The organism is Agromyces sp. PvR057 (assembly GCF_040547485.1).
Classification (GTDB): Bacteria; Actinomycetota; Actinomycetes; order Actinomycetales; family Microbacteriaceae; genus Agromyces.
On record NZ_JBEPPT010000001.1, the window covers coordinates 1,986,535 to 2,027,084 of the forward strand.

Here is a 40,550-nt window from a genome sequence, read left to right on the forward strand (position 1 = left end):
GTCGTCTTGCCGGCACCGTTCGGACCCACCAGTCCGAAGAACGACCCGCTCGGCACCTCGAGGTCGAGGCCCGCGACGGCGACCTTGTCGCCGAATCGCTTGACCAGTCCGCGTATCTCGAGCGCCGGCCCAACGCCCGCCACCGAGGATCGAACATCGTCCGTCACTGAGATCTCCGATCCGATCGTCTTCCGACAACGCTCTCCACCCTACGAACCGCCGGTCGTCGAAAGATCCCCCACGCGACGGATACCGCACCACCTGGAGGCTGATCCCTCGGGCCATCCCGCCATCGCGGGCGGTCAGGAGCTGCTGCTGGAACCGGACGACCGGTCGGGAAGGTACGGCTCGATGGCCGCGGCGAGCTTCGCCGGAGACATCGACTGCAGCCAGATGCGGCCAGGGCCGTGGATCTCGGCGAGGAAGAGCGAGTCGCCGAAGAACTTGTTCTTGATGCCCTTGACCGAGGTGAACTCCAGGTTCATCTCCGCCTCGAACATCGCGAGGTGCCCGGGATGGATGAGCAGGGACTGGCCGGCGGGCAGCTCGTACTCGGTGATCTCGCCTGCGAGCTGCACCCAGGCGGTGCCGTTGCCGCTCAGCTTCTGGAAGATCACGCCCGCCCCGCCGAAGATGCCCGCACCGAGCTTCTTCTGGAGGCCGACCGACACCTCGACGCCGCTCGTGCTCGCCGAGTACGACCCCTGCTGCACCATGAACGCGTCCGCCGCGTCGATGTCGAGCTGACGGATGGTGCCCGGCAACTGCGCTGCGAAGGCGAGCAGCCCGCCCTGCGTGGGTGCGGTGTACTCGGTCAGGAACAGCTGGGCGCCGCCGAGCACCCGCTTGAGTCCGCTCATGAAGCCGCCGCCGCCGCCCGTGCCGTGCACCGTCGAGGTGTCGAGCGCGAACCCCGGCGACATCCAGGCGACGTCACCGCCCTCGGCGACGACCTTCTCGCCCGCGTCGAGGGTCAGTTCGAGGATCGGCATGGTCGTACCCGCGATAGTCGACTTCATGCGTTCCAAGATAGACGGCCGCCAACGTGCACGTCGATGGCTCCGGTTCCGCTCAGTCCCCGCGCTCGCCGCTCGCCTCGCCCGGATCGCCCGGGCGGATGGACGCGTCATCCGCGATATCGATGCGGTTGACGCCGTCATGCTCGGTGACCTCGATCTGCGCGGGCAGGTCCTCGGGGTTCACGATCTCGTCCGCACGGTCGGTCTCGGCGCCGGTGGGGTTGGCATCTGACATGTTCGCTCTTCTCTGCTGGGTCGGGACGGTCGGGACGGTCGGCTCAGGCCAGGATCTTCTCGAGTGCAGCCTCGAGTTCCTCGCTGGTGTGGACCTCCTGGTCGAGGTTCGCCTGCAGCAGCGCGACGGCATCCGTGAGACCCATCGATGCGGCCGGCAGGATCAGCCCCTGGTAGGCGGAGATCTCGTAGTGCTCGTTGCCGAGTGCGCTCGAGAGCGCGACCTGGTCGCGCAACTTGGGGGCGCTCCGCTCGAGCAGCGAGACCGCCTGCTTCGACATCCCCTTCGTACTCGGCGACGGAGCCGTGGACTCCTTGAACTCGAGCAGGGTGAAGACCTGCTTCAGGTTCTCGAGCTGTTCCCTCGTCTCATCGGCGTGGTGCCGGAACAGCTTCTTGATCTCCGGCGACTTCGCGGCCTTCGCGAGCTCGCCGAGCGCTTCGAGGGAATCGTTCTCCATCGTCAGCGCGGTGCGGAGCTGGAAGTGAAGCAACTCGGTCGGGCTCTCGAGCGTCTGCTGGACCATGGGGGTCTCCTGTTCCGCGGCCTCCGCCGAATGCGGGGCGCGCATGTTCGTCGACCCCAACGCTCGGCGATCACGTGGCAGGAGTACAGGGGGTTGCCGTGCGTCCCGGATACCTCTATGACGACGGACCTCGAAGCGACCTGTGCGGATCCGAGGTCGAGTCGACCTCGGAGCTCATGCGGCGGGCTCCGCAGACGCGAGGCTCAGCGCGATCAACTGCTCGAGCGCTGCTTCGGGGATCTCGACTCCGGGGAACCGCGCGAACTGTCCCATCGGCATCGACTCGACCATCTTCAGCGCGTTCGCGTTCGCCTCGGCCGCGGCCTGCTGTTCGGGGGTCGCGTTCGCCATCATGCCCTGCATGAGGGCGGGGCCCACGACGGGGTGGCTGAACCATGACGATGTCGCCGCGACGATCGTCGGGGCCGCGCTGCGCCTCGGACTCCGCGTGCCAGCCGACCTCGCCGTCATCGGCTACGACGACACCCCACTCGCGATGATGCTTGAGCCCCAGCTCTCCACCGTCCGCATCGACACTGCAGGGCTGGGCCGCTACTCGGCCGCACTCGCGATCAATGCCGCCGCGGGTCGCCCGGCGCCCGAAGCCGGCCCCGAGTTCACGTCCGAGCTCATCGTGCGCGCCTCGAGCGGCCGACCGGCAGACGGGGCGACCTCTTCCTGACGCGCTCCCCCATCGGCGCGGATACCGCACTGCAGCTCACGGTCGTCCCCGAGGTCGAGCGACCGCGCGCCGACGGCGCTGACCTCGCGTCCCTCCCGATCGAGCTGTGCGACCCGCGCGGGATCCGTCGACCGCTCGCGGATCCGCGACGCGCGGGCCCCGGCCCCGGAGCAGGCCGATCTGCCGTCGCCACGCCTCCCCCACCTGTCATGCGGTGGGCGCAGGGCGTCGGGTCCGCGATCGACGGATGCCGACGATGACGAGCAGCGTGGCGATGGCGGTCAGGATGAGGCCCGCGGCGGTGATGCCGTCCTGGAGCTGCGACAGCTGCTCCGGAGTCGGCGAGGTCGACGCGATGCTGCCCGAGACGAGCGTCGCCAGGACGGTGCCGATCACGGCGATCCCGATGCCGTTGGCGACCTCGCTCGAGGTGCCGACCAGTGCCGAGCCGATGGACGTCCGGTTCGATGGGAGGCCCTGCAGCACGTTGTTGCCCGCCACGACGCCGACGACTCGCATGCCGGCTGCGACGAGGACGAGCGCGACGAAGACCCAGGCATACCCGGCTCGACTGCCGAGGGCGAAGACCGCGAGCCCCGACACCACTGCTGCGGCACTCGCCCACGCGGCCCGGGTGAGACCGACACGCTCGACGAACGGGCCGACGAACCGGCCGCTGGCGAGGAGCACGACCACCTGCGGCAGCGTCGCGATCGCTGCGAGCGAGGGCGGCCATCCCCACACGAACTGCAGCTGCAGGGTGGTCATGTACGACAGTCCCGAGACCGCGAGGCCGGCGGTGGCCTTGTAGGCGAGTCCACTCGCGACGAGCGGCCGGGCGAGCAGGCGAAGGTCGAGCATCGGCTGCGCCGCGGTCCGCTCCCTCCAGACGAACAGCGCGCCTGCCAGGAGTGTGGCGCCGAGGCCGGCCCACGCCTGCCAGGTCGCCCCGCCCAACTCCACGAAGAGCGTGGGCGTCACGAGCGCGCCCACCAGGGTGGCTGTGCCGAGCACTGCTCCCGCGACGTCGATGCGATCAGGATGGAGGTCTTCGATGCGGTCCACGGGAACGCCCACCCGGATGCTGATGAGCGCGAGCACGGCGATCGGCACGTTGATCAGGAGCAGCGCTTGCCAGGGTGCGACCGCCAGCACGAAGCCGCCCGCCGTGGGCCCGATCGCGAGGCCGATCAGACCCGCGGTCGAGATCACGGTCATCGCGCGAATGCGCAGCCCCTGCTCCTCGAAGAGCCGGAAGGCGAGCGCCATCGAGCCCGGGGTGGTCATCGCTGCGGCGACGCCCATCACCGCTCGAACGGCGATGAGGGCACCGGCGCTGGTCACGAGGATGGTCGCGAGGCTCGCGAGACCGAGGAGCACCAGCCCCACGAGCATCACGCGTCGTCGACCGAACCGGTCGGCAACGGCACCGAACACGAGCATGAGCGCGCCGAACACGACCGAGTAGGCACCGGTCACCCACTGCAGTTCGAGCGTCGAGGCGTGCAGCTCACGTCCGATGGTCGGCAACGCGACGTTGAGCACCGAGTTGTCGAGCATCTCGAACAGGAAGACGGCGGACAGCCCGGTCAGGGCGATCCACGCATCGCGGAGCCGCGTGGGCGCGTGCGCGGATGAGAGGCGGGTGGACATGTGCACTCCTTCGAGGTGAAGAAGTGGCGACTCGTCTGATGCCGCGTGCACGCGCCGTGCCATCTGAGCGGCCGGCGATTTTCCCTCTGCACCGAGGCTAGCGCCACCGGCTGGAAAGGACCTGATGCGCTCTGGAGGACTGGAGTCGGAATGTGCGCTGACACTGCGGTCGAGCCACGAGGCTGAATATCCTCGGCCCATGAGCGATTCACGCGAACACATCGTCGGGCCGGCTGCCGGCCCGATGACGACTTCCGCAGGTCAGAGGAGAGCCCGGAGATGAGACCACTTCGATACTCGATCAACGTGACACTCGACGGATGCTGCCATCACGAAGCTGGGCTCCCTCCCGACGAGGAGTCGATGCGCTATTGGAGCGACGAGATGGAGCGAGCCGATGCCCTGCTGTTCGGCCGGGTGACCTACGGCATGATGGAGTCGGCATGGCGCAAGCCGGCCACGGGCACGTGGCCCGACTGGGTGACCGAGTGGCAGATGCCGTTCGCCGAGGCGATCGATCAGGCGAAGAAGTACGTCGTGTCGTCCACGCTCGGCGAGGTCGACTGGAATGCCGAGCTGCTCCGAGGCGACGTGGGGCACGCGGTTCAGCGGCTCAAGCAGGAGCCGGGTGAAGGCCTGTGGGTCGGCGGCGTGACGCTCCCCCTGGCGCTGGCGGATCTGGGACTCATCGACGAGTACGAGTTCCTGGTGCAGCCGGTCATCGCCGGACGCGGGCCGACGTTGCTCGCCGGGCTGCGCGAGCGCATCCAGCTCGAGCTCGTGGACCGCCGCGAGTTCCGGTCGGGCGCGGTCGCCATGCGATACCGGCCCGTCCGACGAACCTCGTAGCCGCGATCGAACGCATCCCTCGCGACGACCTCCGTCTCCCAGCGCGCCGATCCTCGTGCGCACGAGCGACTCCACGCTGGAAGCACTCGGATGCCGCTGGGTCGATCGCGCGCTCGGTCCGGAGTTTGCAGATCACTCAGCTCGACGTCGTCTCGCTGCCGTATCATCCTCGCCATGGAGCAGAAGAAGGTGGCTGAGGAGAAGGCCGTGGCCGAGGTCGTCGATCGCCTCGCTGAGAGGTTTCCATCGGTCGAGAAGACCGAGATCACGCGAATCGTGGCAGACGAGTACGACACGTTCGAGGGCCGGCCGGTCCGCGACTTCGTCCCCGTGCTGACCGAGAAGAGCGCCAAGAAGCGAGTGAAGCTGCTCGTCAGCTGATCCGGGCCGAGCCGGCGAACCACCATGGGCAACCCGCGTTGGGCGATCGCGACGGCTCGACATCCCAGTTCCGACGACGTCCCTTCGCACGAGCCGGCCCTGTTGAGTGCGACGGACCTCCAACGATTCGAGAGGATGTCGCAGGGCTCGCGCGCTGGCTTCCTCGCGGGCCGTTCGGCGCTTCGCGCTGCGGCCTCGCAGCTCACCGGCAGACACCAGACGGAGATCCGGTTCGAGGCTCGGTGTCCGGACTGCGGTGGGCAGCACGGACGGCCGACGGTCCTCGGGATCCCGGGAACGCACGTGAGCCTCGCGCACGCACCCGGGCTGGCCGTGGCTGTGGCGGCGAACGTCCCGGTCGGCATCGACGCGGAGACGCGGACGATCCCGGACGAACGGATCGACGCGATTCGAAAGGTCACTCGGCTTGGCGCCGGCGACGCCCTGCGTCACTGGGTCCGTGTCGAGGCGGTGCTCAAGGCCGACGGGCGCGGCCTGCGCATCGACCCTGCGGACGTGAGTGTCCGAGGGCGAACGGCCGAATTGTGCGGGTCTGCCCAGCGGTATCGACTCCGGCGGGTCGCCTTGCGGGGCCATGTCTGCGCCGTCGCATTCGCCGACTGACGACCCGGCTACGGGAGCGGAGGCAGCTTCTTCGTCGACAGCCACGCATCGAACAGCGCGTCGAGCGGCACAGGAGAGTACTCGACCGCGAGCGCTCTGAAGTCCGCGGTCGTCACCACGCCGCCGCGATGCTCCGACACCCAGGTGCGGAGCAGGGCGAAGAAGCGGTCGTCGCCGATCGTCCGGCGGAGCGCATGCAGCGTGCACGCGCCGCGCTTGTAGACGCGGTCGTCGAACATGTGCTCGGCCCCCGGATCGTCGAGGACGAGGTCGTGCGGCTTGAGCCGGAGCGCGAGGTGGTGTGCGCGAGCGTGCTGGTCGGCGGTGCGGCCGCCCGCCGCCTCGGACCACACCCACTCGGCGTAGCAGGCGAAGCCCTCGTTGAGCCAGATGTCGCGCCAGCCGGCGACGCCGACGCTGTTGCCGAACCACTGGTGCGAGAGTTCGTGGGCGATGAGCCGTTCGGAGCCGCCGTGTCCGTCGGCGTGGTTCGCGCCGAAAGTCGCCATGCCCTGCGCCTCGATGGGGATCTCGAGCACGTCGTCCGTCACCACGATCGTGTAGGTGGGGAACGGATACGGGCCGAACGCCTTCTGGAAGACGTCCATCATGGCGCTGAGCGCCGCGAAGTCGGCGTGCACCTGCCGTTCGAGGGCGGGTGGGAACGCCATGATCGCCTCGACTCCGGCGATGTGATGCCGCTCGACCGTGTATCGACCGATCTGCACGGTTGCGAGGTAGGTCGCCGTCGGGTCGTCCTGCACGTAGGTCCACGTTCCACGACCGGAGATGACCGAATGGTCGACCAGCAGGCCGTTCGCGATCACGGTGTATCCCTGCTCTGCCGTGATCCGGATGCGATATCGCGCCTTGTCGGAGGGTCGATCGTTGCATGGGAACCAGGTGGGTGCGCCGGATGGCTGCGAAGCCACGAGTACGCCGTCGGTCAGTTCCTCCCACCCGAGCGTGCCCCAGCGCGTTCGCCGCGGCGAGGGCATCCCGGCGTACTCCACCTCCAGAGTGAACGCTTCACCCGGCTCGATCGGCGCCGGGGTCCGCACGATCAGATGGGTGGCCGACTGCGTGAATCGGGTGCGACGGTCGGCGTCGAGCCGGACCTTGTTCGCTCGGAGGTTCACCAAGTCGAGCGCGATGCTCGTCAGCCGCGTGACGGCCCGACCCGAGATGACGGCCGTGCCGTCCAATCGGTTCGTCGAGACCTTGTAGCGGAGGTCGAGGTCGTACGACTCGACATGGAACGCGTCGGTACCCGAACGCGGCAGGTAGCTGTGGGCGGTTGCGGCCGCATCCGGTGCAGAGTTCGACATCAGCGCCCGTGGTACCTGCCGACGACGACGTCGCGCCACGGGCCGATCGGGTTGCCGCTCCAACGCGAGCCGACCGGCACCACCTCGCCGCGCATCACGAGCGAGGCGGGGCCCACGGTGGCGTTGGCGCCGATGCGAGCCGCGGGGAGGATGACGCTGTGCGGTCCGAGGGTGCTGCCCGCGTCGAGTGCGACGGTGTCCATGCTCATGATTCGATCATGGAACAGGTGGGTCTGCACGACGCACCCGCGGTTGACCGTCGAAGCATCGCCCAGGCGCACCAGGTCGGCCTCGGGCAGCCAGTAGCTGTCGACCCAAGTCCCCCGGCCGATGGAGGCGCCGAGGCTGCGCAACCACCACACGAGGGAGGGGGTTCCCGCCGCGGCGTGCGCGAACCACGGTGCCGCGACCATCTCCGTGAACGTGTCGGAGACCTCGCTGCGCCAGACGAACGACGACCAGAGCGGATGCTCCCCGACGCGAATGCGGCCGATGAGGATCCACTTCGCCGCGGTGCTCACGAGCGCGGCCACGGCCCCCGCGAGAAGGAGCACGATGCCGCTGAAGAGCGCCGCGAGTGGGATGCCCCACGCGTCGGCGGCCCACGCGAGGGCGAGGAGGACGGCGAGGCCGATGCCGGTCGTGACGAAGATCGGGACGATGCGCAGGAGCTCCCACACCGCTCGCGCAACGCGGAGCCCGGTCGGCGGGCGGTAGGTGCGCGATTCATCGGTGCTCTGCGTCTGCCTGCGCAGCTTCACGGGCGGGGAGCCGAGCCAGGACGATCCGGCCTTGCCCTTGCGGGGCGCGGCGGAGAGCACCGCGACGAGCCCGTCGCGCGGGACCCGGTGCCCGGCGACCGCCATGCCCGAGTTGCCGAGGAACGCGCGCGAGCCGATCTCGGCCCGCGCGAGTCTGACGTAGCCGCCTCCGAGTTCATACGAGGCGATGAGCGTGTCGTCGGCGAGGAAGGCGCCGTCCCCGATCGTCGTCATGGTCGGGAGCAGCAGCACCGTCGAGGCCTCGACGTCGCGGCCGACGCTCGCCCCCAGCATCCGGAGCCAGATGGGCGTGACGAGGCTCGAGTAGAGCGGGAAGAGGACGGTGCGCGACAGGTCGAGCAGGCGCTCGATCGACCATGCCTGCCAGCCCTGTCGCCCGCGCACGGGATGGATCCCGGGTTCGAGGCCGACGCCGAGCGCGCGCACGAGGAGCACCACGAGCGCGGCGAGCACGACACCCGCGAGCAGCGTCGCGGGCACGAGGGCGGCGAACGCGCGAAGTGCCGCCGCATCGGGCGACGGCGCGTGGCGGATCGTCGCGGCGACGACGGACGCACCGGCCGCGATGGCGGCGACCGGCACGAGCGACACGACGAGCGACGCCGTGGCGTAGGCGGCGACCCACCGGGTACGGCGCGGCGGGCGATCCGCCGGCCACCAGTCGGCTGAGCGACCCACGCGGACGGCCGGCGAGCCGGCCCAGTTCTGGCCCGACGGTACGCGGCCGAAGACGGAGGAGCCCGGCGCGACCGTCGCCCGCTTTCCGATGCGGGCGCCAGGCATGAGGGACGATCTCGCCCCGACCGTGCTGCCCGCGCCGATGCGGATCGGCCCGATGCGCACGTGGTCGCCGTCGATCCAGTAGCCGGCGAGATCGACCTCGGGCTCGATCGAGGCTCCATCGCCGATCGTGAGCATGCCGGTCACGGGTGGCAGCGTGTGCATGTCGACATCGGTCCCGATGCGGGCTCCGAGCGCCCTGGCGTAATAGGAGATCCAGGGTGCGCCCGCGAGGCTCGCAGCTCCGATCTGATGCGCCACCTGCTCGGCGAGCCAGAGACGAAGATGCACCCCGCCACCCCGTGGGTAGTCGCCCGGCCGGATGTCGACGAGCAGCAGCCGCGCGAAGACCACGGCGATCGCCATCCGCCCCCATGGCGTGACGAAGACGAGCAGGCCCCCCAGGAGCAGCCAGATGTCGACTTCCGGCAGGAAGTCGAATCCGCCGAGCGGTCGGAGGATCGCGCTCGCGGTCAGCAGGTACAGCAGCCAGCGAATGCCGTTCAGGATGTACAGCGGCACGCCGAACAGCGTCTGGAGCCACTGCATCGACCGGGGGGTCGGTGCGATCAGGTGCGTGGAGACAGGGAGGTCGTCCTGATCGGGTTGGTCGGCGACGGCATCGGCCATCGCGCCGAGGCGCGGGTGCGCGTAGATGTCGGCGACCGTGAACTCCGGATCCGTCGCCCGGATCAGTGAGACGAGCTGGGCCGCGGCCAGCGAACCGCCGCCGAGGTCGAAGAAGTTGTCGTCGGGGTCGGTCACCGAGACTCCGAGCACGGCTCGCCAATGCTCGGCGAGCGCCGCCTCGGCCTGGCTGAGTCCGCCTGCCCGGGGGTCGGGTTCCGACTCGAGCGGCCACGGCAGGGCTGCCTTGTCGACCTTGCCCGACGTGCGCGCCGGCAGTTCGTCGAGCACGGCGAGCACCGGCACGAGTGCCGCCGGCAGCTCGTCGCGCAGGCGCGACAGGGCAGCCCCGCGATCGAATCCGGTGCGATCGGGTACCGCGAGGTACCCGACGAGCACGTCGTTGCCCGTCGGGCTTTTTCGCACCGCGACGGCGGCCGCGGAGACGCCGGCGAGCTCGTGCAGGGCGGCCTCGATCTCGCCGAGCTCGATGCGCCGGCCGCCGACCTTCACCTGGTCGTCGGCGCGCCCCTGGTAGAGGAGTCCCCGCCGATCGAAGCGAACGAGGTCGCCGCTGCGGTAGGCGCGTTCCCAGCCGAGGCTCGGCATCGGCGCGTACTTCTCGGCGTCCTTCGTGGGATCGAGGTAGCGCGCGAGGCCGACGCCGCCGATCACGAGCTCGCCGACCTCGCCGTCGTCGACGGGATCGCCCGCGGCATCCACGACGGCCAGGTCCCAGCCGTCGAGGGGCACGCCGATGCTCACCGGTTCGCCGGGGAGCACCGCCGTGCCGCACGCGACGACGGTCGCCTCGGTCGGACCGTACGTGTTCCACACCTCGCGACCGTCGACCGCGAGACGGTTCACGAGCTCGGGCGGACAGGCCTCACCGCCGAAGATGAGCAGCCGAACGCTGTCGAGTGCCTCTGACGGCCACAGCGCGGCCAATGTCGGCACCGTGGAGACCACCGAGATGCGACGTGCGGCGAGCCACGGCCCGAGATCCGCGCCGCTGCGCACGAGGGACCGCGGCGCCGGGACGAGGCAGGCGCCGTTGCGCCACGCGAGCCACATCTCCTCGCACGACGCATCGAACGCCACCGAGAGGCCCGCGAGCACCCGGTCGTCGGCGGTGATCGGGTCGTCGGGCAGGAAGAGCCTCGCCTCGGCATCCACGAATGCCGCGGCGGAACGGTGGCGGACCGCGACGCCCTTCGGCGTGCCGGTCGAGCCCGATGTGAAGATGATCCACGCGTCGTCATCGACGGTCGGCGGTTCGGTGAGCGGGGCCGATGCGGTGCTCGGGTGCGGGCCGGGGTCGCCGAAGAGCGCCGAGTCCTCTGTGAGGCGTTCGGCCGAGGCATCCGCCCCGGATGTGGGCTCGAAGCGGCCGCGCCCTTCGATGACGCCACGCACCCGAGCCTCGGAGAACACGAGATCCGCCCGCTCCTGGGGGTCGTCGGCGTCGACCGGCACGTACGCGGCACCCGCGACGAGAATGCCGAGGATCGCCACGTAGAGCTCCCGCGAGCCGGACTCCATGCGGACGCCGACGCGGTCGCCCCGTCCGACGCCGGCAGCCTGGAGGCGGGCCGCGACGGAGATCGCTCGCGCCATCAGCTCCCGATAGCTGAGGGCGCCGTGCGCGTCCTCGATGGCCGATGCCTCGGGGTGGCGGGCGACCGTGTCACGAAGGATGTCGACGAGGGTCCGAGCGTCAGGTGCGAACCCCGAACGGCTGATGACCCCGCGGCGGGATTCCGTCACTGCATGCTCCTCTGACCCGCGCTGCGGGAACGTTGGACGTGGCGGCCGACGTTACGCGCGGCAGGTTATGCGAAGGTGAACGACACTCAGTCCCGCCCGAGCGCGTCGAGGAGTGCAGCCTTGTTCATGCGCGAGTATCCGGGAACGGACCGCTGCTTCGCCTCCTCGCGCAACTCGCGGAACGACGGTGCCGCGGGAGCGGCCGCGGGGGCGGCGCTCGGTGCGGTGTCGGGCTCGACCTCGACGGCGCTCGCGGTGTCGGTCTTCGCGTCGGCCGACTCCGCCAGCGCGACCAGTGCGGCGGCCTCGGCGATGCGGGCGGCGGTGTACTCCTCGGATTCGAGTGCGAGCTCCTGAGCGGATGCCGCGACCGCAGCGGCACGCTCGACCTTGCGGCTCGCACGGTCGATGCGCTTGGCCGACTTCGCCGCATCCTTCGTCAGCGCGGCGACCTCGGCATCGAGCTTCCTCACACGCTGCTTCGACTTCTTGTCGAGCTTGCGCACCGCCTTCGCCGCATCATCGACCGCATCGCGCGCGGCCGTGATCGCCTTCTTCGCCGCCTTCTCGAGCTTCTTCTTGGCCACGGCTCTCCCCCTTCGTCTCGGGCATCCATGGTGCCCGCGCCTGCGTCGACCCTACTCCCGCACCAGCGATCCTCGATCGACGCACAGCTGGGGCCGAGCGCGGCGGGAACCGAACCCGTCGTGCACGGTCACCAGTCGTGCACGGTCCCGTCGAGGAGACGGTCGCACGGCACGCCCAGCGCGATCTCGACGACGAGGAGCCGGCGCACCACGAACAGGGGTGAAGTCGGAGGGTGAGCGATCGCCTGCGGTCACGTCATCCAGCCCTCCACGCCGTCAAGACTGACGCAGCTCTCCGAACGCACCGGGAACGCCGGGAGGATAGGGGTGAATGCCGTTCGTGTACACCGCCTTCACGCCGACGCCGGTCGACATAGTGTGGAGGGCATGGAACCGGCCGATTCGAGCGCGCCCGACTCTGCGCCCTCCGCCCCGCTTCTGCTCGATCGCTATCGCCCGCTGGCCCGCATCGGACGGGGCGGCGCGGCCTTCGTGTTCCGTGGTCGTGACGAGTACCTCGGCCGCGACGTCGCCATCAAGGTGTTCAGCGGCGGCAACGAACTGCACGTCGAGATGTACCGGGCCGAACTCCGCATGCTGGCCGCTCTCAGCCATCACGGGGTCGTCTCGATCGTCGATGCCGGCGTCGACACGTCCGCACCCGAAGACCCGCGTCCGTTCCTCGTGATGCAGCTGGTTCAGGGAACCACCGTGCGGGATCGGGTGGCGGAGCGGCCCCTCTCCGTGCGCGAGATCGGCGAGATCGGATACGAGGTGGCCGAGGCCCTCGAGTACGTGCACGCCCAGAGCATCATCCATCGTGACATCACGCCGTCCAACATCATGATCGTGAACTACGGAACGCTGCATTCCCGCGAGCGCGCGATGCTCACGGACTTCGGCATCGCCGTCGAGGTGGCGGACGCCGGCTTCCAGTCCGAGGCCATCACCGGGACCGCCCCCTACCTGAGCCCCGAGCAGGTACGCAACCACCCGCTGACGACGGCATCCGACATCTACTCCCTCGGCCTGGTGCTGCTCGAGTGCTTCACTCGCGCGCGGGCATTCCCGGGCGCGCACATCCCCTCGGCGATGGCGCGCCTCGCAGGGCCGCCCGAGATGCCGCCAGAAGCCGTACCCGAGCCCTGGCGGTCCCTGCTGCAGCGGATGACCGCAGCAGAGCCGGAGCTTCGTCCGACCGCCGCGGACCTCGGCGCGGAGATCCGGCTGGCCCTACGGGACATGCGCCCGCGGTCGCGATCCTGAACGTTGCCGAGCGCGATGACCCACGGGCAGAGTGTGAGGGCTCGACGACGGTCACGCGTCGCTTCCCGCGTGGGTGGACCTGGAGATCGCGGCGTCCGCGCCAACGAAGAGGCGGTCGAAGATCGCAGGGAGCACGGAGCACGGAGCACCACCCGACGACACGCGAACGGCCCGGAAGCTCATCGAGGTTCCGGGCCGTTCACGTCGGTCCCCCCGGGGATCGCCGATCGTCTGCCCCTTGTCAGCTCGGCGAAGTCGGTGTCAACTCACGGTGCCGGTCCTGCGGGATCACCGACCCGTGCATCGTGTCTCGGTGGAAGTCGCCCTTCCGTGGCGATGGTGCGTCGGTCCGTGAGCCTCGGCGGGCCTCGCGCACGACGTCGGCCCTGGACATGTGCCACGATGGCGCAGCGCGCCGGCCGATCCAGACTGCTTCGAATCCTCCGGCTTCGCTGCGTTCGACGTAGGCGACGAGCCGCCGAGCGTCGCCTTCGGCGTGCCGGGGATCGCAGAGCCGCCAGGATCCTCGCGCGAGGGGCTCCCAGACCAGCTCCCGTTCTTTCGTCAGCATTTCGACCTCCGAACCCATGATCGTGTCCCGATGCTGCAGAGCACCGACCCTTGACAATCGGCTACCGGGCATGCCAGGCCGGGCGGATTGCTGCCGCGGTGGGCCACCGCACGGGGTGTGGTTCGGGATCCCCGCATGACCGTCGGCGGGGTGCAGTACGCTGTGCACGCCGGTCGACCAGAACCCTTCCGGCGAACGGAGTGATCGTGGACCCGGCCGAACTCGCCCTGGACCCCGACGAGCTCCGCCGGCTCGCGGAGTGCGCGAAGGAGCCGATTCGAACCCCCGGCTCGATCCAGGCTCATGGCACACTCCTCGGCCTCGACCTCTCCGGGGTCATCTCGGTCGCGAGCGCGAACGCGAGCGACTGGTTGGGGCATCGCGTGGGCGACATCGGGAACGAGGAGCTCGAGTTCGCGGTACGCACCGGCCGGGCTGTCGACCCCGTCAGGATCATGTGGGAGGGGGTTGCCTCGGATGCGGTCGTGCATCGCGCCGACGGCTTGACCATCGTCGAGATCGAACCGCTGCCGGATGCCGGCGAGTACGCTCGCACCGCCGTGGTGGGCGCGATCATGCGAGCCTCGCGCGCGACGTCCGAGTCCGAGCTTCGTGAGACGGTCGCAGCCGAGATCCGCGAGATCACCGGATTCGACCGGGTCATGATCTACCACTTCCACGACGACGGGCACGGCGAGGTCGTCGCCGACGACCGAGCGGCGGACCTGGAGTCGTATCTCGGACTCCATTTCCCGGCCTCTGACATCCCGGTCCAGGCGCGCGCGCTGTACATCTCGAAGATCGGCCGCACGATTGCGAGCACCGAGGCCCCTGGCATCCCGCTTCTCTCACTCGCCGACGACCCGTACACGCTCGACCTGTCCGACGCCGAACTGCGGAGTGTCTCGCCATATCACCTGCAGTACATGCGCAATATGGGGCAGGCGTCCACGTTCTCTCTCTCGATCGTCGAGGACGGGCGACTCACCGGCATGATCACGTGTGCGGATCGCCGTGAGCGGCGCTTGCCGGTCCTGCTGCGTCGTGCCCTCGAGGTGTTGGCCGGGCAGGTCGCCTTGCAGCTCACGTCGATGCGCGAGATCCGCAGGCTCCGGCACATGGTCGACGTGCGGGCCCGTCGGGCCGAGCTGCTGGCACCGCTCTACGCTTCGGACGACATCCACACGGCGTTGCTCGGAGGCGCAGCGACCGTGCTCGACCTCGTCCCCGCCGACGGCGTGCTCGTCTGGATCGGCGGCACCGCGCGGATGGCGGGTGAGGTTCCGCCCCTCGCGGCGATCCAACGAGTGCTCGATCGCGTGGGTCGCGCTCGATTCGCCTCCGAGTGCCTCCGCACCGACCGGCCCGACCTCGCCGATCTGCTCCCCGGCGTCGCCGGTCTCCTTGTCGTGCCGTTGGCCGACACCGGCGACGCTCTCGTGTTCTTCCGCGGCGAGGTCGCGCATGAGATCTCGTGGCTCGGCGACCCAGGTGGTGTGAATCGACCGGATGGTCTCTCCCCCCGCACCTCATTCGCCGCATGGAAGCGCACGGTGCGTGATCGCAGCGAACCCTGGGGAACGGTCATCGAGGAGACGGTGGAACTCGCACACGAGCTCGAGATCGCGCTCCAGCGGCGTGCCGAGGCGAAGTTGGCGGAACTCGCGATGCGCGACGCCCTCACGGGCCTGTACAACCGTCGATACCTCGTCGAGCGTCTCGCGACACGCGGACCGGTCGGCGACGACGGCAAGGCGATGCTGTTCGTGGACCTCGATGGCTTCAAGAACGTGAACGACACGCACGGACACGATGCCGGCGACGCGGTGATCCTCGAAGTCGCGAGACGTCTCGTCGAGTCCTCGCGGGAGCACGACGACGTGGTACGGCTCGGAGGTGACGAGTTCGTGGTGCTCCTCGACGGCGTCGTCGGCGCGGATGTCGAGGCGATCGCCGAACGCCTCGTGCAGTCCATCGCCCTGCCGATCTCGACGAACCGCGGGTGGATCTCGGTCACCGCTTCATGCGGCGTTGTGGTCGCCGATCCCGGTTCGCCGCGGGGCGGACTCCTCGAGGCCGCGGACGCGGCGATGTACCGGGCGAAGCACGCCGGTCGCAACCGGATCTCACACTGAGGAGCCGCAAGCCGCCCGTGCGAACCGCGGCTGTTACCGCGGCTCGGGCGTGATGCGCATTCCCGCTGCGCCGTTCGCGGAGTCGATCAGCTCCTCGAGCCAGACCCGGTTGATGTCACCAGGGGCGCCGTCGAACTCGAATCGAAGGATGGACGAAGGGTTGATCCACACCTGCTGGCGAGCTTCGCCGTCACCGTCGATGGACAGCGCGAACGCCTCTTTGCGGCGCAGCTTGGCGAGCACGACGAACTCGAGGTGCGCGAGCGTGCGATCGGGGATCGCGAAGGAGGCCGGCGGAGAGCCGTAGTGGAGGTATCCCATCGATTCCGATCATACGGGGAATGTCGGGGTAGCCTGAGCCAGTGACCCTTGTGCACCGACTGACCGTTGACGGCCGCGACTACTTCCTGCCCGATCCAGTGACCGAACTGAAGCAGCAGGTCCTCGAAGCGATCAAAGCCGGCGGGGGGTATGTCAATATCCCGCCGCTTCGCGGAGGCCCGGGCATCGACATCCTCTTCTCCCCTGGAATGCCCGTGACCTGGTCTCAGATCGACGTCGGAGGCGATCTGTCCGACCGTGACGAGAATCGGGCCGGCGGAGATTCGGGCGACGAGATCATCCTCTGAAGAACGGCGAGACCGCAACCGCCGCCGCGAGACCGAAGCTGGTCGGCTAGACCGCGGCGAGCAATCGTTCGACGTCTTCGGCGGGCACCGCCGCCGAGAAGAAGAACCCCTGACCTCGGTCGCACCCCCATGCCTTGGCTCGGTCGACATCCTGCGCGGTCTCGATTCCCTCGGCGACGACGACGGCCTGTCGTGACCGGGCCACCGCGACCGCGTCGAGGGCCAACGCGTCGGCCTCGGGGCCCGGCCTCCGCATGAGGGAACGGTCGATCTTCACCTCGGTGAACGGCAAGCGCTCGAGCGACTCGAGCGACGTGAAGCCCGACCCGAAGTCATCGACGGAGACGCCGACACCGCCGGCGATGAGTGCCTGCATCGTCTCGACCTCGTCGCAGGTCTCGCTGAGGGCCGGAGTCTCGGTGATCTCGGCGGTCACGGTCCATTCGGGAAGACCGAGTGCGCGGACGAACTGAACCATGGTCGAGGCGAACTCCGGGCGCAGCTGCGAAGGGGACACGTTCACCGCGAGACCGACCCGACGGCCACGGCGGTGCCAGTCCGCGACGCGTCGGCCGGCCTGGACCAAGATGGTTCGCCCGAGATCGCCGATCAGTCCGGTACGCTCGGCGATCGCGATGAACCGATCGGGCATCACCAGGCCGCGTTCGGGATGCAGCCACCGGGAAAGCGCCTCGAACGCGACCGGTCGTCCGGACGCGAGGTCGTACTCGGCCTGGAAATACGGGACGAGCTCACCCCGCCGCACGGCACGCTCCAACTCATCGGCCGAGGTTCCGGGTGTAGTGCTCGATGCGCGATCTTCCACCCACCAAGAATCCCCAGATCGGGCTTGGCTTGCAAGGCCAACCCGTTCTCAGCAGACGGGGTGTAAGGTTCGCGCTCACCGGCGTGCATCCGCAGCCGGCGGTGCGAGCGTGGAAGTTCCGAACCGATATCCTTCTCGTGATGGGAACCCTCACCTACGATTCCAAGCTGGTCGTCTCGTTCGACGACCGCGTGCTCGCCCACCTCCAGGCGGCGATCTGGGCGAAGCTTCGCCGAGGCGAACCGTTCGCGTTCACGTGGACGGAGTCGGCGAGTTCCAGCGGGTTCGGTCGAACCTCGGTGTGGCTGTCCCCGGCGATCCCGGTCGCATTCGAGTACTTCGGCGGGCGTGCGCCGCGCCTGAACGCGGCATGGGTGCAGGCGATGAACCGCTCGGCGAACTCGGCGAACGGTCTGACCATCGTTCCGGAACCGCCGGAACCCGGGTTCGAGCCCGGAGCCTGACCAGAGCCTGTTACCGTTCCGGCGTCGGCGCGGAGTCAGGCTCGGGCACGAGGACGAGGCCCGTCGGGGAGTTCGCCGTACGGGCCAGCTCGCGGAGCCACAACGGGTTGAGCGGGATCTCGCGGCCGTCGAAGAACTCGAAGACGACCGGGATGTCCGGACCGAGCCAGATCGAGTTTCTGCCGCTGCCCCGATCGACCGGAAGCTCCCACGAGAATGCGAAGGACTCGCCGCGGCGGATCTTGGCGTGAATCACGTTCCGGAGATGCGCGAGCGGCCGATCCTCGATCTCGACGGTCCGGATGAATCGATACGTCAGCTTGCCCACCGCACTAGCATGCCACCTGGCGCGGACGTTCAGCGCGCTCGGCCGGGATTCGGCTCGACCCGACCGTCTCGGTCCCGGCCGACCGGTGCCGGAGCATCTCGACATCCCTGAGATCGTCCTCGGACTCAGCATCCTCCGAACCGCACGACCGGGACCCCGGCGGGGGTCCGAGTCGAGGTGGTGCTCAAGGCCGCCGGGCGTGGCCTGCGCGTCGATCCTGCGGACGCGAGCGTTCGACAGCCGATAGCGGCCTCGGCCGGCCGCGCGCGTCCAGCTACTCGTCTGCGGTTTCCTGCTTGCCGCGCATCACCAGGAGCGGATCGACGTTTCCGACGACGTCGTCGTTTCGTCCCTCGTACTCGAACTGTCCGAGGAAGAACCGCATCGCGTTGAGCCGCGCGCGTTTCTTGTCGTTCGAGCGGATGATCGTCCACGCCGAGTGCTTCTTATCGGTGCGATGGAACATCTCCTCCTTCGCGGCCGTGTAGTCCTCCCACCGATCGAGCGAGGCGAGGTCGTTGGGCGACAGCTTCCAGCGCCTCACCGGGTCGAGTTGCCGGATCGCGAACCGCGTGCGCTGTTCGGTTCTCGACACGGAGAACCAGAATTTGGTGACGTGGATACCGGAATCGACGAGCATCTTCTCGAAGCTCGGCGCCTGGACCATGAAGTCCTCGTACTCCTCGTCGGTGCAGTACCCCATCACGCGCTCGACACCGGCCCGGTTGTACCAGGACCGGTCGAACATCACGATCTCGCCCCTGGTCGGAAGGTGCTGCACGTATCGCTGGAAGTACCATTGCCCCCGTTCCCGCTCGGTGGGCATGGTCAGCGCGACCGTCCGGGCCGTCCGCGGATTCAGGTACTCGGTGAACCGTTTGATCGTGCCGCCCTTGCCCGCGGCATCCCTCCCCTCGAACAGGATGATCGCGCGTTGGCCGTTGTCTTCCAGCCAGTACTGGAACTTCAGCAGCTCGACCTGCAACCAGTACTTCTCGAGCTCGTACGCATCGCGGTCCATGAGCTCCGGGTAGGGGTATCCCTCCTGCCATGTGTAGACGGCGTTTCCCTGCGGGTCGATCAGGTCAGGGTCGGGGGTGTGACCATCCCGGACCGAGTATCCCTGCTGACGCAGGTACTCGATGTAGTCGCGGAGCCCCTCGGTAGGTCGATCGTCCATGTCCCCTGCCCTTGCCTCATGCCGGCCGCCATGGCCGTCTCCGAGCACATTGTCCTCGCCCACTGTAGAACGCAAGTCATGGGGAGATCGCGGGCCGACATGATGAGTTCACGCGGAGTTGAGTGGTTGGAGTCAGTGGTGAGGAGCGAGGTCACGTTCCGGGAGGAGCACCCGTGCGTCGTAGCACGAAACGTCACCATGATCGAACCAGTTTCCACCGGATCCCGCGCGGGTTCGTACCGCGACCCGCGCGAGCCGCGGCCATCGGTCCTCATCTGCGAGCGGGACCCCGGCGGCCCCTCCGGGCCCCGGCGTCCGCCGAGTGCAGGCTGTCAGGCTTCGACGAAGACCGCCCCGAGTCGCTCGGCGATGGCGGCGGCGAGCGTCGATTTCCCCGAGCCCGCCACCCCCATCACACGATGGCAGGCTGCGGACCCGACAGGGTTGCGCCGGTCATCGGTCACCAGTCGTGAACGGTGCCGTCGAGAAGACGGTTGTACGGCAGGTACGCCTGCTCGTACGGGTACTTCCCCGCTTCGTCGACATCGAGTGCGACGCCGAGACCGGGCTTGTCACCTGGGTGCAGGTAGCCGTCGGTCCAGGTGAAGGACTGCTCGAAGACCTGGTCGGTCTTCGCACCGTGCCGCATGTACTCCTGGATGCCGAAGTTGTGGATCGACAGCCCGAGGTGCATGGCGGCGGCCATGCCGACCGGGGAGATGTCGGTCGGGCCGTGCATGCCGGACTTGATCTGGTACATCGCGGCATACTCGAGCGTCTTCTTCAGCGGCGAGATGCCGCCCATGTGGGTGACCGCGCCGCGCACGTAGTCGATGAGCTGGTCGCGGATGATGTCCTTGAAGTCCCATACCGTGTTGAAGATCTCGCCGATCGCGAGAGGCGTCGTGGTGTGCTGACGCACGAGGCGCAGGGCCTCCTGATTCTCGGCCGGGGTGCAGTCCTCGAGCCAGAACAGGTCGTACGGCTCGAGGTCCTTTCCGAGGCGGGCGGCCTGGATCGGCGTCATCCGGTGGTGCCCGTCGTGCAGCAGCGGGATGTCGGGACCGAACTCGTTGCGGACGGCCTCGAACACGCCGGGCAGGTGGTTCAGGTACGCGCGCGTATCCCAGTCCTCCTCGACCGGCTTTGCCCCGCGGCGTGCCGGTTCGTGGTCGTAGCGCACGGATGCGTCGCCGACGTCAGCGCCCTGCGCGGCGATGCCGTAGATCGCCTTCAGCGTCGGCACGCCGGTCTGCACCCGGATCGCGCGATAGCCCTGCTCCTGGTGGGAGCGGATGGAGTCGAACAGTTCGGGGAGTTCCTTGCCGGACGCGTGCCCGTACGCCATCAGCCCGTTCCGCGAGGCGCCACCGAGCAACTGGTACACCGGCATTCCCGCGGCCTTGCCCTTGATGTCCCACAGCGCCATGTCCACGGCGGCGATCGCGGCCATCGTCACCGGTCCGCGCCGCCAGTATGCCGAACGGTAGAGGAACTGCCACGTGTCCTCGATCTTCGCGGCATCCGCTCCGATCAGCAGGGGCACGACGTGTTCGGTCAGGTACGCGACGACCGCGAGCTCGCGCCCGTTCAGCGTTGCGTCGCCGAGGCCGGTCAGGCCGTCGTCGGTCGTCAGCTTCAGCGTGACGAAGTTGCGGTCCGGGCTGGTGACGATGACCTCAGCCTTGTCGATGATCATGCTCATGGGGTTGCTCCGTGGATCGTGGGCGAGCGGGTTTTCGGGGTCAGGATGTCTCGAGCGCGGTGACCGCGTCGGCGACGTGTGCGGCGAAGCCGGCGTCATCCGCAAGGCGTGCATGCAATGCGGCGAGCAGGGCGTGCCGGGCGGATGCATCGAGGTCGGCGATCGCGGGCTGGTCGATGCCGTCCGGCACCGGTGCCCAGCCGGCGCACACGCCGAGCATCCACGCGGCGATCGCGGCGGCGCAACCGGGCGCCTCGTGCCCGGAAGCGAGTCGGCCGAGCGCGACGGGCACGATGCGCAACCGCATCTTGGTGGTCGAGTCCTGCGCGATCTGCGCGAGACGGTGCTCGATGCGGGGGTTGCGGAAGCGTTCGAGGAGCGCGGCCCGGTAGTCGGCGAGGTCGAAGCCGGGCAGCTGCCGGGCATCGTCGTCCCAGAGCGCTTCGACGAGGTCGCGGCAGACCGGGTCCTCGATCGCGGCCGAGACGACGGTGTGACCGCGGATCTGGCCGAAGGTCGCGAGAACGGTGTGGGCGCCGTTCAGCATCCAGAGCTTGCGGTTCTCCCACGGGGCGATCTCGTCGACGAACCTGGCGCCCGCGGATTCCCAGTCCGGGCGGCCGGCCGGGAAGTCGCCCTCGAGCACCCAGTCGGAGAACGGCTCGGTCACGACCGGAGCTGCGTCGAGCCATCCGGTGGCCTCGAGGACGGCGTGCGACTCCGCTTCGGCGTCGATCGCCGGCGTGATGCGGTCGATCGAGGTCGAGACGACCGAGACCGACGCCGCCAACCACGCGGCGAGGTCGGGCGATGTCCGGCCGGCGAGATCGGCCAGCGCGCGTCCCAGGAGCCCGCCGTTGTCGGGCAGGTTGTCGCAGGGCACGATCGCGATCGGGCCCGCGCCGGCGCGACGCCTGGCGTCGAGGGCCAGCAGTACCCGGCCGAGCGCGGTCGCGGGCCGGACGGCGTCCGTCGTGTCGCCCGCGGCGTCGCGAGTGAACGCGTTCCGCAGCAGTTCGACGTCGGATGCCACGTCCTCATCCTCGAGGTCCGGAGTACCGTCGGCGGAGAGCCGGTAGCCGGCCTCGGTGATCGTGAGCGTGAGGATCGCGACCTGAGGGCCGGCGACGGCCGTGACGAACCGGGGCACGTCGTCGCCGGCTTCGACGCGCACGATCGATGGAATCAGCTCGAACCGGTCGCCGTCCGCGGCGCGCTCGACGAGCGAGTACAGGCCGTCCTGCGGGCCGAGCCGGTCGACCAGGTCGCGGCTGCGACCGGTGAACGCGGCGATCCCCCACTCGTCGGCATCGGCGGCGTGCGCCGTGTACCAGGCCTGGTGCGCGCGGTGGAACGCGCCGAGACCCAAGTGCACGATCCGCTCCGGCGGAGTCGGGACCCCTGCCGCGGCACGCGACAGGCGCACGTCGGCGAGAGCTGTCGTGGTGGCGGTCACAGCTTGAAGACCTCTCGGGGGATGGCGTCGACCAGGTCGTCGATGATGCGCTCCGCGGCATCCATGCGCACCCGGCCCTCGACGACCAGACGCGCGAGGAACCCGGCGTCGACCCGTCGGGCCGTGTCGTGACGTGCCGGGATCGACAGGAATGCCCGCGTGTCGTCGATGAACCCGCTCGAGCGGGAGAAGCCCGCGGTCTCGGTCACGGCGGCGCGGTGTCGGGCGATCGCGTCGGGCGCGTCGAGGAACCACCACGGTGCACCCAGGTACACGCTCGGGTAGAACCCTGCGAGCGGCGCGAGGTCACGGGAGGAGGTGGTCTCGTCGACCGCGAACAGCACGAGATGGAAGTGAGGCTCCAGGCCGTATCGCTCCAGCAGCGGTCGGATGCCGCGGGTGAACTCGGTCGCGACCGGGATGTCGTGCCCGGTGTCCGGTCCGAACCGGGCGTGCGTGGCGCTCGAGTGGTTGCGGAGCACGCCCGGGTGGATCGTCATCACGAGTCCGTCGGCGACGCTCATGCGCGCCATCTGCACGAGCATGTGGCCGCGGAACGCACGCCGCTCCCCCGCACTCGCGTTGCCGGCGACGACAGCTTGGAAGAGCCGCTCACCCTCTGCGGGGTCGAGGTCGACCGTGAACACCTCCTCGACCCCGTGATCCGTCGAGACCGCCCCGTGCCGGATGAAGTGCGCGCGCCGGTCCTCGAGCGCGGCGAGGTACCCGGCGAAGTCACCGGGCTGTCCGGTCGCGGCGAGCAGTCGCTCGACGTTGCCCGCGAACCCGACCGCATCGGGATCGAGATACCGGTCGGGTCGGAACGTCGGGACCACCCGCCCGGGGAGGCCGGATGCCGCGAGTGCGGCGTGCTCGGACAGGTCGTCGAGCGGGTCGTCGGTGGTCGCGAGGAATTCGATGCCGAATCGCTCGAAGAGTGCGCGCGGTCGGAACTCCGGACGCACCAGCGCCGCGGTGATCTCGTCGTAGATCGCATCTGCCGTGTCGGGCCCGAGCGGGGTCGTGATGCCGAAGACCCCGTCGAGCTCCTCCTCGATCCAGTACCCCGACGCCGTACCAGCGAACCGGTGCCAGTGCGCCGCGAGCGTGCGCCACACCGTGCGGGCATCGCGCCCGGCCGCCTCGTCCACGACCAGGTCGGCGAGGTCGACCCCTGAAGCGTGCAGGAGGCGGGTCACGTAGTGGTCACCCGTGACCAGCAATGCCACCGGATCCGCATACGGCTCGTCGTCGAGCAGCAGCGACGGCGGCACATGCCCGTGCGGCGAGATGATCGGGCTCCCCGCCACGCGCTCGTACAGATCGAGCGCGACGGCACGCGTCGTCGGGTCGACCGGAAGCAACCTGGCGGGATGTCGGGACGGCGACGTCATTTGGCGATGAGGTTGAGCTGGGCGTTCAACGCGGCGACGTGCTCGATGGACACGCCACCGGCCTGCTTGATGAGCTTCTCCACGCTCATCCGATCGACGATGGCCTGCATGGCCGGCGGGATCTCGACGCCATGACCGACCTCGCCACGGCTCGTCGACACGGCTTCGAGGACCGAGGCGATCACGCGGGCACCGTCCTCGGACTGCTTGATGTCGCCGAGCGAGTCGCGAACGGAGAAGTACCCGACGGGGCTCGGCAGCTCGGCCTCGTCGAACCAGTTCGCGATGGACGTCGTGGGCATCACGCTCGCCGCAGGAACCTCGTCCACCCGGCAGAGCACGATGGTGTCGGCGAGATCGCCGGAGCGGGCGGTGATCTCGTGCTCGCCGGTCAGGGGGACCCGGAAGCGGAAGGTCCGACGACCCTCGACCGCGCCGACCTCGACGCCGTCGACCGACAGCACGACCCGCTCCTGGTTCGAATACACGATCACCTCGGTGACATCCTCCGCCCGTTCGGCGCGACGACGACCCGCGACATGCACGAACGGCTCGCTCGACCACGCGGCCTTGTACACGTAGAAGGCGTCCTTCTTCACCGATCGGTCGAACGAGACGAGCCCCTTCTGGTTGCGGCCCGCTACGCCGCCCTCGTCACGACCGGCTGACCCGAAGTCCGCGAGGTTCCACACGTGCGTGGCCCACAGCCACGGCCGCGCCTCGATCATGCCGACCATGTGCTCGTGGTACGACGCCTGGTACCCCTCGGTGTAGTCGCCCTTCTCGGGAGCGGCCGACTGGAACTGCGCGTTCGCATCCGCCCCGTACTCTGCGAGTCCGATCGCGATCTCGGGGTACGCCGCGTGGAAGTCGTCGAGCCAGGTGTCGTTGTCGGCGACGTCGCCGACGTACCACCCGAAGTAGAGGTTGTACGACATGACGTCGGGCAGACCGACCAACGGATGGTCGGTCTCGAGGAGGAACAGGTTCGCCATGGCGGTCAGGCGGGTCGGATCGAGCTCGTGCGCGAGATCGTTCAACTCGCGGTGGGCGGCGAGCACGTCCTCGCCCGATCCGGCGAGGGTGATCTCGTTCGACAAGCCCCACGAGATGATGCTCGCGTGGTGGCGGTTCTGCACGATCAGCTCGGTGAGCTGGTCGCGGGCGTTGTCGATCGCTCCCGGGAGGAAGACGGTGATCTGCGGGATCTCCGCCCACACGACCAGGCCCGCCTCGTCGCAGAGATCGTAGAAGCGCTGGTCGTGCTGGTAGTGCGCGAGCCGCACGGTCGTCGCACCGAGCTCTCGAATCAGGGCGAGATCCTGCTGCTTGATCTCTTCCGTGATCGCGTTGCCGACGCCCTCGAAGTCCTGATGGCGCGACACTCCGCGAAGCGGGTACTCCTCGCCGTTCAGCAGGAAACCGCGCTGCGGGTCGACCTCGAACTCGCGGCAGCCGAACCGCAGCTCGACCTCGTCGAGCACCGCGTCGCCGGCGAGGAGTTCGGCTCGGGCCGTGTAGAGGTGCGGGTCGCGCAGCCCGTGCCAACGGTGCACGTGCTCGATCGAAAGCGTCGCGTTCGCCGCACCGCCGACGAGCGGCACGGTCACGGTCGCCTCGCCGTCGATGGCGAAGCGCACCCCGGTCGCAGATCCGCCGGAGGTCGTGACCGCCGCCGCACTGAGCGCGACCTCGGCGCGGTCGCCGTCGAGGTCCGTGGTGACGATCAGGCCGGGACCGCCGTTGCCGGCGAGGTCGAAATGTTCGCGCCCGACGGTGATCCGGCGCACCTCGCGGTAGATGCCGCCGTAGAAGGTGAAGTCGGCCTGCTGCGGGTACACCCGCTCGTTCTTCGCGTTGTCCACGATCACGACGAGCGTGCCCGATCCGTTCGCGAGCCCGTCCGTCAGGTTCACGCGGAACGTCGAGTAGCCGCCATCGTGAGTGGTGAGGAGGCGTCCGTCCAGGTACACCTCGGCCGACGAGTTCACGCCCGCGAACTCGACCCAGGTCTCGACATCGGACCTGTCGGCCTCGATCACCCGTGCATACGTCGAGCGACCGCGACGGTACTCGCCGCCGGCCTGTCCGTCGATCGCGTTCCAGGTGTGCGGCAGCACGACCTGCTCCCCCGCGGCCGCGATCTCGTCCCAACTCGACCCCGCGGGCAGTTCGACGGGCGAGTACGCCCACCCCTCGGGGATCGCCGTGGCCCGGCGGGCGGCGGTGGCAAGGGGCTGCGTCATGGGGGTCTCCTTCGACGAGAGTTCGCCGGCGCACGCCGGCTGGGCTCAACCACGATACGAACCACGGACCGGAGGATGATAGAACTGATCACGCGCGATCAGAACTGATTCGGCACACTCTTTGCAGGTCACACGAACCGAGGAACCTCGATGACGACGACGTCGCATGCGCATGCGCATCCGCAGGACGCCCTCGAGCCCATCGCGGCCGCGGTGGCCGAGGTCCTGAGCTGCCCGATCGAACTCACGACCGACATCGCACCGGCGCTCGAGGCGTTCGAGTCGGCGCACTGCCTCGACCCGCGCATCCAACCTGCCTTCACTGCGTCGGTGCTCCGAGGGTTCGTGCGCGACATGGACCGGCAGGTCGTGCATGAGATCCGTGAGCCGCTCGGGATGGCGATCGCACTCGTCCGCTGGGATGACCGCCTGCTCGTCATCGGCCCGTACACGCACGAGCCCATGCATCCGGGTGTCGCGGAAGAGGCCATGAGCCGGTTGGGCATTCCCAGCGCCCACCTCCCGATCTACAGGCACTACCGCACCAGGTACGCGATCGTCGATGCCGAGTACGTGTACCGCGGAGCTGCCAGCCTGCTTCGCGCGGGTGGCGGCGAGGACGCGCTCGGCAGCCTTCGCGAGGTCGAGGCCGAAGGCGGGACGATCGCCCCCGGGGTCGGGGAGGCCCTGCAGTCTGCCGCATTCTCCGTGATCGAAGAGCGGTACCGACTCGAACGGGAGTTCATGGACGCGGTCGAGGAGGGCTCATCCGAACGAGCGCTCTCCGCCTTGCAACGCATGGGACGGATGCCGCAGACGATCAGCTACCTGAACACGCCGTTCCTCGGCACGACCATCTTGCGGATCATGGCCCGCGTCGCGGCGCAGCGCGGCGGGCTGCCGCCGGTGACCGTCGACGCGATCTCACAGGAGTATGCGCAACGGCTGCACCGCATCGGCCATTCATCTGACCCGAAACGCTCCGCCTCGTTCACCGCGCAGATGGTCACGGAATTCTGCCGGTACGTCCGACGCCACAACCAGCGCGAGTATCCGCCGCTCGTACGTCGCGTCGCCGACGAGATCGACCTCCATCTCAGCAGCCATGTCTCGACGACCGAACTCGCGGACCGGCTCGGAGTCTCCGCCTCCACACTCGCGCGCCGCTTCAAGTCGGCCACCGGCATGACCATCGTCGCGTACACGGCCCAGCAGCGGGCCGAGCGCGCGGCCCGACTGCTCGCCACGACGACGCAGAGCGTGCGCGATATCGCGCTGTTCGTCGGCTACGACGACGCGAACTACTTCGTCAAGGTATTTCGAGAGGCGCACGGGATGACGCCGACCGCCTATCGCGAGGCCCACACGGCCTGACGCGCTCGAAGGCCGCGGATCTGCGATCCGCGGCCCTCGAGATCGGCGCTCGTCAGGCGAGCACGCCCTCGGTTTCGATGTCCGCCGCCTGCAGCGCTTCCTTCTTCTCGGCGACCCGCTTCTGCACCTCGATCATCTCGGTTCGGTCGAGCTTGTAGCCGCGCATGGCAATCAGCGAGATCGCCCATCCGAGGATCGGCAGGCCGAAGAACAACGCGAGGCTCATCAGCAGGATCGCCGTCGACGGACTGTCAGTGGGCTGGGGCATCACCGCCGTGAACCCGATCAGGGCGACGGCGCCGAGAGCCAGCGCTGCCCCGAGCGACGAGATGACCTGGTCGACGATGTTGTACGTCGCCGTGACCGTGGCCGGCAGGAACTTTCCCGAGCGGTCGAGCTCGTAGTCGATGACATCGGCCCGCATGGCGCCCTGCGCGACGGTGACCACCATCGAGGTGCCGTTCAGCAGCAGGTAGACGAGGAAGAACCCGATCGTGAGGCCCAGGTTGCCGAGAATGGAGCCCATGTCGACCACCAGGCAGAACACGGTCAGCATCACGGCGAGGATCAGGCAGAGCCAGGTCCACGTGATGGTGGCGGCCTTGGAGCCGTGCTTGCCGGTGTAGCGCGAGCCGAAGATCGCGAACACGATTCCCGGGAGGATCGCGATGAGGCCGAGCACCGATCCGAGCTGCATGTTGCCGAGCAGGATGCCCCACATGAGCGTCCCGATGACGGCCTGCGACTTCACCACCTGGGCGAGCTTGTCGGCCGCGCCGCTGATCAGGTAGCGCTGGAACGGCCCGTTCTTGGTCAGCAGGTTCCACATGTCGCGCATCGAGACGTCGGCCTTGGCGCGGTCGACCGAGACGTGGGCGAAGTTCTCGGGCTTGTCGACGCGGGAGACGCCGACGCAGGCGAGGACCTGGAAGACCAGCGAGCAGGCCACGTAGGTGAGCGCGGTCTCGCTCAGCATCTCGACCGTGAACTGGTTGCCGTGGCGCGGCAGGAAGACCACCGTCGAGAGGATCGAGAAGATCGCGGGCACGAAGTACGCGTAGACGGTGGCCCACACCTGCACGGACGGCCGCTGCCGAGGGTCGTTGGTGAGCACCGGTCCGGTCATCTGCCCGGCGATGTCGTTCATCGAGGACCCGATGATGTAGACGACGTAGATCGCGATGAAGAACACGGCGCCGAACCCACTGTCGGGGGCCCAGACGAAGAGCAGCAGGATCGCAAGGGATCGGATCGCCCAACCACCGAGCATGAAGAAGCGCAGCTTGCCGAACCGGAAGTCGACCTTCTCGATGATCAGCCCGAGCAGCGGGTCGATGAGTCCGTCGAAGACGCGAGTGAGCGTGAGGATGAGCCCCGCCGCGACGACCGCGATGCCGTAGCCGGCGTTCTGCAGGTAGCTCATGAGGCCGACGAGGACGTAGAAGATCATCGCCGAGCCGTTGTTCATCTGGGAGAGGGCGATCTCCCACGTCTTGGCGCGACGGTAGGTGACGCCGTCCGCCTCGCTGGCCGTCTGCTTCGGGTTACGCGCCATTGCGTGTTCGCTCCTTCGAGAATCCGCTCGGTCTGCCGACGGCTCGTTCCGTCGGCCTCCTGATGAGCCGAAGGCAAGAGTAGGAAGACGAGCAGCCCGCCCGATAGAAGCCGCCGAGCGGACATAGAAGAGAACCGGCGCAACCTGCAGGCGCGGAGACAGCACCACATGACGAACGCGGGCCAGAGCGCATGCGACTGCGCTCTGGCCCGCGTCACCGGGAACTCCGGCCGTCACGCCTCGAGGAGTTCGCCCATCTGCTTCGCGATGAGCGTGGTCGCGAACCGCGGATTGAGGCGGGCCAGCCGGTCCATCGCCGCCGCGTCGGAGCCGATCGTGGCGCGGAATCTGGCCTTCTCGATCGCTGTAACGATCACCTTTCCCGCTTGGACCGGGCTGGTCGTCTTGTACGTGGCGGTCTCGGTCGATGCGTCGCCCGCCAGGCTGACTCCCGAGTTCGCCGCGATATCGGTGCCGATCGCGCCCGGGAACACGACGCTCACCTGCACGTTCGTGTCGAGGAGCTCGGCGTAGAGCGCCTCGGTCAGGAGCTTGACCGCGGCCTTGGAGGCGCCGTAGACGGCCTGGCCGGGCACAGGCGCATAGGAGCCCATGCTCGCGACGTTGAGGATCGCCGCCTCAGGGCGCGCGAGCAGCGTCGGCAGGAACGCCTTGCACATGTTCATGACGCCGCCGAAGTTCACGTTCATGACCTTGTCGATCTCGGAGAACGGCAGGTCGACGACCTTCACGAACTGCTGGATCACGCCGGCGATGTTCACGATGCCGTCGACCTGACCGTGCACCGCCTCGACGGCGGCGGGAAGCCCCGCGACCGCCTCGCGATCGGTGATGTTCACGACGTGGGGCGAGAAACGGCCGCCTGCCCCGGCGAGCCGGGCTGTCTCGGCGAGCCCGTCGGCGTTGAGATCGACGCCGGCGACCGATGCTCCGCCGGTGAGGAGGCGGAGCGTCGTCTCGCGTCCGATGCCGTTGCCGGCGCCGGTGACGACGAAGACCTTCTGTGCGATGTGCATGTTCGATTCCTGTCTCTGAGAGTGGTGGGGCTGGGTCAGTGGAGGCAGGCCACGGCACCGGGTGTGACGCCGGCGCCGTTGAAGCTGTCGACGGCGAACCAATACGGATGCCCCGCGTTCAGCGACCCGACCTCGAGATCGGTACGGTCGTAGACGAGCCACGAGTGGTAGAGCTTGTCGGGCGAGAGCCCGTACCGCACGTTGTAGCCCACGACGCCCGGCACGGCCTCCCACCGCAACGACGCCGTGCGCGGATCGCGCCGTTCGCCGCGGACGTCGGCCGCACCGGGAAGGGGCACGTCGGCGAGGCCGAACACGCGCAACCCGCTCACGGCGAAGGCACCCCCGAAGGGCATCGCGCCCGCGGTGACCCGGATGTACCGTGCACGTCGCGCCTCGGGCAGGACGACGAACGCGTGCGGGGCGTCCTCGCGCGTGCCGATCGTGTCGTGCACGACCGCCCATTCCACGCCGTCGAGCGAGAGCTCGAGACGAACCTCGGTCGGCTGCGGGTCCGGGAAGACGGCGCGCTTGCCGAACGTCGCCTTCGCGAGATCGCGGCGCTTGGGTGCGCGAGATGCGAGGCCGTGGTCGGCGAGGTTGACCTGCAGCGCGTGGACGGTCGCCTCGGCGCCGAGGTCGAGCTGCAGCCACTCCCCCGGTTGATCCGTGCCGGCGACCCACCAGGTGCGCACCGACTCGTCGGTCGCGAGCGCCGGGTCGTGCCCGTCGGCCGACGACGAGGCGATCGCGACAGCGCGGTGCGACAGGAGCATCCAGCCCGGGGATGCCTCAGCCCACGGGTCGAACGCACGGTCGGGCACCTGCATCGGGTAGTCCGCGAAGTTCTGGTTGCAGAACAGCACGCCGTCATCGTCGAACCCGGCCGGGAACAGGCCGATCCGTCGCTCGAAATCGGCGTTGACCGAGACGCGCATGGTTGCGACATGCCACCAGTTGCCGTGCCGGTCCTGGAAGGTGCTGCCGTGCCCCGCGCCGGTGATGAAGCCCCCGGGCTTCGACGAGAACGGGCTGTGCGGGTCGTACACGAACGGGCCGAGCGGCCCATCGCCCACGTAGGCGCCGTCGGCGTACGTGTTGAATTGCGTGCCCGGGCCCGCGTACTGCAGGTGGTACCGGTCACCGACGCGGGTCATGTACGCGCCCTCGATGAACGGCGCGTCGCCGATGTAGGCGTCCATCACCTTGCCCATCAGCCCGCGGCGCACGACGGGCACGTAGTCGTCGCCGGTTCGCTCCCATCCGCGGGTCTCGGTGTCGGCGGCGATCAGCGGCACGGGCTCGCCGATGCGCTGCAGCGTCGCACGGTCGAGCTCGACGCCCTGAATCGGTTCCTTGTGGGAGCAGCCCCAGTACAGGTAGAGCCGGCCGTCGTCGTCCTGGAAGGTGTCGGGGTCCCAGAACGCGATGTCGCTCGGGGCAACCTCCTCGAAGTCATCGGCGAGCGGATCGACGCTGCGGAAGAAACGGCCGTTCGTGCGCCGCGACGCCGTGAAGAGCAGCGCACCGTCGACCTCGCGGACGTCGGGTGCGTAGTCGATCGCCGGGATCCTCTCGCTCGGCTGCAACGTCCACTCGACCAGGTCGTCGGAGTACCAGAACCCTCGGGTCATCGACGCGAACATGAAGTACCGGCCGCGGAAGAAGACGACCGTGGGGTCGGCCGCTTCGCGGTGCACGCTGCGACCGGCGAACGGCGTCCGCACGTCTTGATACCGGTAGGCGAGGTCGAGCGGGTTGCAGACGATCCGCGCGGTCACGAGGTCGCCCCCGCGGCATCCGTCGGCAGTGGCCCAGCCGGTGTCCGAATCGACTGCAGGTGCGCGATCGACGCGGCGATCGCGTCGAAGGCGTCCTCGACATGATCGAACTCGACGACCGGAAGACAGGTTGCAGGCGCTGCGGCGAGAGCCTCGTCGTTCGCCAGACGCCCCGACCCGAGCGCGCACTGCGTGAGCGCCGCAGGGTCGTCGTCACCACCGGCGGCGAAGACGTCGACCGCCCGGGCGGCATCCTTGAGATGCAGCGCGCGGACCCGGGAGCCGAGCCGCTCGACGAGCGCCGGCACATCCTGCCCCGCGGCCGTCGCCCAGTAGACGTCGAGCTCGAGGGCGACGCGCTCATCGAGGAGCGATACGAAGTACTCGTACGCGGTCAGATCGCCGATGCGGTGATGGAACTCGAACGAGTGGTTGTGGTGGCCGACCACCAGCCCTTCGGCGGCGGCCGGCTCGACGAGCGCGTTCATCCGGTCGGCGGTCAGGGCGATGTCGTCGGCGGTGCGCCAGCGGTCCGCGTCGACCATCGGGTCGATCAGGATGTCGGCGCCGAGCGCCCGCGCTGCGGCGAGGGCGGCGGAAGCGGGCGGCACCGGTACCTCGCGTCCGGCGAGCCTGATCGTGTCGGAGAGCAGCGGTGCGTGGGCGGTCGGGATCGAGAGCCCGTTCGCCGCCGCGGCGGCGGCGAGCTCTGCTGGTCGGTCGTACACCGAGAACGGCTCGACGGCCTGGGCGCCGGCGTCCGCGAGGCGCCCGAGCGTCGCATCCAGGTCGGCCAAGTCGTGGCGCACCGTGTACAGCTGCACGCTGATCGGTCGTGTGGTGAACACGTCCCTCAGACCGTCTCGCCCGCGTCGGCGAGGAGCGTGCTGCCCGTCATGATCATCGAGAGGTCGCTCGCGGCGAAGAGCACGACGCGCGCGATGTCGTCGGGGGTGCCCATGCGGCCGATCATGCTCGTGTTCATCACGTCGAGCGGCGGCATCTCGATGCCGGCCGCGGCGGCCGCCTCCGCGCCGGCCTTCGCCGCCGCGACGTTGCCCTCGGTCGGCACGAAGCTCGGTGCGACGCCGAGCACGCGGATGCCGAGCGGTGCCAGGTCGACCGCGAGCGACTTCGTCATGCCGAGCGCCGCATGCTTGGATCCCACGTAGGCGGCCATGCCCGGGAACGCCACCTGCACGCCCGCCGTCGAGATGATGTTGACGATGACGCCGCCGGATCCGTCGGCCGACATGCGACGCGCGGCTTCACGCGAACCGAGGAACACGCCTCGTGCGTTGACCGCGAACGTTGCGTCCCACATCTCGTCGGGCATCATCGTGACGGGCGCGTTCGGGAAGATCCCGGCGTTGTTGACCCAGACGTCGATGCCGCCGAGTTCGGCGACCGCGAGGTCAGCGGCCGCCGCGACCGAGGCCGCGTCGGTGACGTCTGCGCGCGTGCTCGCGACGCGAACGCCGTATCGGTCGGCGAGCTCCGCTGCGGCGGCGCGCGCGGCGTCCTCGTTCAGGTCGATCAGCAGGAGGTCGGCACCGGCTTCGGCCAGACGCGCCGCGATGGCCTTGCCCAGCCCCTGTGCGGCACCGGTGACGACGGCGCGGCGGCCGGCGAGCGAGAGCAGGTCGGTCAACGACCGAGTCGAGACGTCTGCGAACGGGAAGCTCACGCTGCGACCTCCGCCGACTCGAGCGCGTTGCGCTGGGCGACCGCGCCGAGCCAGGCGAGGCTCGGCTTCGGAGCGCGGACGAACGTGTCGCGGTCGACCGCGATGAGGCCGAACGTCGGCTCCCAGTGGCCCCATTCGAAGTTGTCGAGCAGCGACCAGTGCAGGTAGCCGCGCACGTCGATGCCGTCGGCGATGGTGCCGACGAGGCCCCGAAGCGCCTCCTCGGTGTAGCGGATGCGCTGCGCGTCGTCGGCGGTCGCGATGCCGTTCTCGGTGATCACGATCGGGGTGTGCTCGCTGACCTCCCAGGCGTGGCGCACCGCCATCGCCAGCGAGTCGGGCCGGTAGGCGGTGCCGACGAGCGTGTTGTCGGGTGCGGGCGGGTGCGGCACGAGTCCGTTCGCGTCGACCTGCTGGGTCGAGTACGCCTGAACGCCGACGAAGTCGTCGCCACGGCTTCCCTCCCAGTACACGTCCTCCTTGCCGTAGCGGATCTGGAGGAGCTTCTCCTCGCCGCCGGGCGCCGCGGTCAGCGCGCCTGCCGCGATCGTCCAACCGACCTTCGCTCCGGTGCGCTCGCGTACGATCTCGCGGGCCGCGTGGTGGATGCGGGTGAACAGGCGCCCGATCTCGGGATCGGCGTACGTGAGGAACTCGCTGTGGGTCTGCTTCTTCTCGTCGTCGCCATCGGCCTCGACCGTGGGGCTGGTCCACTCACCGCCGGATGCCGCGAGGTGGCGCATCGCGGTCATGATGGCGGCCTGCATGTTCGGCTCGTTCATGGTCGCGACCCACTCGACGCCGTCGAGGATCGTGCAGGCCTGCTCGACATAGGCGCAGAACAGCTCCTGCGCGTCGGGGCCGTCCCAGCCGCCGAGCGCGGCGAACCACTGCGGCGTGGTGAAGTGCTGCAGCGTCACCACCGGGGTCACGCCATGCTCGAGGCAGCAGTCGATCACGCGCCGGTAGTGCGCGAGCTCGGCCTTCGAGAAGTGCCCGCGCACCGGCTCGATGCGCGACCACTCCAGGCTGAACCGGTACGACGTCAGCCCGGCTTCAGCCAGCAGGCGGATGTCCTCGGCGTAGCGGTGGTAGCTGTCGACGGCATCGCCGGAGAGCTCCATGCCGGGCATCATCTGCTCGCGCGCCCACCAGTCGCTGTTCACGTTGTTGCCCTCGATCTGGTGGCCCGCAGTTGCGGCACCCCACAGGAATCCATCGGGGAAGGTGGTCATGGGTTCGTTCCTCTCGTTCGTTGAGCGGGTGTGATTTCGGTTCTGGATGCCGCGTGCCGATGCCGCGGCGACGGGGTCACGCCGTGGCGGGCGCGGCATCGTACGCGGGCAGTGGTGCCGAGGTCGTGAATCGGCCCGCCGGGATCCGGTGCTCGGTGCCGTCGGGCATCACCACGCGGGCGCTCGTACCCGACGGGATCGCGGCGGTCAGCGACATCCGCTCGCCCTCGATCCGCCACTCGACCGCGATCGTGCCCTGCGGGCCGTCGTGCGAACCACGCGCCCACGTGAGCCCGCCGCCCGGAACGGGCTCGATGACGACCTGCTCCCAACCGATCGAGTCGGCGTCCTGCCGGAGCCCGAGGGTGTGGGTGTGCAGGAACCGCATCGCGGCGCCCTTGCTGTAGTGGTTCAGGGACTCGTGGGCGTCGCCGTGCTCGTCGATGCCCTCCCAGTCCTCCCAGACCGTGGTCGCGCCGCGGTCGAGCATGTACCGCCACGACGGCGCGCTGCGCTGCTGCAGGAGCTCGTACGCGACATCCGCCCGCCCGTGGTCTGCGAGCACCGGGAGCAGGTCGCCGGTCGCCAGGAAGCCGGTGCCGAGGTGCGTGCCCGCCGCCCGGATCAGCGCGACGAGCCGATCGGCCGCGGCCTCGCGCAGTTCCTCGGGCACGAGGCCGAACGCCAGAGCGCGCACATAGGCGGCCTGGGTGTCGGTCGTGGTCGTGCCATCGGGGCGAAGGTACGCCTGGCGCCAGGCGTCGGCGATGCGCTCGGCGCTCGCCGCGTAGCGGGCGGCATCCTCGTCGCGACCCAGAATGCCCGCGATGCGGGCGAGCGTCGCGGTGGATCGGTACAGGTAGGCGGTGCCGACCTCGCCCTTGTCGGCCATGAACCAGGCCATCGGATCGTGCTTGATCGGGTCGATGCGATTTCCGTCGACATCGCGCTCCCGCGGTTCGGTCCATTCGCCCCAGTGGAACGTGCCGTCCCAGAGGTACTGCTCGAACGGCTGGGGCTCGGCTGAGGCCTGCACGCGGGCGAAGTGCCTGATCGTGCGCGCCTGCTCGAGCGCCCACTCGACCCAGCGCACCATCGCGCCGACGTTCTCGGCGAGCACCTGTTCGTCGCCGTACGCCTGATAGAGCTCCCACGGCACGGCGACGATCGCGTCGCCCCAGCCCGACGAACCGGTCATCATGGCGAACTGGTCGTCGAGGTGGTACTTGATGCGCCGGCCGTCGGGCGAGAAGTTCGCGATGCGACCGTCGTCGAGCTGGTCGTCGCGCACCGACCGCAGCCACTTGCGGCTGAAGCCGTGCACGTCGTAGAGGCGCGTCGCCATCGGCGCGAACACCTGGTAGTCGCCGGTCCAGGCGAGCCGCTCGCGGGTCGGGCAGTCGGTGGGCACGTCGACCGCGTTGCCGCGGAAGCTCCAGTCGGCGATCTCGTGCAGTCGGTTCAGGTCGTCGTCGCTGCACGCGAACGCGCCGGTACGGCGGAGGTCGGTCTGCACGATGCGCATCTCGAGGGATGCCGGCGCGAGCGTGCCGCCGTCGGACCTCGTGATCCGCGCGTACCGGAAGCCGTGCACGGTGTGGCGGGGCTCGAAGTCGCCCCCCTGCTCCCCCGCGACGACCTCGTCGCGCTGCACGAACGCCATGCGCCCCTCGGGTCGCTCGGAGTCGAGGTGCGACGTGTCGAGATCGCCGTCGCGGCCGAGCGCCTCGCCGTAGTCGAGCACCGTGCGGGTGCCCGGTGCGCCGAGGTCGGTGAGTCGGATCCACCCGGACGCGTTCTGCCCGAAGTCGGCGAGCCACGCGCCTTCGGCGAGGCGGCGGAGCTCGACCGGCGTGCGCGTCTCGACGACGCGGACCGGTGGCGCGGGCGACCAGTCGATCGATGGCGCGTCGACGACATCGACGAGGACGGATGCCGCGGGCGCGTGCGGCGCCGAGAGGTCGAGGGTCTGCCCGTCCATGAGGTCGGCGCGCGTGATCGCCGAGCGGCGGCTCGTCCACGTCTCGTCGCTGACCACCACCCCCCGGGTGCCGTCGGCGAACTCGAGGTGCAGTTCGATGCGGGCGCCCAGCGTCGTGCCCCATCCCGCGGGGAGCCGGAACGCGCCGACCTGACCGCGGAACCAGCCGTCGGAGAGCTCGAGCTCGATCACGTTGACGCCGTCGCGGACGAGGGCCGTGACGTCGGCAGCCTGCGCATAGAGCGTGCGGTCGTACGACGAGGAACCCGGCGCGAGCTCGACCGTGCCGACGCGCTCGCCGTTCACGGTTGCCGTGTAGAGCCCGAGCGCGGTCGAGTAGAGCCGTGCGGTCACGACCGCGCCGGCGACCGTGAAGCCGCCCGCGAGCACGTGGGCCGCGCGCCGCCCGTATCCAGGGTCGTCGTCGGAGCCGACGGGCGCCTCGACCGGCGAGATCCACTGCGCGGTCCAGTCTTCGTCGAGCAGGCCCGCCTCGAACACCGCGAACGCCGACCACGCGGCATCCGTCGCGCTCTCAGACGCGACGCGAACGCGCCACCGCACCCGCTGACCGCTTCGGAGGGCCTGGAACGGCCAGGCGACCAGACGACGGCCGGTCACCTCGGCGACGAGCGGCTCAGCATCGTCGATCACGGCTTCGACCGCATAGACGGTGCGGATGTCGCGGTCGACGGGGTCCTTCCACGAGAGCCGCGGCGCGGCACCGGTGACGGTGAAGCCGTCGCCGCCTGCGTCGACGGCCAGTTCGGAGGGTGCGGTGAGCATGATGGATCGCTTCCTTCGCTGCTGCTGGGAGATCGGGGCGGGCGAGCGCCCGGGTCAGCGGATCGACTTGACCTTGAGCAGGATGATGAGGCCGCCGAAGAAGGCGAACCCGGCACCGAGCAGGTACAGCAGGGTGTAGTTCTTCTCACCGTCGGTCGCGCCGAGCATGATCACGAGACCGGCCAGCAGTGGCGCGACCGCGCTCGGGATCTTCTGGGCGAACTGGATGACCGCCATGTATCGACCCGCCTGGTCGCGCTCGGGGATGATCGCGTAGACGATCGCCTGGTCGACGGTCGCGAACACGGCGATCGTGAGCTGCATGAGCACGGCGCCGGCCACGATCTGCGGAAGCGACCACGCGGTGGCTTCGACGACCGCACCGACGACGAACAGCACGGCGGCGATCATGACGAACAGGCGACGACGCTGGAGCTTGTCGGAGAGGAATCCGCCCGCGATCGCACCGACGGCGGCTGCGAGCACGCCGATCATGCCCACCGTGGCGACCACGCCGGCGACCTCGCGCACGGGCATGTCGAGGCGCTGAGCGTAGAAGAACGTGCCGAACGTGGTGTTGAAGTACAGACCGATGAAGAAGATGAAACGACCGAGCCAGTTCCACGCGAAGTCGGGGTACTTGCGGATGTTGAAGCCGTAGCTCGAGACGACGGACCTGACCGTGACCTGCGTCGATGGAGCGAGGTCCTTCGAGCTGCCCTCGGGCTTGATGAGCGGGAAGAGCGCGAGCAGCACGGCGCCGATCGCGCCCGGCACGACGAAGACCAGGAACGTGTTCGACGACACCGCGTAGGCGACGCCGATGCCGAGCACCGGTGCGATCTGCGTCATGAGGCCGGTGAGGGCCGACACCTTGCCGCGTTGCGACTCGGGCAGCTTGTCGGCCTGGATCGTCTGCAGGGCCGCACCGGCGATCGACCAGCCGACCATGCCGAGCACCCAACCGGCACCGACGATCAGCAGGCTCGGCGCAAGGCCGATGACGACGAGTCCCGCGAGGCCGATCGCGGTGCCGAGGTAGATGAACGGGCTCCGGCGGCCGAACCGCGAGCGCGTGCGGTCGCTCCAGATGCCGACGAGCGGGCTGATGACGAGGTAGACGGCCTGTGCGATGCCCGTGATGAATCCCAGGAACTCTTCGTGGCCCGGCGCGAGCTCGGTGATCCGCACCGCGATGCCGTACGAGAGCGGGACCATCATCGCCATCGACGCCCCGAAGCTCGCGAGCATGAGCCAGGCGATGTAGCCCTTGCTCATCGGCTGCTGCGGCTCGACCACAGCGCTGTCGACCACCGGCGCGACATTCGCGTCGGACACGGCGAGGCCGGCGGCGTGCTCCGCGCCCGGCTCGTTCTTCGTCACCATTGACTCCTTCATCGGTGAAGCCGACCACGCGATCGTACGCGGGCCGTGCTGAGGGATTCCTCAAAAGTAACCAGATCGGTTACGTTGTGGCCAAGAGTAACCACAGCGGTTACGATTGGCAAGTCGGCTTCAGATGCTGGTCTGCCAGACTCCATGAATGGGCCGACAGGGAGAAGACATGCACGGTACGAACCCCTCGGTCGTCGCGGTGGCGCCGGACGGCGCGGCGCGGACCCCCGCCCCCCGGGGCCCCCGCGGACCGTACGCGAGCACGCCGGCACGCCGCGCCGAGATCGTCCGCGCCGCACTCGCGAGCTTCGCCGAGCACGGGTACGAGCGCGCGTCCCTCCGCGACATCGCCGCCAGGGCCAACTTGACGCACGCCGCGCTCCTCCGGCACTTCGCCAGCAAGGACGACCTCCTCCTCGCCGCCCTCGCGCAGCGCGACGACGACGACGAGGAGATGGCGCGCCGCATCATGCAGTCGAAGGTCTCGGCCGAGCGCGTGCTCTCGAGCGTGCTCGCCGACGAGTTCTCCCATCCCGAACACCAGCGCAACTGGCTTGCGATCACGGTCGCCGCCACGAACCCCGAGCACCCTGCGCACGACTTCTTCATCGCGCGACGCGAGCGCATGCGCGTGCACTTCTCGAGCGGTCAACTCACCACCGCACACGACAGTGAAGAGCTCACCGCAGACGACAAGGTCACCATGCTCATGGCGATGATGGATGGACTTCGCATCCAGGCCCTCTTCGACCCGTCGCGTGAGACCCTGCCTCTGCTCGAGACGTTCATGCGCCTCATCACGACCGACGACGACCGGCGCGGCACCCTCGACGCAACGTCGCGGTCAGACTGACCACGCGTAGGCTGCGACACAGTGCAGCTTGATCAGCTGCAGTGGAGACGATCACATCGGGCTCGAACAATGGGCACCAGGACTGGCTTACTCGACTAAATACCCGATCAGGTCAATATTCGGAGAGCAGGGCGGACAGGACTTGAACCCGTGACCGATGGACTCTCCGCGGACTACTCCCCCGGACACCGAGTCCATCGAACCGCTCGACCAATCTCGACATGATCGGGGATTTCTCGCCGATCCTGTATCTGCGCATTCCAGAATACTCGGGATGTCTGGGATGACCTCGGCCAGCCTCGGATCGAATAAACGTTGGATAAACGTGGACGCATCAAGTCCTCAACTTGGGAGCCACAGTTTGAACTCAAGACCTCGCAACCCACGCGGAACGCGGTCACCGCATGGAGACGACGACCGTCGACAGCCGACGGATCATCGGCATGGCCCTTGGCTTATGAACGCGTCGTACACAAGTCGGAGAAGCTCGGCGTAGGCCAAGTACCCCGTTGCTGCGACCGGATCCTCGGTGCCCGCTGCGCGAAGGTCGTCAACCTGTCGCGTGAGTTCGTCGAGCGCGCCAAGGACGTCTGGCAGTGCCGGCGCCCAGTGAATCGGCCTGACTTTCGTTCCGTTCTTCAAGCAAGGATGGAACACGATGAACAGGAAGTACTCGCCGGAGATGCGTGAGCGGGCGCTCAGGATGCTCGCGGAGGCACGACCAGAGCATCCGAACATGATGAGCGCGGTGCGTCACGTCGCGGGGCTGTTGGGAATGAGTGCGGAAACGCTGCGGCTCTGGCAGCGCCGATACGAAGTCGACGCG

Annotated in this window: 35 protein-coding genes (1 of these 35 running past the window's edge); 10 read left to right on the forward strand and 25 right to left on the reverse strand. The window is 68.9% G+C overall.

The annotated features are described in order from the left end of the window. The 5 genes from ABIC29_RS09090 to ABIC29_RS09110 form a co-directional block, all read right to left on the reverse strand. Window positions 1–167, reverse strand: partial view of an ABC transporter ATP-binding protein gene (locus ABIC29_RS09090; RefSeq protein ID WP_354244482.1) — the 5' end (the start) only. Its footprint begins 622 nt before the window's first position; only the first 167 of its 789 coding nucleotides appear in the window; it begins with the start codon at window positions 165–167; its stop codon lies beyond the left edge, outside the window. Window positions 168–302: 135 nt separating this feature from the next. Further along, a complete protein-coding gene (locus ABIC29_RS09095; RefSeq protein ID WP_116081890.1) occupies window positions 303–1,019 on the reverse strand; it encodes a TIGR00266 family protein in 717 nt (238 codons plus the stop codon). A gap of 52 nt (window positions 1,020–1,071) precedes the next feature. Beyond that, window positions 1,072–1,254: a hypothetical protein gene (locus ABIC29_RS09100; protein WP_116081892.1), complete on the reverse strand. Its 183-nt coding sequence runs from the start codon at window positions 1,252–1,254 to the stop codon at window positions 1,072–1,074. A 43-nt stretch (window positions 1,255–1,297) separates the two neighbouring features. Beyond that, window positions 1,298–1,780 carry a YciE/YciF ferroxidase family protein gene (locus ABIC29_RS09105; protein ID WP_116081894.1) on the reverse strand — a complete coding sequence of 161 codons (483 nt, stop codon included), beginning with the start codon at window positions 1,778–1,780 and terminating at the stop codon, window positions 1,298–1,300. 174 nt (window positions 1,781–1,954) lie between these two features. Further along, a complete protein-coding gene (locus ABIC29_RS09110) occupies window positions 1,955–2,158 on the reverse strand; it encodes a hypothetical protein (RefSeq protein ID WP_354244486.1) in 204 nt (67 codons plus the stop codon). On the opposite strand from ABIC29_RS09110, the gene ABIC29_RS09115 reads away from it, so the two are divergent. Continuing rightward, window positions 2,142–2,462: a substrate-binding domain-containing protein gene (locus tag ABIC29_RS09115; RefSeq protein WP_354244489.1), complete on the forward strand. Its 321-nt coding sequence runs from the start codon at window positions 2,142–2,144 to the stop codon at window positions 2,460–2,462. The two genes, ABIC29_RS09110 and ABIC29_RS09115, sit on opposite strands and share 17 nt — an antisense overlap. 207 nt (window positions 2,463–2,669) lie before the next feature. On the opposite strand, the gene ABIC29_RS09120 is transcribed toward ABIC29_RS09115, so the two are convergent. Then, window positions 2,670–4,115, reverse strand: a complete 1,446-nt coding sequence (locus tag ABIC29_RS09120) for an MFS transporter (RefSeq protein ID WP_354244492.1) — start codon at window positions 4,113–4,115, stop codon at window positions 2,670–2,672. A 279-nt stretch (window positions 4,116–4,394) separates the two neighbouring features. Between ABIC29_RS09120 and ABIC29_RS09125 the strand changes: the two genes are divergently transcribed. The 3 genes from ABIC29_RS09125 (at window position 4,395) to ABIC29_RS09135 (ending at window position 5,969) form a co-directional block, all read left to right on the forward strand. Then, window positions 4,395–4,964 (forward strand): dihydrofolate reductase family protein, encoded by a 570-nt coding sequence (locus ABIC29_RS09125; protein WP_354244495.1) that lies wholly within the window; start codon window positions 4,395–4,397, stop codon window positions 4,962–4,964. Window positions 4,965–5,138: 174 nt separating this feature from the next. Next, window positions 5,139–5,345, forward strand: coding sequence for a three-helix bundle dimerization domain-containing protein (locus ABIC29_RS09130; RefSeq protein ID WP_116081901.1), 207 nt, complete (start codon window positions 5,139–5,141; stop codon window positions 5,343–5,345). A 303-nt stretch (window positions 5,346–5,648) separates the two neighbouring features. After that, window positions 5,649–5,969: a hypothetical protein gene (locus ABIC29_RS09135; RefSeq protein ID WP_147309167.1), complete on the forward strand. Its 321-nt coding sequence runs from the start codon at window positions 5,649–5,651 to the stop codon at window positions 5,967–5,969. Between the two features lie 8 nt (window positions 5,970–5,977). On the opposite strand, the gene ABIC29_RS09140 is transcribed toward ABIC29_RS09135, so the two are convergent. From ABIC29_RS09140 to ABIC29_RS09150, 3 genes are all read right to left on the reverse strand, one after another. Next, the gene (locus ABIC29_RS09140) at window positions 5,978–7,297 is read right to left on the reverse strand and encodes a M1 family metallopeptidase (RefSeq protein WP_354244498.1); all 1,320 of its coding nucleotides are present in this window, start codon (window positions 7,295–7,297) and stop codon (window positions 5,978–5,980) included. Further along, on the reverse strand, window positions 7,297–11,253 hold the full coding sequence (locus ABIC29_RS09145; RefSeq protein WP_116081908.1) for a Pls/PosA family non-ribosomal peptide synthetase: 3,957 nt from the start codon (window positions 11,251–11,253) through the stop codon (window positions 7,297–7,299). The genes ABIC29_RS09140 and ABIC29_RS09145 overlap by 1 nt, the downstream gene beginning before the upstream one ends. A gap of 86 nt (window positions 11,254–11,339) precedes the next feature. Continuing rightward, window positions 11,340–11,840: a hypothetical protein gene (locus ABIC29_RS09150; protein WP_116081910.1), complete on the reverse strand. Its 501-nt coding sequence runs from the start codon at window positions 11,838–11,840 to the stop codon at window positions 11,340–11,342. 387 nt (window positions 11,841–12,227) lie between these two features. On the opposite strand from ABIC29_RS09150, the gene ABIC29_RS09155 reads away from it, so the two are divergent. Together ABIC29_RS09155 and ABIC29_RS09160 are read left to right on the forward strand one after the other, a co-directional pair. Next, the gene (locus tag ABIC29_RS09155; RefSeq protein WP_116081912.1) at window positions 12,228–13,106 is read left to right on the forward strand and encodes a serine/threonine-protein kinase; all 879 of its coding nucleotides are present in this window, start codon (window positions 12,228–12,230) and stop codon (window positions 13,104–13,106) included. A gap of 777 nt (window positions 13,107–13,883) precedes the next feature. Next, a complete protein-coding gene (locus tag ABIC29_RS09160) occupies window positions 13,884–15,812 on the forward strand; it encodes a bifunctional diguanylate cyclase/phosphodiesterase (RefSeq protein ID WP_354244501.1) in 1,929 nt (642 codons plus the stop codon). A gap of 33 nt (window positions 15,813–15,845) precedes the next feature. Here ABIC29_RS09160 and ABIC29_RS09165 read toward each other — a convergent pair whose 3' ends face one another. After that, window positions 15,846–16,133: a DUF7882 family protein gene (locus tag ABIC29_RS09165; protein WP_116081914.1), complete on the reverse strand. Its 288-nt coding sequence runs from the start codon at window positions 16,131–16,133 to the stop codon at window positions 15,846–15,848. 41 nt (window positions 16,134–16,174) lie between these two features. Here ABIC29_RS09165 and ABIC29_RS09170 point away from each other — a divergent pair, with 41 nt between their 5' ends. Then, window positions 16,175–16,441 carry a hypothetical protein gene (locus tag ABIC29_RS09170; RefSeq protein ID WP_116081917.1) on the forward strand — a complete coding sequence of 89 codons (267 nt, stop codon included), beginning with the start codon at window positions 16,175–16,177 and terminating at the stop codon, window positions 16,439–16,441. 46 nt (window positions 16,442–16,487) lie between these two features. Here the strand turns inward: ABIC29_RS09170 and ABIC29_RS09175 are convergent, their stop codons facing one another. Further along, window positions 16,488–17,267, reverse strand: coding sequence for an EAL domain-containing protein (locus ABIC29_RS09175; RefSeq protein WP_116081919.1), 780 nt, complete (start codon window positions 17,265–17,267; stop codon window positions 16,488–16,490). Window positions 17,268–17,407: 140 nt separating this feature from the next. On the opposite strand from ABIC29_RS09175, the gene ABIC29_RS09180 reads away from it, so the two are divergent. Further along, window positions 17,408–17,731 (forward strand): DUF7882 family protein, encoded by a 324-nt coding sequence (locus tag ABIC29_RS09180; RefSeq protein WP_354244505.1) that lies wholly within the window; start codon window positions 17,408–17,410, stop codon window positions 17,729–17,731. Window positions 17,732–17,741: 10 nt separating this feature from the next. Here the strand turns inward: ABIC29_RS09180 and ABIC29_RS09185 are convergent, their stop codons facing one another. From ABIC29_RS09185 to ABIC29_RS09210, 6 genes are all read right to left on the reverse strand, one after another. After that, on the reverse strand, window positions 17,742–18,059 hold the full coding sequence (locus ABIC29_RS09185) for a DUF7882 family protein (protein ID WP_116081924.1): 318 nt from the start codon (window positions 18,057–18,059) through the stop codon (window positions 17,742–17,744). A gap of 274 nt (window positions 18,060–18,333) precedes the next feature. Then, window positions 18,334–19,239, reverse strand: coding sequence for a polyphosphate kinase 2 (gene ppk2 / locus ABIC29_RS09190; RefSeq protein WP_116081927.1), 906 nt, complete (start codon window positions 19,237–19,239; stop codon window positions 18,334–18,336). A gap of 460 nt (window positions 19,240–19,699) precedes the next feature. Continuing rightward, on the reverse strand, window positions 19,700–20,938 hold the full coding sequence (manD, locus tag ABIC29_RS09195; protein WP_116082609.1) for a D-mannonate dehydratase ManD: 1,239 nt from the start codon (window positions 20,936–20,938) through the stop codon (window positions 19,700–19,702). A 46-nt stretch (window positions 20,939–20,984) separates the two neighbouring features. Further along, the gene (locus ABIC29_RS09200) at window positions 20,985–22,400 is read right to left on the reverse strand and encodes a mannitol dehydrogenase family protein (protein ID WP_354244508.1); all 1,416 of its coding nucleotides are present in this window, start codon (window positions 22,398–22,400) and stop codon (window positions 20,985–20,987) included. After that, entirely contained in the window at window positions 22,397–23,794 is a 1,398-nt protein-coding gene (gene uxaC, locus ABIC29_RS09205; protein WP_354244511.1) for a glucuronate isomerase, read from the reverse strand. Before uxaC ends, ABIC29_RS09200 begins: the two co-directional genes overlap by 4 nt. After that, on the reverse strand, window positions 23,791–26,040 hold the full coding sequence (locus tag ABIC29_RS09210; protein WP_354244513.1) for a glycoside hydrolase family 2 protein: 2,250 nt from the start codon (window positions 26,038–26,040) through the stop codon (window positions 23,791–23,793). Before ABIC29_RS09210 ends, uxaC begins: the two co-directional genes overlap by 4 nt. 150 nt (window positions 26,041–26,190) lie before the next feature. Here ABIC29_RS09210 and ABIC29_RS09215 point away from each other — a divergent pair, with 150 nt between their 5' ends. After that, window positions 26,191–27,414, forward strand: a complete 1,224-nt coding sequence (locus ABIC29_RS09215) for a helix-turn-helix transcriptional regulator (RefSeq protein ID WP_116081936.1) — start codon at window positions 26,191–26,193, stop codon at window positions 27,412–27,414. A 52-nt stretch (window positions 27,415–27,466) separates the two neighbouring features. Here ABIC29_RS09215 and ABIC29_RS09220 read toward each other — a convergent pair whose 3' ends face one another. The 8 genes from ABIC29_RS09220 to ABIC29_RS09255 form a co-directional block, all read right to left on the reverse strand. After that, a complete protein-coding gene (locus ABIC29_RS09220) occupies window positions 27,467–28,969 on the reverse strand; it encodes an MFS transporter (protein WP_055858075.1) in 1,503 nt (500 codons plus the stop codon). A 233-nt stretch (window positions 28,970–29,202) separates the two neighbouring features. Beyond that, window positions 29,203–30,006, reverse strand: a complete 804-nt coding sequence (locus ABIC29_RS09225; RefSeq protein WP_116081941.1) for an SDR family NAD(P)-dependent oxidoreductase — start codon at window positions 30,004–30,006, stop codon at window positions 29,203–29,205. A 35-nt stretch (window positions 30,007–30,041) separates the two neighbouring features. After that, the gene (locus ABIC29_RS09230; protein WP_354244518.1) at window positions 30,042–31,787 is read right to left on the reverse strand and encodes a family 43 glycosylhydrolase; all 1,746 of its coding nucleotides are present in this window, start codon (window positions 31,785–31,787) and stop codon (window positions 30,042–30,044) included. Further along, complete coding sequence (locus ABIC29_RS09235) at window positions 31,784–32,635, reverse strand: sugar phosphate isomerase/epimerase family protein (protein WP_354244521.1); 852 nt, start codon at window positions 32,633–32,635, stop codon at window positions 31,784–31,786. Before ABIC29_RS09235 ends, ABIC29_RS09230 begins: the two co-directional genes overlap by 4 nt. A gap of 5 nt (window positions 32,636–32,640) precedes the next feature. After that, window positions 32,641–33,438, reverse strand: a complete 798-nt coding sequence (locus tag ABIC29_RS09240) for an SDR family NAD(P)-dependent oxidoreductase (RefSeq protein WP_354244524.1) — start codon at window positions 33,436–33,438, stop codon at window positions 32,641–32,643. 32 nt (window positions 33,439–33,470) lie between these two features. Then, entirely contained in the window at window positions 33,471–34,709 is a 1,239-nt protein-coding gene (locus ABIC29_RS09245) for a glycoside hydrolase family 1 protein (RefSeq protein ID WP_354244526.1), read from the reverse strand. 76 nt (window positions 34,710–34,785) lie between these two features. Continuing rightward, window positions 34,786–37,476: a family 78 glycoside hydrolase catalytic domain gene (locus ABIC29_RS09250; RefSeq protein WP_354244529.1), complete on the reverse strand. Its 2,691-nt coding sequence runs from the start codon at window positions 37,474–37,476 to the stop codon at window positions 34,786–34,788. A gap of 54 nt (window positions 37,477–37,530) precedes the next feature. Continuing rightward, window positions 37,531–38,862: an MFS transporter gene (locus tag ABIC29_RS09255; protein ID WP_502915470.1), complete on the reverse strand. Its 1,332-nt coding sequence runs from the start codon at window positions 38,860–38,862 to the stop codon at window positions 37,531–37,533. A gap of 178 nt (window positions 38,863–39,040) precedes the next feature. Here ABIC29_RS09255 and ABIC29_RS09260 point away from each other — a divergent pair, with 178 nt between their 5' ends. After that, window positions 39,041–39,724, forward strand: coding sequence for a TetR/AcrR family transcriptional regulator (locus tag ABIC29_RS09260; protein WP_354244535.1), 684 nt, complete (start codon window positions 39,041–39,043; stop codon window positions 39,722–39,724). Window positions 39,725–40,550 lie beyond the last annotated feature (826 nt).

Excerpts from the sequence above, each read along its gene's own strand:
- ABIC29_RS09095 (WP_116081890.1), bottom strand. The coding sequence starts at position 1,019 with ATGAAGTCGACTATCGCGGGTACGACCATGCCGATCCTCGAACTGACC.
- ABIC29_RS09125 (WP_354244495.1), top strand. The coding sequence starts at position 4,395 with ATGAGACCACTTCGATACTCGATCAACGTGACACTCGACGGATGCTGC.
- ABIC29_RS09100 (WP_116081892.1), bottom strand. The coding sequence starts at position 1,254 with ATGTCAGATGCCAACCCCACCGGCGCCGAGACCGACCGTGCGGACGAG.
- ABIC29_RS09165 (WP_116081914.1), bottom strand. The coding sequence starts at position 16,133 with ATGGGATACCTCCACTACGGCTCTCCGCCGGCCTCCTTCGCGATCCCC.
- ABIC29_RS09115 (WP_354244489.1), top strand. The coding sequence starts at position 2,142 with ATGAGGGCGGGGCCCACGACGGGGTGGCTGAACCATGACGATGTCGCC.
- ABIC29_RS09255 (WP_502915470.1), bottom strand. The coding sequence starts at position 38,862 with ATGGTGACGAAGAACGAGCCGGGCGCGGAGCACGCCGCCGGCCTCGCC.
- ABIC29_RS09140 (WP_354244498.1), bottom strand. The coding sequence starts at position 7,297 with ATGTCGAACTCTGCACCGGATGCGGCCGCAACCGCCCACAGCTACCTG.
- manD (WP_116082609.1), bottom strand. The coding sequence starts at position 20,938 with ATGATCATCGACAAGGCTGAGGTCATCGTCACCAGCCCGGACCGCAAC.
- ABIC29_RS09250 (WP_354244529.1), bottom strand. The coding sequence starts at position 37,476 with ATGCTCACCGCACCCTCCGAACTGGCCGTCGACGCAGGCGGCGACGGC.
- ABIC29_RS09130 (WP_116081901.1), top strand. The coding sequence starts at position 5,139 with ATGGAGCAGAAGAAGGTGGCTGAGGAGAAGGCCGTGGCCGAGGTCGTC.
- ABIC29_RS09260 (WP_354244535.1), top strand. The coding sequence starts at position 39,041 with ATGCACGGTACGAACCCCTCGGTCGTCGCGGTGGCGCCGGACGGCGCG.
- uxaC (WP_354244511.1), bottom strand. The coding sequence starts at position 23,794 with ATGACGTCGCCGTCCCGACATCCCGCCAGGTTGCTTCCGGTCGACCCG.
- ABIC29_RS09180 (WP_354244505.1), top strand. The coding sequence starts at position 17,408 with ATGGGAACCCTCACCTACGATTCCAAGCTGGTCGTCTCGTTCGACGAC.
- ppk2 (WP_116081927.1), bottom strand. The coding sequence starts at position 19,239 with ATGGACGATCGACCTACCGAGGGGCTCCGCGACTACATCGAGTACCTG.
- ABIC29_RS09210 (WP_354244513.1), bottom strand. The coding sequence starts at position 26,040 with ATGACGCAGCCCCTTGCCACCGCCGCCCGCCGGGCCACGGCGATCCCC.
- ABIC29_RS09105 (WP_116081894.1), bottom strand. The coding sequence starts at position 1,780 with ATGGTCCAGCAGACGCTCGAGAGCCCGACCGAGTTGCTTCACTTCCAG.
- ABIC29_RS09220 (WP_055858075.1), bottom strand. The coding sequence starts at position 28,969 with ATGGCGCGTAACCCGAAGCAGACGGCCAGCGAGGCGGACGGCGTCACC.
- ABIC29_RS09155 (WP_116081912.1), top strand. The coding sequence starts at position 12,228 with ATGGAACCGGCCGATTCGAGCGCGCCCGACTCTGCGCCCTCCGCCCCG.
- ABIC29_RS09120 (WP_354244492.1), bottom strand. The coding sequence starts at position 4,115 with ATGTCCACCCGCCTCTCATCCGCGCACGCGCCCACGCGGCTCCGCGAT.
- ABIC29_RS09225 (WP_116081941.1), bottom strand. The coding sequence starts at position 30,006 with ATGCACATCGCACAGAAGGTCTTCGTCGTCACCGGCGCCGGCAACGGC.
- ABIC29_RS09245 (WP_354244526.1), bottom strand. The coding sequence starts at position 34,709 with ATGACCACCTTCCCCGATGGATTCCTGTGGGGTGCCGCAACTGCGGGC.
- ABIC29_RS09215 (WP_116081936.1), top strand. The coding sequence starts at position 26,191 with ATGACGACGACGTCGCATGCGCATGCGCATCCGCAGGACGCCCTCGAG.